The 57,671-nt window shown below is 75.2% G+C and carries 29 protein-coding genes (1 of these 29 only partly in view); 19 read left to right on the top strand and 10 right to left on the bottom strand.

The features are described from left to right. Both AB0I21_RS28380 and AB0I21_RS28375 read right to left on the bottom strand, forming a co-directional pair. Nucleotides 1–1,427 carry the 5' portion of a glycoside hydrolase family 3 N-terminal domain-containing protein gene (locus AB0I21_RS28380; RefSeq protein ID WP_360565646.1) on the bottom strand. 820 nt of this gene lie to the left of the window's left edge, so the window shows 1,427 of its 2,247 coding nt (coding positions 1–1,427); it begins with the start codon at nt 1,425–1,427; the stop codon falls past the left edge of the window. Nucleotides 1,428–1,588: 161 nt separating this feature from the next. Next, nucleotides 1,589–2,593, bottom strand: a complete 1,005-nt coding sequence (locus AB0I21_RS28375; RefSeq protein WP_360565644.1) for a LacI family DNA-binding transcriptional regulator — start codon at nt 2,591–2,593, stop codon at nt 1,589–1,591. A gap of 119 nt (nt 2,594–2,712) precedes the next feature. Between AB0I21_RS28375 and AB0I21_RS28370 the strand changes: the two genes are divergently transcribed. The 3 genes from AB0I21_RS28370 to AB0I21_RS28360 all read left to right on the top strand — a co-directional run bounded on the left by AB0I21_RS28370 (nt 2,713) and on the right by AB0I21_RS28360 (nt 5,790). Continuing rightward, complete coding sequence (locus tag AB0I21_RS28370) at nt 2,713–4,029, top strand: extracellular solute-binding protein (protein WP_360565642.1); 1,317 nt, start codon at nt 2,713–2,715, stop codon at nt 4,027–4,029. Nucleotides 4,030–4,120: 91 nt separating this feature from the next. Continuing rightward, nucleotides 4,121–4,963 (top strand): sugar ABC transporter permease, encoded by an 843-nt coding sequence (locus AB0I21_RS28365; RefSeq protein WP_360565640.1) that lies wholly within the window; start codon nt 4,121–4,123, stop codon nt 4,961–4,963. After that, the gene (locus tag AB0I21_RS28360; RefSeq protein ID WP_360565638.1) at nt 4,963–5,790 is read left to right on the top strand and encodes a carbohydrate ABC transporter permease; all 828 of its coding nucleotides are present in this window, start codon (nt 4,963–4,965) and stop codon (nt 5,788–5,790) included. Before AB0I21_RS28365 ends, AB0I21_RS28360 begins: the two co-directional genes overlap by 1 nt. A 69-nt stretch (nt 5,791–5,859) precedes the next feature. Here the strand turns inward: AB0I21_RS28360 and AB0I21_RS28355 are convergent, their stop codons facing one another. Next, nucleotides 5,860–6,993, bottom strand: a complete 1,134-nt coding sequence (locus tag AB0I21_RS28355) for a Clp protease N-terminal domain-containing protein (protein WP_360565637.1) — start codon at nt 6,991–6,993, stop codon at nt 5,860–5,862. Nucleotides 6,994–7,016: 23 nt separating this feature from the next. After that, nucleotides 7,017–7,709 (bottom strand): TetR/AcrR family transcriptional regulator C-terminal domain-containing protein, encoded by a 693-nt coding sequence (locus tag AB0I21_RS28350; RefSeq protein WP_360565635.1) that lies wholly within the window; start codon nt 7,707–7,709, stop codon nt 7,017–7,019. A gap of 128 nt (nt 7,710–7,837) precedes the next feature. Between AB0I21_RS28350 and AB0I21_RS28345 the strand changes: the two genes are divergently transcribed. Beyond that, complete coding sequence (locus AB0I21_RS28345) at nt 7,838–8,815, top strand: NAD(P)-dependent alcohol dehydrogenase (RefSeq protein ID WP_360565633.1); 978 nt, start codon at nt 7,838–7,840, stop codon at nt 8,813–8,815. Here AB0I21_RS28345 and AB0I21_RS28340 read toward each other — a convergent pair. Together AB0I21_RS28340 and AB0I21_RS28335 are read right to left on the bottom strand one after the other, a co-directional pair. After that, complete coding sequence (locus AB0I21_RS28340; RefSeq protein ID WP_360565632.1) at nt 8,805–9,017, bottom strand: hypothetical protein; 213 nt, start codon at nt 9,015–9,017, stop codon at nt 8,805–8,807. The two genes, AB0I21_RS28345 and AB0I21_RS28340, sit on opposite strands and share 11 nt — an antisense overlap. A 281-nt stretch (nt 9,018–9,298) precedes the next feature. Next, nucleotides 9,299–12,211 carry an ATP-binding protein gene (locus AB0I21_RS28335; protein WP_360565630.1) on the bottom strand — a complete coding sequence of 971 codons (2,913 nt, stop codon included), beginning with the start codon at nt 12,209–12,211 and terminating at the stop codon, nt 9,299–9,301. A 64-nt stretch (nt 12,212–12,275) separates the two neighbouring features. Here AB0I21_RS28335 and AB0I21_RS28330 point away from each other — a divergent pair, with 64 nt between their 5' ends. Together AB0I21_RS28330 and AB0I21_RS28325 are read left to right on the top strand one after the other, a co-directional pair. Further along, nucleotides 12,276–13,127: a PIG-L family deacetylase gene (locus AB0I21_RS28330; RefSeq protein WP_354901576.1), complete on the top strand. Its 852-nt coding sequence runs from the start codon at nt 12,276–12,278 to the stop codon at nt 13,125–13,127. Between the two features lie 70 nt (nt 13,128–13,197). Further along, nucleotides 13,198–14,079, top strand: a complete 882-nt coding sequence (locus AB0I21_RS28325; protein ID WP_360565629.1) for an expansin EXLX1 family cellulose-binding protein — start codon at nt 13,198–13,200, stop codon at nt 14,077–14,079. A gap of 4 nt (nt 14,080–14,083) precedes the next feature. Here AB0I21_RS28325 and AB0I21_RS28320 read toward each other — a convergent pair whose 3' ends face one another. Next, nucleotides 14,084–15,031 (bottom strand): methionyl-tRNA formyltransferase, encoded by a 948-nt coding sequence (locus AB0I21_RS28320; protein WP_360565627.1) that lies wholly within the window; start codon nt 15,029–15,031, stop codon nt 14,084–14,086. Between the two features lie 199 nt (nt 15,032–15,230). On the opposite strand from AB0I21_RS28320, the gene AB0I21_RS28315 reads away from it, so the two are divergent. The 8 genes from AB0I21_RS28315 to AB0I21_RS28280 all read left to right on the top strand — a co-directional run bounded on the left by AB0I21_RS28315 (nt 15,231) and on the right by AB0I21_RS28280 (nt 46,969). Beyond that, a complete protein-coding gene (locus AB0I21_RS28315) occupies nt 15,231–16,562 on the top strand; it encodes a lysine N(6)-hydroxylase/L-ornithine N(5)-oxygenase family protein (protein ID WP_360565625.1) in 1,332 nt (443 codons plus the stop codon). A gap of 92 nt (nt 16,563–16,654) precedes the next feature. After that, a complete protein-coding gene (locus AB0I21_RS28310; protein WP_360565623.1) occupies nt 16,655–17,707 on the top strand; it encodes an iron chelate uptake ABC transporter family permease subunit in 1,053 nt (350 codons plus the stop codon). Between the two features lie 44 nt (nt 17,708–17,751). Next, a complete protein-coding gene (locus AB0I21_RS28305; protein ID WP_360565621.1) occupies nt 17,752–18,801 on the top strand; it encodes an iron chelate uptake ABC transporter family permease subunit in 1,050 nt (349 codons plus the stop codon). Nucleotides 18,802–19,037: 236 nt separating this feature from the next. After that, complete coding sequence (locus AB0I21_RS28300; RefSeq protein WP_344498875.1) at nt 19,038–19,844, top strand: ABC transporter ATP-binding protein; 807 nt, start codon at nt 19,038–19,040, stop codon at nt 19,842–19,844. 30 nt (nt 19,845–19,874) lie between these two features. Then, nucleotides 19,875–20,114 carry an MbtH family protein gene (locus AB0I21_RS28295; protein ID WP_344498877.1) on the top strand — a complete coding sequence of 80 codons (240 nt, stop codon included), beginning with the start codon at nt 19,875–19,877 and terminating at the stop codon, nt 20,112–20,114. 11 nt (nt 20,115–20,125) lie between these two features. Then, a complete protein-coding gene (locus AB0I21_RS28290) occupies nt 20,126–21,853 on the top strand; it encodes an ABC transporter ATP-binding protein (RefSeq protein ID WP_360565618.1) in 1,728 nt (575 codons plus the stop codon). Nucleotides 21,854–22,193: 340 nt separating this feature from the next. Then, complete coding sequence (locus tag AB0I21_RS28285) at nt 22,194–23,957, top strand: ABC transporter ATP-binding protein (protein ID WP_360565617.1); 1,764 nt, start codon at nt 22,194–22,196, stop codon at nt 23,955–23,957. A 32-nt stretch (nt 23,958–23,989) separates the two neighbouring features. Further along, nucleotides 23,990–46,969 carry a non-ribosomal peptide synthase/polyketide synthase gene (locus AB0I21_RS28280; protein WP_360565615.1) on the top strand — a complete coding sequence of 7,660 codons (22,980 nt, stop codon included), beginning with the start codon at nt 23,990–23,992 and terminating at the stop codon, nt 46,967–46,969. 57 nt (nt 46,970–47,026) lie between these two features. Here the strand turns inward: AB0I21_RS28280 and AB0I21_RS28275 are convergent, their stop codons facing one another. Beyond that, entirely contained in the window at nt 47,027–48,049 is a 1,023-nt protein-coding gene (locus AB0I21_RS28275; protein WP_360565613.1) for an ABC transporter substrate-binding protein, read from the bottom strand. A gap of 152 nt (nt 48,050–48,201) precedes the next feature. Between AB0I21_RS28275 and panD the strand changes: the two genes are divergently transcribed. From panD to AB0I21_RS28255, 4 genes are read left to right on the top strand one after another with little or no spacing between them, the layout of a single operon-like run. Next, nucleotides 48,202–48,657, top strand: a complete 456-nt coding sequence (gene panD / locus AB0I21_RS28270; RefSeq protein ID WP_360565612.1) for an aspartate 1-decarboxylase — start codon at nt 48,202–48,204, stop codon at nt 48,655–48,657. Nucleotides 48,658–48,694: 37 nt separating this feature from the next. After that, a complete protein-coding gene (locus AB0I21_RS28265; RefSeq protein WP_360565686.1) occupies nt 48,695–49,033 on the top strand; it encodes a hypothetical protein in 339 nt (112 codons plus the stop codon). Nucleotides 49,034–49,088: 55 nt separating this feature from the next. Next, nucleotides 49,089–49,958 (top strand): alpha/beta fold hydrolase, encoded by an 870-nt coding sequence (locus AB0I21_RS28260; RefSeq protein WP_360565611.1) that lies wholly within the window; start codon nt 49,089–49,091, stop codon nt 49,956–49,958. A 32-nt stretch (nt 49,959–49,990) separates the two neighbouring features. Continuing rightward, a complete protein-coding gene (locus tag AB0I21_RS28255) occupies nt 49,991–54,745 on the top strand; it encodes a HEAT repeat domain-containing protein (RefSeq protein ID WP_360565610.1) in 4,755 nt (1,584 codons plus the stop codon). Nucleotides 54,746–54,847: 102 nt separating this feature from the next. On the opposite strand, the gene deoC is transcribed toward AB0I21_RS28255, so the two are convergent. Both deoC and AB0I21_RS28245 read right to left on the bottom strand, forming a co-directional pair. Then, on the bottom strand, nt 54,848–55,549 hold the full coding sequence (deoC, locus tag AB0I21_RS28250) for a deoxyribose-phosphate aldolase (protein ID WP_360565608.1): 702 nt from the start codon (nt 55,547–55,549) through the stop codon (nt 54,848–54,850). Continuing rightward, the gene (locus AB0I21_RS28245; RefSeq protein WP_360565606.1) at nt 55,546–56,295 is read right to left on the bottom strand and encodes a GntR family transcriptional regulator; all 750 of its coding nucleotides are present in this window, start codon (nt 56,293–56,295) and stop codon (nt 55,546–55,548) included. The genes deoC and AB0I21_RS28245 overlap by 4 nt, the downstream gene beginning before the upstream one ends. Before the next feature lie 124 nt (nt 56,296–56,419). Here AB0I21_RS28245 and AB0I21_RS28240 point away from each other — a divergent pair, with 124 nt between their 5' ends. Further along, nucleotides 56,420–56,857, top strand: coding sequence for a hypothetical protein (locus tag AB0I21_RS28240; protein ID WP_360565604.1), 438 nt, complete (start codon nt 56,420–56,422; stop codon nt 56,855–56,857). The last annotated feature ends 814 nt before the right edge of the window (nt 56,858–57,671 follow it).

The raw sequence follows: 57,671 nt of genomic DNA, 5'->3' as shown, positions 1-57,671 counted from the left end.
AGGACCGCGACGCAGACGTCGGCGGCCGCGGCGGCCGTGGCCGCGGCGGCGATCTGCTCGTCGTCGCCGCCGGTCACCGGGCAGCCGATCGCGTAGGTGACGTCGTGGTCCGCGCGCAGCGCGTCGAGGACCGACGGGATGACCACCCCGGCGGGGACGTCGGGGTGGTGGGCGAGGACGTGGCGGGGGAACGAGTAGCAGCCGAGCATCGCGCCTGAGGAGGCGGCGCCGGGCCCGACGACGGCGAGCCGGGTGCCGGGGCGCAGCGGCAGCGCCGGCGTGCCGCCGACGGGTTCGTTGCGCAGCAGGACGATCGAGCGCTCGGCGAGGCGCCTGGCCAGGTCCCGGTCCTCGGGGCCGTCGATGTCCACCGTGGAGTCGGCCAGGGCCGGCGGCGACGGGTCCCACGAGGGGTCGAGCAGGCCGAGCGCGCACTTCTGCAGCAGGATGCGGGTGACGGCGCGGTCGATGAGGGCCTCGTCGACGTCGCCGGCCTCGACGGCGTCCAGCAGCGGCGCGCCGAAGCAGTTGGCGCCGGGCAGCTCGACGTCGATCCCGGCGCGCAGCGCGAGCGCGGCGGCGTCGGCGCGGGACCCGGCGACGCCGTGCAGCGTCTGCAGGAACGCGACGGAGAAGTAGTCGGACACGACGGTGCCGTCGAAGCGGAGCCGGCCGCGGAGCAGGTCGGTGAGCAGGGCCTCGTCGGCGGCGACGGGGACGCCGTCGACGTCGGTGTAGCTGTTCATGACCGAGCGGGCGCCGGCGCGCAGCGCCATCTCGAACGGTGGCAGCAGCACGTCGGCGAGCTCCCGCGGCCCGACGGACACCGGCGCGAGGTTGCGCCCGGCGCGGGACGCGGAGTAGCCGGCGAAGTGCTTGAGGGTCGCGACGACCCCGGCGGACTCCAGGCCGCGCACGTACGCGGCGCCGATCAGCCCGACGAGGTGCGGGTCCTCGCCGATGGTCTCCTCGACCCGGCCCCAGCGCAGGTCGCGCACGACGTCCAGGACGGGGGCGAGGCCCTGCTGGATGCCGAGGCGGTGCATGGTGCGGCCGATCCGGGCGGCCATCGCCTCGACGAGCGCGGGGTCGAAGCTCGCGCCCCACGACAGCGGCGCCGGGTAGATGGTCGCCTGCCAGGCGGCGAGGCCGGTCAGGCACTCCTCGTGCACGATCGCGGGGATGCCGAAGCGGCCGGCCGCGACGATCTCGCGCTGCAGGTGCGCGACCCGCTGGGCGCCGTCCGCGGGCGCGATCGGGGTCGTGCCGTAGGCGCGGGTGATCTGGCCCAGCCCGTGCGGGATGAGGTCGGCCCACTCGATCGGGTCGGGGGTCTGCTCGTGCTGGTGCGGGGCGACCTCCCCGGCGGTGTCGTCGACGTCGAGCCAGGCGCCGTACATCTGCGCCACCTTCTCGCGCAAGGTCATCCGGGTCATCAGGTCGGCCACGCGTGCGGACGCGGGCGCCGTGGTGTCCCGCCAGGTTCCGCCTGTGGTTGGCGACGAGACGCCGCTGTCGAGTGTCACGCTCGTGACTCCAATGTCGTTCGGGGCAGGGTGACGCGCGGCGTTGCGCGACGCTGAAAGTTTCAGAGGGCGCGGGTCGACTGCCGCACGACGAGGCGGGTCGGGAGCCTGAGGTGGGTCGCGTCGACCTCCTCGCCGTGGATGAGCTTGATCAGCAGCTCGATCGCGTGGTGGCCCATGGCGTGGATCGGCTGGTCGACGGTGGTGAGGGCCGGGCTGGCCAGGGCGGCCTCGGGGACGTTGTCGAAGCCGACCACCGACAGGTCGCCGGGGACCCGTAGCCCCATCGACGCGGCGACCTCGACCGCGGCGATCGCGGAGACGTCGTTGGCGCCGAAGATGGCGGTGGGCCGGTCGGGGCGGCCGAGCAGCAGCCGGGCCGCCGCCGCGGACGAGTCCGGGTCGTAGTCGCCGACCTCGATCAGGTCCGGGTCGACGGGCACGCCGGCGTCGCGCATCGCGTCGCGGAAGCCCTGCTCGCGCAGCCTGGACGACTCCAGGTCGGGGCGGCCGGTGATCATCGCGATGCGGCGGTGGCCGTGCCCGAGCAGGTGCTCGGCGGCGAGCCGGCCGCCGTTGAGGTTGTCGGAGTCGACGGTCGGCAGCCCGGTCGGGCCCGCGTGCGGGTCGACGGCCACGACCGCGGTGCCGTAGTCGACGTCGACCACGGTCGGGGTGACCAGGACCGCGCCGTCGATGAGGGTGCCGGACAGCCGGGACAGGTAGCGCTGCTCCCAGCCCGCCTGGTCGCCGGTGCGCCCGCCGGCGGAGTAGACGACCAGCTCGTAGCCGGTGCCCTTGATCGCCTTCGCGGCGCCCTTGAGCAGCTCGGTGCTGAACGGCTCCAGGTCGGCGACGAGGATGCCGATCACGTTGGTCTTGTGGTTGCGCAGGCTCTGCGCCACGAGGCTCGCCTCGTAGCCCAGCTCGCGGATGACGGATTGGACGTGTGCGCTGGTCGCGGCCGACACCCCGTAGCGGGCGTTGAGGACCTTGGACACCGTCGCCACCGAGACGCCGGCCGTGGCGGCGACGTCCCGGATCGTGATTCGAGAACTGGGCTTCACGACGGCAGCGTAACTTCCGATAACGATATCAACAACGATTGACAAGTCTGGTTTTCAAGGCGGAGACTCTGCGGTCATCGAGGGCCGAGCCCTTCGGCTCGGCTCGCCCCCGTCAGGAGATGATCACTTTGAACGTCCGCCTGAGCACCCCACGGAGGCTGGCCACGATCGCCGTCGCGTTCGCGATGGCCGTGCCCTCCCTGACCGCATGCGGCGACGATGAACCCGGATCGAGCAGTGACCCGAATGCCGCCACGACCTTGACCTGGTGGCACAACGGTGCCCAGGACCCCGGCAAGGGCGTGTGGCAGTCGATCGCGGACCAGTACCACGCAGATCACCCGAACGTGTCGTTCAAGGTCGAACCGGCACAGAACGAGGCATTGAAGACCAAGATCTCGGTGGCGTTGCAGTCGCCGAACCCGCCGAGCATCTTCCAGCAGTGGGGTGGCGGCGCGCTGGCCACCCAGGTGCAGTCCGGCAAGATCATGGACATCACCGACGCGACGTCGAGCTGGATCAAGGAGCTCGGCGCCGGCGCGACCGGCTGGGCGGTCGAGGGCAAGCAGTACGGCGTGCCGTTCGGCCTGCACGTCGTCGGCTTCTGGTACCGCACGGACCTGTTCCAGCAGGCCGGCATCACCGCGCCGCCGACCACGATGGAAGAGCTCAACGCCGCCGTCGTCAAGCTGAAGGCGAAGGGCATCGCCCCGATCGCCCTCGGCGGCAAGGACAAGTGGCCCGACGCGTTCTGGTGGTCCTACTTCGCGATCCGGGAGTGCTCCCTGGACACGGTGAAGAACACCGTGAAGAACCTGAAGATGGACGACCCGTGCTGGGTCAAGGCCGGCGAGGACCTCAAGGCGTTCCTGGACACCAAGCCCTTCCAGGACGCGTTCCTCGGCACCCCCGCCCAGCAGGGCGCCGGCAGCTCGGCCGGCCTGGTCGCCAACGGCAAGGCCGCGATGGAGCTGCAGGGCGACTGGGAGCTGCCCACGATGATCCCGCTGACCGAGGACAAGGAGTACGCCAAGAAGCTCGGCTGGTTCGCCTTCCCGACGGTCTCCGGCGGCAAGGGCACCCCGGGCACCGCGCTCGGCGGCGGTGACGGCTACTCGTGCGCCGTCAAGGCCGGCCCCGCGTGCGCCGACTTCCTCAAGTACCTCGCCAGCGTGCCCGTCCAGACGAAGCTGGTGCAGAGCAACACGATCAGTCTCCCGGCGAACCCGGGGGCGATCTCGGCCATCCAGGACCCCACGCTCAAGACCGTGCAGGAGTACCTGAACAAGGCCCCGTACATCCAGACGTACTTCGACCAGGCACTGCCCACCAGCGTCGGGCAGGCCCTCAACGACGCCGTCGCCGACTTCTTCGCCGGCAAGGGCTCCCCGCAGGGCATCGTCGACGCCTTCAACAAGGCGGTCGCGAACAAGTGACCGTCTCCGCAGTCACGACACCGCAACGGAAGGCCGGCCGGGGCGTCTCGGGACCCGCCTCGAGCTTGCGCTGCTGCTGACCCCGGCGCTGGTGCTGTTCGTCGGGTTCGTGCTGCTGCCGATTGCGGTCGCCGTCTACTACAGCTTCTACAAATGGACCGGCTTCAGCCCGCGCACCCCATACGGACTGGAGAACTACAAGCGGGTCCTGGAGGACGAGGTCTTCCGGACCGCCCTCTGGCACAACCTGATCATCGCCGGGTTGTCGGTGGTCATCCAACTGCCCCTGTCGATCGGGCTGGCGCTGCTGCTCAACCGCAAGATCCGCGGACGGACGGTGCTGCGGCTGGTGGTCTTCGCGCCGTACGTGCTGTCCGAGGCCATCACCGCGGTCGTGTGGCTGCTCATGCTGCAGCCCGGCGGCTTCGTCGACCAGCTGCTGAAATCCGCGGGGCTGGGCGGCCTGGTCCAGGAATGGCTCGCCAACGGCGACCTGGTGCTCTACACGCTCTTCGTGGTCATCACCTGGAAGTACATCGGCTTCGGCGTCATCCTGCTGCTCGCCGGGCTGCAGAGCATCCCCGCCGAGCTACGCGAGGCCGCCTCGACCGACGGCGCGTCCGCGTGGGAGACCACCCGCCACATCGTGCTGCCGCTGCTCGGCCCCACCATCCGGATCTGGATCTTCCTGTCCGTCATCGGGTCGCTGCAGCTGTTCGACCTGGTCTGGATCATGACGCTGGGCGGCCCCGCAAGCGCCTCGGCGACCATGGCCACCTACCTGCTCGACCACGGCTTCACCCGCTACGAGTTCGGGTTCGGCAGCGCCGTCGCCGTCGTGCTCTTCGTGGTGTGCTTCATCTTCGCGCTGCTGTACCAGCGCTTCGCACTGCGCCGCGACATCCAGGGCGCACTGACGCGGGGGGTGCGGTGATGAACAAGCGGTCGTCCGTGGGGACACCCCTCACCTACCTGATCGTGGTGCTGGTCGTCGGTGTGACCGTCGTGCCGCTGCTGTTCACCATCATCGGCGGCTTCCGCACCAACGCGCAGATCAACAACAACCCGTCCGGCTGGCCCGACCCCTGGAACTTCAGCAACTACGGCGAGGTGCTGACCTCCGACGTGTTCTGGCAGGCCATGTACAACAGCGCGCTGATCTCCGTGATCACCACGCTGCTCGCGGTGGCCGTCGGGGCGATGGCGGCGTTCGCGCTGTCCCGCTACACGTTCGCCGGCCGCGAGTCGCTCTACACGCTCTTCACGCTGGGTCTGCTGTTCCCGCTCACGGCGGCGGCGCTGCCGCTGTACCTGCTGCTGCGGGAGCTGGACCTGCTGGAGAACCCGCTCGGGGTGGCGCTGCCGCAGGCCGCGTTCGCGCTGCCGATCACCATCGTCATCCTGCGCCCGTTCATGGCCGCGATCCCCGGCGAGCTGGAGGACGCGGCGGCGATGGACGGTGCGGGGCGGCTCGGCTTCTTCTGGCGGATCCTGATCCCGCTGAGCCGGCCCGCGCTGACGACGGTGGCGATCCTCGCGTTCGTCACCAGCTGGAACGCCTACCTGCTGCCGCTGCTGGTGCTCAGCGACCCGGGCAACTTCACGCTGCCCCTCGGCGTCGCCGCGTTCCAGTCGCAGTACTCCCAGGACACCGCCCGCATCCTCGCCTACACCGCGGCGTCGATGATCCCCGCGATCGGCTTCTTCGTGTTCGCCGAACGGCACATCGTCGGCGGCCTCACGGGCTCGGTCAAGGGCTAGAGCCACCGCGCCTTCGCCGGGAACCGATCGGCGCGTCTCCCCGGCGAGGGCGCGGTGTCACATACGCGGCTACGGCAGCGTCCGCGCCACGTCGTCGCGGACGTCGCCGGGGTCGGCGCCGAGCGCCCGCACCAGCCGCGCCGCGGTCCCGTCCGCGTCGAGGGCCGCGACCGTCAGGTGCGACGACCCGGTCTCGTCGTGCCCGGCGTCGCGGGCCAGGGCGACGGCCCGGTCGACGGCGTCGACGGCCTCCGCGGTCCAGCCCGGCCCGGGGAACCGGATGACGAGCTGCGCCCGCCCGTGCGGCACGACGGCCAAGTCGGCCACCCGCGCGTCCGGCATCGCCGCGACGGCGCGGTCGAGGGTCACGCCGTGGGTGGCGAGGACGTCGAGGGCGGCGTTGAACGGCTGGACGGCCGGCCTGAGGTGCAGGTCCGCGGCCCGGAGCTGCGCGGCCATGCCGGCGGCGCCGAGCAGCAGATGCGCGGAGGTGACGGGGCCGTCGCCGAGGCGGGCCGCCTGACGCATCGCCTCCCACAGCAGAATGCTGGCCGTCCCCGTGCCGTAGCGGTCGCGCTGCCGGTGCTCAAGCCGGAACCGGCGGTCCCGCCAGCCCGCGAAGCCGGCGCGGTCGGCCAGCTCACGGTGTCCTTCGAGCATGGCCACGGCCGGCCGGTTCGGGCGCCCGGGCTCGCGCCAGCACGGGTCGGCCCGGATCACGGCGGCCAGCTCGGCGCGGTCGGCCGGGTCCGCGGGCAGGCCGTGCGTCGCCGCGCCGGGGGACCGCAACACGCCCGCCAGCACGTGCACCCGGCCGACGTGCGCGACACCGGCCTCCCGCGCCTCGTCGAGGGCCGCGCGCAGTCCCGACACCGCCGACTCCCGCCATTGCGCCGGCGGCCGCTCGCTCCTTGTCACGCGCTGTGCGCCGGCGAGGTGGTCCGCCTCCCGCAGCAGCAGCGTCACGGGGTCGGCGGCGTCGAAGTCCCGCACCAACGGGTCGTCCACGGACTCGGGTGGCGGCCCGCCCCAGCCGGGTATCTTCCGTAGCCGCCGCAGCGCCTGGTGCGTGGCTGCCGACTCCCCGGCGCCCCCCTCGGCGGCCCACAGGAGCGCGCCCGCGTCGACCGGTCCGCCGGACATGGGCCAGGGACGGCCCGCCGCGATCAGGGACTGCACGACGTCACTGCCGAACTCAGGCATGAGCCCGATTGTCGGTGCAGGGGTCAAGGGCGGGAGGTCCAGCCGCGCCGGCGGAGCTGCTCGAAGCCGTCCAGGAGCAGGTCGAGCGAGAACTCGAACTCGAACTGGTCGTCGCAGCCGCTGCCGACCACCGACGCGTCGTCATGGGCTATCCTGGTCGTGATTTCGCTGATGTACGGGAACCGGGCCGCCATCTGCCGGGCGGTCTCGGGGTCGGGCGGCGCCACCTCGGACGGGGGCGTGGCGAACAGCTCCTGCGAGAAGCCCAGGATGCGGCTGCCCATCGCGTGCATCACGTGGTGGGTGAGGTCCACGGACAGCCCGCCGGTGCGGAACATGCCGATCATCGAGTCCATGTACTGCATGACCACCGGGGTGGGGGCGGTGCGGGACTCCAGCACGCGCGACGCCCACGGGTGGCGCAGCAGGGCCCGGCGGGCGGACAGGATCCGCTGCCGGACGGCGTCGCGCCAGTCCCCGGCGGCCGCGGCCGGCGGGTCGATCTCGCCGACGACCACGTCGAGCATGCCGTCGAGGAGCTCCTCCTTGTTGGCGACGTGCTTGTAGAGCGCCATCGGCACGACGCCGAGCACCTGGGCGAGCTTGCGCATGCTGAGCGCGTCGATGCCGGTCTCATCGGCGAGGGCGACCGCGGCGCGCAGCACCCGGTCCCTGGTCAGCGGCGCACGAGCCGTCGCTGAGACCTGTCGCGTCAACCCGATCACCCGTCCCTTCCGCAGCCGTCGACGATATCGCCTCTTGACTGGTGTACGCCGTACACCCTACCTTCGGTGCAGCAGGTGTACGCCGTACACCTGAACACGGCGACATGGAGGAGCTTGCGATGAAGGCGATCGTCCAGGACCGCTACGGGGCGTCCGACGTGCTGCGGGTCGGCGAGATCGAGCCGCCGGCGGCCGGCGACGGCGAGGTGCTCGTGCGCGTCCAGGCCGCGTCGGTCAACGCCCGCGACTGGCACGTGATGCGCGGCGACCCGTACGTGGCCCGCATGGCGTTCGGGCTCGGCGCACCGAAGGTGCGGGTGCGTGGCACCGACTTCGCCGGCCGGGTCGAGGCGGTCGGCGCGGGGGTGACCCGCTTCCGGCCCGGCGACGAGGTCTACGGCGAGGTCGACGCGGCGTTCGCGGAGTACGTGCGGGTCCCGGCCGCCGGCGCGGTGGACCGCAAGCCGGCGAACGTGACGTTCGAGCAGGCCGCCGCGGTGCCCCTCGCCGGCAACACCGCCCTCATGGGGCTGCGCGACGAGGCGGGCGTGCGGCCCGGGCAGCGGGTGCTCGTCAACGGCGCGTCAGGCGGGGTCGGCACGTTCGCGGTGCAGCTGGCCAAGGCCTTCGGCGCGCACGTCACCGGCGTGTGCAGCACCAGGAACGTCGACCTCGTCCGGTCGCTCGGCGCCGACCGTGTCATCGACTACACCGTCGCCGACTTCGTCCGGGAGGGCGGCCCGTACGACGTCGTCTTCGACCTCGTGGGCAACCGTTCCCTGGCGGAGTTCCGGCGGGTCCTCACGCCCACGGGGACGCTGGTGCTGTCCGGCGGCGGGGTGTCCGAGGGTGGCAGCCTGTTCGGGCCGGTCGGCCTGATCACCAGGGGGCGGGTGGTGTCGCGGTTCGTCCGGCACCGGGTGCGCGTGCTCACCGCGGTGCCGGGCCGGGAGAACCTCGCGACGCTGCGCGAGCTGATCGAGTCGGGCGCGGTCATACCGGTCATCGACCGCACCTTCCCGCTCGGGGAGGCGGCCGAGGCCGTCCGCTACCTGGAGATGGACCACGCCCGGGCGAAGGTCGTCATCACTGTGTGACCAGGGTCCGGCACACGTCGGTGTCGAGGTCGGCCAGCAGGCCGCGGGCCTGCAGGGCGTACTGCTCGCTGATGTCGATGGTGGACAGGGCGGCGGTGCGGCGCTCGCCGGGGGCGACCCTGCGGGTGGCCGCGAGCTGGTTGCGGGCGGCGCTCAGCTGGGCCAGGTGGGCGTCCAGGAGCGCGAGCATGTCGTAGTGCATGGTTCCTGACCCTCGACGTCGGGGTGGTGGCCGCCGTACCGCTGGGAGACGGCGGCCCGACCGGCCTACTTCTTCTTCTTGTTCTTCTTGTCCTTCTTCGACTTCTTCGACTTCTTCGCCATGTCGCCCACCTCCGATTCCGGCCCCGTGACCAGTGGATTCGTTCATGATCCTATGGTTAGGACGACGCCTGCGGGGTAAACATCGTTCCCCTTGCGTACACCTGCTGTTCGTCGGCAGTACACCTTCAGGCGGGCTCAGGGCAGGGCTCACTGCAGGGCTCAGGGCAGGGCCCAGGGCAGGGTGAACGTGAAGGTCGTGCCGGTGGGGTCGGCCGGGCTGGCGGCGATCGTGCCGTGATGGGCGTCGACGATCGCCTTGGTGACGGCGAGGCCCAGGCCGGTGCCCTTGATGCCGTGGGCGAGGGCCGTCGAGGCGCGGAAGAAGCGGGTGAAGAGCTGCTGGTACTGCTCGGCGGGGATCCCGATGCCGGTGTCGGTGACGCTGACCGATGTAGGGCCCTCAGCGCCGGCGGCGGTGGCGGCGACCGTGACGGTGCCGCCGCCCGGGGTGTACTTGACCGCGTTGGACAGCAGGTTGTCCAGCACCTGCCGCAGCCGCGCCGGGTCGGCCCGCACGGTGAGGTCCGCGGCGGCGTCCAGGCGCAGCGCGACGCCCTTCGCGTCCGCCGCCGGCCGGTGGTCCTCGACCGCCTCGCGCAGGAAGCGGGTCAGCGGCACCGGCCGCGGGTCGACGGCGAGGCTCGCGCTGCCGAGGCGGGCCAGGTCCAGCAGGTCGTCGACGAGCTGCTGCATGTGGCTGCTGTGCCGGCGGATGACCTCGCCGTAGTGGCGCACGTCGTCGCTGACGCCGGGCTCGTCGCCGATGATCTCCGCGTACCCGAGGATCGTGCCGATCGGGTTGCGTAGCTCGTGGGAGACGAGCGCGACGAGGTCGTCCTTCATCCGGTCGAGCTCGCGCAGCCGCCGCACCTGCTGCCGCTGCTCGGCGAGCAGCTCCTCCCGGTGCTCGGCGAGGATCCGGCGCTCGGTGACGTTGGTGCTCATCCCGTCCAGGAACAGCCGCCCGCCCTCCCGCCGCGGGACCGCGCGGGTCCAGACCCAGCGGGTGACGCCGTCGAAGCCGGTGACCCGCACCTCCATCTCCGCCGGCTGGTCGGCGGCGAGCGAGGCGTGGAACCCGCCGTACAGGACGTGGTCCTCCGGGTGGACCCGGTCGGCGAGCACCATCGCGAGGTCGGTGCCGGCGGGCACCGGCGAGCCGAAGACGCCGCCGCCGTCGGGGCTCGCGTAGACGGAGCGGACGGACCGGTCGGTGAGCACCTCGACCGTCCACACGAAGTCGTTCACGTTCGCGACGACCCGGTCGAAGTCGCGGCGCGCGGCGGCGAGGGCGGTGCTGAGGTCGTCGGCGCGCAGCCGCTCGATGTGCCGGGCGATGTGGGCGCAGACGCCGTCGAGCATCGCCAGGACGTCCGGGTCGGGCGGGACGAGCCGTTCGGTGGCGAAGACCAGCACGCCCAGGACGGTGCCGCTGCTGAGGACCGGCAGCCCGATCGCGGCGTGCAGGCCCGCCGCCAGGGCGTCGTCCCGGCGCGGCGACGGGTACGGCAGCTGCCCGATGTCCCCGAGCCACTGCGGCCGGCCCGTGCTCCAGACGCGGCCGATCATGCCGTCGCCGGGGCCGGCGGCCGGTGCGTCGTCGACGAACGCGGGCCGGGCCCGGCCGGGGGAGACCCACACCCCGAGCCGGTCGGCGACGCCGGCGTCCGGGTCGACGTGCCAGTACTCGCCGAGCGCCCAGTCGAGCGCGACGGTGACCGCCTCGACGACGGCGCCCGCCGCCTGCGCCGCCCCGGCCGCGGTCGTCAGCGCCTCCGCGACCGCGAGCTGCGCGCCGCGCAGCCGCTCGGCCCGGTGCGCGTCGGTGATGTCGTGCATCGCGACGACCGCGCCGAGCCGGCCGCCGTCCGGGGCGTCGATCGGCTGGCCGTTGCACAGGAAGCGGCGCTGCGCACCGGTGGGGTCGCCGACGACGATCTCCTCGCCGTGCACGTGCTCGCCGGCGAACGCGCGGGCGAGCGGCACCTGGTCGGGGCGCAGCCGGCGTCGGCCGTCGGCGGCGTAGAGCTGGTAGGTGCCGGCCCAGTTCGGCGCGCTCGTCGGCTCGACCGCCACGCCCGGGTGCGCGTCGCGGAACGCCCGGTTGACGGTGGCGATCCGGCCCTCGCCGTCGCAGGCGACGACGGCGGTGTCGAGGCTGTCCAGCAGCGCCCGCTGGAACGTGCGCTCGGCGTCCAGCTGCCGCCGCGCGGCCTGCCGCGGGCTCAGATCGTGCACGAACGCGTGGATGACGGGTCGGTCGCGCTCCACGTACGGCTGCCCGATGACCTCGATCGGGAACCTGCGACCGGCCCGGTCGACCGCGGTCACCTCGAGGGTGCCGGCCGATCCGCTCCCGGCGGCCCTGGAGGTCTCCGCCAGCCACGCGGCGAACGCGTCCCGCGACGTGCCGGCGACGACCACACCGACCGGCCCGCCCAGGGTCTCCGCCGCCGACCGGCCGAACATGCGCTCCGCGGCGAGGTTCCACGCGAGGACCGTGCCGGCGGCGTCGAGCGACACGAACGCGTCGGCGGCGCTGTCCAGCACCGCCTGCGTCCGCGTCGAGGCGAGCAGCAGCTCGCTGTTGGCCAGCCGCAGCGCCAGCTCGACCTCGGCGGCTCCGGCGAGGTCGGCGACCGTGTCGAGGTCCTCGGCGCTCCACTGCCGCGGCGCGTGGTCGGCCACGCAGAAGCAGCCGAGCACCTGCCCGTCGGGGGTGCGCAGCGGGTACCCCACGAAGGCGGCGACCAGGTCCGGCCGCTCGGCGGCCCGGATCACCAGCGGCGCGCCGTCGTCGACCACGGTCCGGCAGGAGGCCTGGGCGAGCGGGGAGTCCCGCGCGCCGGTGGGGCCGGCGGCGCTCACGAACACCTGGCGGTCGGCGTCGACCAGCGACACCAGCGCGGCCGGCACCCCGACCGCGCGCCGCGCGAGCCGGGTCAGCCGGTCCAGCGACGGCACCCCGCCGGCGTGCAGGAGGCCGGTGGCGTGCAGCGTCTCCAGGCGCGCCGGATCGCCGGCGCGGCCCGCGGCTGCCGCGCCCGCCGGTCGTGACCCACGCCCCCGCACGCCACATTATCGGCGGGCCCGGCGCGGACCTGAGCCGCGCGCGCGAGTGGATAGGGTGGGTCGCATGGCTGAGCGACCCTTGACGCTGATGGCAGTGCACGCACACCCCGACGACGAGGCGACCGGCACCGGTGGCGTGCTGGCGAAGTACGCCGCGGAGGGCATCACGACCGTGCTGGTGACCTGCACCGACGGGCGCTGCGGCGACGGGCCCGGCGGGGTGAAGCCGGGGGAGCCCGGGCACGACCCCGACGCGGTGGCCGCGATGCGCGCCGAGGAGCTCGAGGCCGCCTGCGCGGCGTTGAAGGTGTCGCACCTGGAGCTGCTCGGCTACCCCGACTCGGGGATGATGGGCTGGTCGACGAACGACGTGGCCGGCTCGTTCTGGACCACGCCCGTGCCGGAGGCCGCCGAGCGGCTCGCCGGGCTGATCCGGCGGTACGAGCCGGACGTGATCGTCACCTACGACGAGAACGGGTTCTACGGCCACCCCGACCACATCCAGGCGCACCGGATCACGATGGCCGCGGTCGAGCTGACCGGCAGCCCCGCCAAGGTGTACTGGACGACCGTGCCCCGCTCCGGCATGGAGGAGTTCGGCCGGACGCTGCGCGAGCTCGGTGTCGAGTTCGACGTGCCGGACCCGGAGCCCGATCCCGCGTCGGACACCGCACCCCAGGGGCCGCCGATCGGCCTGCCGGACGAGGAGATCACGACGTGGGTCGACACCAGGGCGTACGGGTCGCAGAAGTACGACGCGCTCGCCGCCCACGCCAGCCAGGGCGAGAACATCTTCTTCCTGAAGATGGGCCGGGAGCGCTTCACCGCGCTGATGGGCGTGGAGACGTTCCTGCGGGTGCGTGACACGACCGGCGCGCCGCTGCCGGAGGACGACCTGTTCGCCGGCCTCCGCTGAGGTTGTGCGGCGGCTTAAGCGTTCCTTTGGCGGCGGCCCGGCGGCCCGGGGCCCGGCTACGATGCCGATCGTGCTGGACAACCCCGAACCGCAGCAACCGTGGTGGACGCGCCGCAGCGCGTGGGTGGTCGCGGCCGCCGGTGCCGTCGTCGCCGGCACCGCGACCGTCGCGCTCGTCGCCCAGGCGTCCGGCGCGGCGTGTGCCGCGCCCGCGGCGTCCTCGGGGCAGGCGACGTTCTACGCGGCCGACGGTGGCGGCAACTGCTCGTTCGACCAGGTGCCGAACCCGCTCGTGGTGGCGCTCGGCAACGCCGAGTACGCGGCCGGCGCGGCGTGCGGCGGCTACCTGGACGTGAAGGGGCCCAAGGGCACGGTCCGGGTCAAGGTCACCGACCGCTGCCCGGAGTGCGCCGCCGGGCACCTGGACCTGAGCCGGCAGGCGTTCGCGAAGATCGGCGACCCGGTCGCGGGGGTCATCAAGGTGACCTACAGCCGGGTGACCAGCCCGCCGGTGCCCGGTCCGATGACCGTCCGGGTCAAGGAGGGTTCGTCGCGGTACTGGCTGGCGCTGCGCCTGGACAACACCGGCAACCCGCTGTCGGCGGTGGAGCTGCAGTCCGGCGGTGGCTGGAAGGCGCTGAGCCACACCGACTACAACTACTGGATCGCGCAGAACGGCGCCGGGAACGGGCCGTTCACGGTCCGCGTGACCGACACCGCCGGCCGGCGCACGACGCTGAGCGGCGTGACGCTGACGGTCGGCACCGTGCAGCGCCCGGGCGCCACCGCGGCCGCGCCGGCGCCGTCGAAGACCCCTCCGGTCAGCAGGTCCGCGGCGCCGGTGTCGCCGGAGGCCGTCGCCGCGTCCGCCCCGCAAGAGTCCGCCGGCGTGCCGGCGACCCCTGAGGCCACTGAGGCCACTGCGGCGCAGCCGCCGGCGCGGTGCGGCTGAGCGGTCACCGCCGGGCGGTGAGGTATCCGCCCATGGTCGTGAAGTAGTCCTTGGCGGCGAGCTCGGTGCCGTCCTCCGTGCGGATCCGCTCGACGGCCAGGCCGTGGCTGCGGCCCCGGCGGGCCTCGGCGCCGGCCACGACGACGACGGCGTCGCCCTCGCGGATGAAGATGCGGCCCGGGGTGCCGCCGTAGACGCCCTTGGACACCGACGCGGCGACGATCTGGATGCGGCGGCCGCGGTGGTACGTGAAAGCGTTCGGGTACGGGTCGGACTGGGCGCGCACGAGCCGGTCGAGGTCCTCCGCCGGCCAGGTCCAGTCGATGCGGCTGTCCTCCTCGGCGCGCTTGTGGAAGAAGCTGGCCTTCGAGCGGTCCTGCGGGGTCCAGTCGGTGCGCCCGGACGCGATCAGGTCCAGGCCGTCGACGGTGATCGGGCCGAACAGCGCGAGGGTCTTGTGGAACAGGTCGGTCGTGGTGTCGCGGTCGCCGACGGGGACCGCCCGCTGCAGGACGATGTCGCCCGCGTCGAGCTCCGCGTCCATCATGTGCGCGGTGACGCCGACCTCGCGCTCGCCGTTGATGAGGGCCCAGATCAGCGGGGAGAAGCCGGCGTAGGCGGGCAGCAGCGAGTCGTGCACGTTGAGGGTGCCGCGGCGGGGCAGCTCGAAGATCTCCGGCGGGATCCAGGTGCGCCAGTTGGTGGCGACGATCACGTCAGGGTCCGCCTGCTTGAGCCGGTCGAGCAGCTCGGCGTCGTCGGGCCGGTCCCGGATGATCACCTCGACGCCGTGTCCGGTCGCGAGGTCGGCGACGGAGTCGTTCCAGATCCGCTCGTACGGGTGGTCGCTCACCGGATGGGTCACGACCAGCGCGACCTCGTGCTCGGAGGCCAGCAGCGCCTGGAGCGTGCGGTGCCCCCAGGTCTGATATCCGAACATGACGACGCGCATGGGGCCTCCCAGATGAGTGACGGCATTCGATGCCATAGCCTTCGATCGGGAGTTAGGTTAGTCTACCCTTCATTCACGTGGTAGCCGCAGGGCGGTCGTGACAAGCGTGAAAACTAAGGTTAGGCTTCCCTAACTCCACGCCGGTCGGTGGTGGAGGCGGAGCGGTCGAGCCGGGCTCGACATGGACGATGGGACTGCGATGCCAGAGCCGCGCGGGGATCAAGGACCGGTCTTCGATCTGGTCGGGGTGGGCTTCGGGCCATCGAACCTGGCGCTCGCGATCGCCGTGCAGGAGCGCGCCGCCGCCGGCGGCACGCCCGTGAGCGCCGTGTTCCTGGAGCGGCAGGCCTCGTTCGGCTGGCACCGGGGCATGCTCATCGAGGACGCGACGATGCAGGTCTCGTTCCTCAAGGACCTCGTCACGATGCGCAACCCGACCAGCTCCTTCAGCTTCCTGTGCTACCTGCAGGAGCGCGGCCGGCTCATCGACTTCGTCAACCACAAGAGCCTGTTCCCGCTGCGGGTCGAGTTCCACGACTACCTCGAATGGGCCGCCGCCCGCGTGGACGACATGGTCCGCTACGGCGAGGACGTCACCGCGGTCCGCCCCGTCTTCGACGACGACACCATCAGCGCGTATGACGTGGAGACCCGCGACCGGACGGGTGCCCGCCGGACCGTCCGCGCCCGCAACGTCGTGCTCGCCAGCGGGCTGCGCCCCGCCCTGCCGCCGGGCATCGAGGCGTCGAAGCGCGTCTGGCACAGCCGCGACCTGCTGACCAATGTGGACGATCTGGCCGGCGCCGACCCGTCCCGGTTCGTGGTCGTCGGCGCCGGGCAGAGCGCCGCCGAGGTCACCGCGTTCCTGCACGAGCGCTTCCCGTCGGCCGAGGTCTGCGGCGTGCTGTCCCGCTACGGCTACAGCCCCGCCGACGACAGCCCCTTCGCCAACCGCATCTTCGACCCCCTGGCCGTCGACGACTACTTCGACGCCTCCGCCCAGGTGAAGTCGATGCTGCTCGGGTACCACGCCAACACCAACTACTCCGTCGTGGACACCGACCTCATCGAGGCGCTCTACCGCCGGGTGTACCGGGAGAAGGTCCTCGGCTCGCAGCGGCTGCGCCTGCTCAACGTCTCCCGCCTCACCGCCGCCGAGGAGCTCGGCGACCGGGTCGCGGTCACCGTCGAGTCGATGCTCACCGGCGCCCGCACCGTGCTGGACGCCGACGTCCTCGTCTGCGCCACCGGCTACACGCCCGCCGACCCGTTCCCGCTGCTCGGCGAGCTCGCCGGCCGGTGCCACTACGACGAGGAAGGGCGCGCGGTCGTCGAGCGCGACTACCGCATCCGCACCGACGCGAGCGTGCTGGCCGGCATCTACCTGCAGGGCGGCACCGAGCACACGCACGGCATCAGCTCGTCGCTGCTGTCCAACACCGCGATCCGCTCCGCGGAGATCCTGGAGTCGGTCTGCGACCGGCGCCGCGCCTCCGTGCCCGCACTGTCCGGGTCGGGCTCCTACGCGTGAGCCGGTCGACCACACCGGAGCCGCCCGGCGCGGCGGTTCTGACCGCAGGGCCCACCACGGCACGCCCGCAGCCGGCACCCGGGCGTGCCGTGGTGCCGGACCTCCAGCCGGCCGCCGCCGGGAAGAACCGGCCGGCCGGGCTGGCCGCCACGAACGCCCGCCGGGCGGGGTGGCTCGCCGGGTCCGTCGGCGTGCTCGCCGTGGTCTGCCTGCTGAGCATCGCCGTCGGCACCAAGAACCTGTCCCCGGCGACGATCTGGGACGCGTTCGCGCACTACACCGGCACCGGCGACCAGTCGATCGTGCGGGACCTGCGGGTGCCCCGGACCGTGCTGGCGATCCTCGTCGGCGCCTCGCTCGGCATCTCCGGCGCCGTCATCCAGGCCGTCACCCGCAACCCGCTCGCCGACACGCAGGTCCTGGGGATCAACGCGGGCGCCGGCCTCTTCGTCGTCGTCGCGATCGGGCTGCTCGGCCTGTCGAGCATCACCGCGTACGTCTGGTTCGCGTTCGCGGGTGTCGTCGTCGCGATGCTGCTCGTCTACGCCCTCGCCGCCGTCGGCCGAGGGCCGGCCACCCCGGTGCGGCTGCTGCTCGCCGGCGTCGCGCTCGGCGCCGTGCTCGACGGCGTCGCCTCGGGCATCCGGCTCGTGCGCCCGCGCGCCTTCTACTACCTGCGGTTCTGGGACGTCGGCGCGCTCACCGGCCGCGGCTGGGACGTCGTCGGCGCCGTCGCGCCGTTCGTCGTCGCCGGGCTCGTCCTCGCGCTGCTCGTCGCCCGGTCCCTCAACACCGTCGCGCTCGGCGACGACCTCGCCCGCTCCCTGGGCGCCGGCCTCGGCCGGACCCGCGCCGGCGCCGTGCTGTCGGTGACGCTCCTCGCGGGCGCGGCGACCGCGGCGGTCGGGCCGATCGGCTTCGTCGGCCTCATGGTGCCGCACGTGGCCCGCTGGATCACCGGCCCCGACCAGCGCTGGATCTTCGCGTTCACGCTCGTCGGCGGGCCGGTCCTGCTGCTGTCCGCCGACATCGTCGGCCGGGTCGTGCTGCGCCCCGGCGAGCTGCAGGCGGGCATCGTGACCGCGTTCATCGGCGCGCCCGTGCTCATCTGGCTCGTCCGCCGCCGCTCGGCGAGCGCCCTGTGAAGCCGCTCGTGTCGCGCCTCGTGAAGCCGGTCGGGGAGCGTGCCGTGGGATCCACTGTCGACTTCGGACGGTCGGCGTACACGCTGCGGATCGGGCGGACCGTCTCGGTGCGCGCCGGCGTCCGCGTCGCCGTCACCTGCGTCGTGCTGCTGCTCGCCGCCGCGGCGGTCGCCGTCCTCGCGCTCGGCACCGGCGAGTTCACCGCGACGCCCGCCGAGGTGCTGCAGGCCCTGTCCGGCGACGGGTCCCGCGCGGTGCGGCTCGTCGTCGTCGAGTGGCGGTTGCCCCGGGTGCTGCTCGCGCTGCTCGTCGGCGCCGCGATGGGCGTCTCCGGCGCCATCTTCCAGGCGCTGACCCGCAACCCGCTCGGCAGCCCCGACATCCTGGGGTTCAGCACCGGCGCGTACACCGGCGTCCTGGTCTGCGTCGTCTTCATCGGCAAGAGCTACCCCCAGACCGCGACCGCCGCGCTGGCCGGCGGCATCGCGACCGCCGCGCTGGTCTACGTGCTCTCGCTGCGGCGCGGGGTCCAGGGCTTCCGGCTCATCATCGTCGGCATCGCGGTCAGCGCCGTCCTGAGCTCCGTCAACCAGTGGTTCATCATCAAGATGGACCTGCAGACCGCCGTCGCCGCCACGATCTGGGGCAAGGGCACGCTCAACGGCGTCGGCTGGGACCAGGTCACGCCGGCCGCCGCCGCGATCGGCGCGCTGTGCCTGGGGGTGGCGGCGCTCGGCCGGCGGCTGCAGGTGATGGAGCTCGGCGACGACGCGGCCGCCGCGGTCGGTGTCGGGGTCGAGCGGACCCGCCTCGCCTACCTCGCGCTCGGCGTCGCGCTCATCGCCGCCGCGACCGCCGTCGCCGGGCCGATCTCGTTCGTGGCGCTCGCCGCGCCGCAGCTGGCGCACCGGCTCGCCCGCACCGCCGGGATCGCCCTCGTGCCGTCCGCCGCCATGGGCGCGCTGCTGCTCATGGCGAGCGACTTCGCGGCGCAGCGGGTGTTCGCGCCGACCCAGCTGCCGGTCGGCGTGGTCACCGTGTCCATCGGCGGCCTGTATTTCGTGTGGCTGCTGGCCCGCCAGGCGAGGAGATGAGCATGACCATGAGCATGAGCGGACAGCGAAGCGGCCGGCGCCGGAGCGCGGCGGAGGTGGCGGCATGACCGGCCAGCGGAGCGGCTCGGGCCGGTCATCATGTGGCAGGTTCAGGGCAGGCCGACGCCGGAGCGCGGCGGAGGTGGCGGCATGACCGGCCAGCGGAGCGGCTCGGGCCGGTCATCATGTGGCAGGTTCAGGGCAGGCCGACGCCGGAGCGCAGCGGAGGTGGCGGCATGACCCGGTTGCGCGCGGACCGCATCACCGTCGGCTACGACCGCAGGACGATCAGCACGGACCTGGACCTCGCCGTCCCGGACGGCCGGTTCACCGTGATCGTCGGGCCCAACGCCTGCGGCAAGTCCACGCTGCTGCGCGCGCTGTCGCGGCTGCTCACCCCGGCCAAGGGGCAGGTCCTGCTGGACGGCCGGGCGATCCACGCGTACCCGGCGAAGGAGGTCGCCCGCCGGCTCGGGCTGCTGCCGCAGTCGTCCGTGGCGCCCGACGGCATCACCGTCGCCGAGCTCGTCGCCCGTGGCCGGTTCCCGCACCAGCGGCTGCTGCGCCAGTGGTCGGTCGACGACGAGGCCGCGGTCGCCGCGGCGATGGCCGCGACCGGCGTCGCCGAACTGTCCGGGGAACTCGTCGACACGCTGTCGGGCGGCCAGCGGCAGCGGGTGTGGGTCGCGATGGTCCTCGCCCAGCAGACCCCGATCGTGCTGCTCGACGAGCCGACGACGTTCCTGGACATCGCACACCAGGTCGAGCTGCTCGAGCTGTGCCTGCGCCTCAACCGGGAGCAGGGCACCACGATGGTCGCGGTCCTGCACGACCTCAACCACGCCTGCCGCTACGCCGATCACATCGTGGTGATGAAGGCGGGCGTCGTCGTCGCCGAGGGCGACCCGCGGGAGGTCGTGACCGGCGACCTCGTCGAGGACGTCTTCGGCCTGCCGTGCCGCATCATCCCCGACCCGGAGACCGGCACGCCGCTGGTCATCCCGCGCGCCGGCGCGCTGCACGCGGCCACCGCAACGCTCTGAACCGACCTTGTGAGAAGGGAACCATCAAGCATGTCCAGCAACCCGTTCGACGACGAGAACGGCACGTTCTTCGTGCTCGTCAACGACGAGGAACAGCACTCGCTGTGGCCGACGTTCGCCGCGGTGCCGGCCGGCTGGCGGATCGTCTTCGGCGAGAGCGGCCAGACCTCCCGCCAGGAATGCGTGGACTACGTCGACCGCCACTGGACCGACCTGCGGCCGAAGAGCCTGCGGGACAGTATGGCGCAGGACGTCGCAGCGGCCGTCTGACGATGCCGCCGATGACCGGATCCCGCATCCTGCGGCGCTCCCTCACCCGCAACCGGGCCCGCCTCACCGCCGGCACCGGCCTCATCAGCCTGCACCAGCTCGCCGAGGCGACCGTGCCGGTCCTCATCGGCGTCGGCATCGACCGTGCCGTCGCACCCGGCGACGGCACGGCGCTGCTGCTGTGGGTGGCGGCGCTCGCCGCGCTCTTCGTCGGCCTGCACCTGTGCTACCGCTTCGGCGCCCGCCAGCTGATGCTCGCCATCGCCAACGAGGCGTACCTGCTGCGCGGCGAACTGGCCGCGAGGATCGTGCACCCGCGCCGGCTGCGCACCGACCTGCGCGCCGGCGAGCTGCTCACGGTGTCCAGCACCGACGCCGACAACGTCTCCTACCTGCTGGACTACGTGCCGCGCATCGCCGGCGCGATCACCGCGACCGCCGTCAGCGCCGCCGTGCTGCTCGCCGTCGACTGGCGGCTCGGCCTGGTCGTGCTGGTCGGCACGCCGGTCGTCCTCGTCGGCATGCAGTTCGCCGGCCCGCTCATCACCCGGCGGGTCACCGAGCAGCAGGAGCTCGCCGGCAAGGCCACCGCGCTCGCCACCGACCTGGTCAGCGGGGTCCGTCCGCTGCGGGGGCTCGGCGCCGAGCGGGCCGCCGCCCGCCGCTACCGCGACGTCAGCCAGGCCTCGCTGCGCGCCGCGCTGCGGGCCGCCGGCACCCAGAGCCGCTACCTGGCGTTCTCCACCGCGGGCAGCGCACTGCTCGCCTGCGGGGTCGCCGTGCTCGCCGGCTGGTTCGCCCTGGACGGCCGGATCAGCGTCGGCGAGTTCATCATGGTGATCGGCCTGGCCCAGTTCCTGCTGGAGCCGATCGGGCTCCTCGCGATCGTGCCGAGCTGGGTCGCCGAGGCGCGCGCCTCCGCGGACCGGTGCGCCCTGGTCCTGGGTGCCGAGCTGCTCCTGCCGGCGGGGGCAGAGCAGAAGACCGTTGCAGAGCCGCATCTTGTACTGGCGGCGGTGCGCCACGGCACCCTCGAAGGCCTCGACCTGACGGTGCGCCCCGGCGAGTTCGTCGGCGTGGTGACCCCCCGCTCCGCCGACGGCGAGGCCCTCGTGCGGCTGCTCGCCGGCGGTGTCCCGCCGGACGAGTTCGAAGGGTCGGTCACGCTCGGCGGGGTGGCCCTCCATGACCTGGAGCCGGCCCGCGCACGGGCGCTCATGCTCGTCGAGCCGCACCACACGGACCTGTTCACCGGCACCGTCGCGGCCAATGTCGCACTGGTGGAGGACGGCGGGGCAGGGGACCAGGCAGGGGACCAGGCAGTGGACCAGACGGTGGACCAGGCAGCGCTGGCGGCCGCGCTCGAGGCGTCGGCCGCCGCCGAGGTCGTCGACGGCCACCCCGACGGGATGCGGCGGCACGTCGCCGAGCGCGGCGCAACCCTGTCCGGCGGGCAGCGGCAGCGGCTCGCCCTCGCCCGCGCGCTCCTCGCCCGCCCGCCGATCCTCGTGCTGCACGACCCGACGACCGCCGTCGACACCGTCACGGAGCACTCGATCGCGCGGTCCGTCCGCGCGCTCCGGCAGGGCAGCACCACCGTCGTCATCACCAGCAGCCCCGCCATGCTCGCCGTCACCGACCGGGTCGTCGTCGTCGCCGACGGCAGGGTGTCGGTCGAGGGCGGCCACGCCGAGCTCGGCGCGACCCACGACGACTACCGGAAGGTGGTGCTGCGGTGAGCGGCCAGCGGAGCGGCTCGGGCCGCTCACCAGGATTGCAGGGTTGCTCGGGCCGGTGCCGGAGTGCGGCGGAGGTGGCGGCGTGAGCGGGCAGCGGAGCGGCTCGGGCCGCTCACCAGGATTGCAGGGTTGCTCGGGCCGGTGCCGGAGTGCGGCGGAGGTGGCGGCGTGAGCGGGCAGCGGAGCGGCTCGGGCCGCTCACCAGGATTGCAGGGTTGCTCGGGCCGGCGCCGGAGTGCGGCGGAGGTGGCGGCGTGAGCGGGCAGCGGAGCGGCTCGGGCCGCTCACCAGGATTGCAGGGTTGCTCGGGCCGGCGCCGGAGCGCAGCGGAGGTGACGGCGTGAGCACTGAACAACTTCCGATCGCCGACCGGCGCGAGACGCTGCGCTGGCTGCGAGGCGAGCTGCGGGCCCGGTGGGGGGAGGCGGCCGGCGCGTTCGCCGTCGGCCTGCTCGCCGCCGCGGCCGGCGTCACCCCCGTCTACGCCCTCGGCGTGCTCGTCGACCGGGTCCGCGCCGGCGCGCCCGCCTCCGACATCGTCGGCATCACGGTCGTCATCGTCGCCGCCGCGATCGTCGCCGGCGTCACCACCGCCCTGTCGAGCTACCTCATCGCGCGGCTCGGCGGCCGGATCCTCGCCGCGCTGCGGGAGGACGTCGTGGCCCGCGCCGTCACGCTGCCCGCGACCCGCCTCGAACGGATCGGCAAGGGCGAGCTCATGTCGCGGGTCGGCCCGGACGTCGCCGCCGTCAACAAGGCTGTCACGGACGTGCTGCCGACGATGACGTCCTCGGTGCTCCTCGCGGCGCTCAGCGTCGCCGCGATGGCCGGCATCGACTGGCGGCTCGGCCTCGCCGGGCTCGTCACCGCGCCCCTGTACGTCCTGGCGCTGCGCTGGTACCTGCCGCGCTCCGGCCCCGGCTACGCCGTCGAACGCGCCGCCGTCGGCGAACGGTCCCAGCTGCTGCTGGAGAGCGTGCAGGGGCTTCGGACGGTGCACGCGTACCGCCTGGAGACCCCGCACCTGCGGGGGATCGACGCCGCCTCCGCCCGCGCCCGCGACGTGTCGGTGAACGTGTTCAGCCTCTTTACCCGCTTCGTCGGCCGGATCAACCGGGCCGAGTTCGCCGGGCTCACCGTCATCGTCGTCACCGGCTTCCTGCTGGTGCGGGACGGTTCGGTCACCGTCGGCGGGACCGCGGCCGCGGCCGTGCTGTTCCACCGGCTGTTCAACCCGGTGTCGATGCTGCTGTACACGTTCGACGAGCTGCAGGCGGGCGGCGCCGGCCTGGCGAGGCTCGTCGGGGTCGTCACCATCCCCGACGAGCGCCCGGCGACCGTCGAGGGACAGTCCCCTTCGGACAGTTCGCTGGAGCTGGCCGGCGTCCGGTTCGGCTACCCCGGCGGCCCCGAGGTCCTGCACGGCGTCAGCCTGCGCATCGAGGCCGGGCAGCGGGTCGCGCTCGTCGGCTCCACCGGCGCCGGCAAGTCGACCCTCGCCGCCGTCGCCGCCGGCATCCTCCAGCCGGCCGCCGGGTCGGCGGGCGTCGGCGGGATGCCGGTCGCGCACATGGGCCCGGAGCTGCTGCGCTCCCAGGTCGCCATCATCACCCAGGAGACGCACGTCTTCGCCGGTGAGCTGATCGAGGACCTGCGCCTCGCCCGGCCCGGCGCGACCGACGCCGAGGTCGACGCGGCCCTCGCGACGGTCGGCGCCGCCGACTGGGTCCGCGCGCTGCCCGAAGGCGCACGGACCGTCGTCGGCGAGGGCGGCCACGAGCTGACCGCCGCCCGCGCGCAACAGATCGCGCTCGCCCGGCTGGTCCTGGCCGACCCGGCCGTGGCGATCCTCGACGAGGCCACCGCGGAGGCCGGCAGCTACGGCGCCCGCGACCTGGAGGACTCCGCGCTCGCCGCGACCGCCGGCCGCACCACGCTGGTGGTCGCGCATCGGCTCACCCAGGCCAGGTCCGCCGACCGGGTCGTCGTCCTCGAGGACGGCCGGGTCGCCGAGGAGGGCGGCCACGACGAGCTGCTCCTGGCCGGCGGCCGGTACGCGCAGCTGTGGGCGGCGTGGGAGTCCCGCACGCCCACCTTCCCGTAACCGTACGACATCACATAGAGGCAGGAACAACCGTGTCCACAGTGGACGTGCTGCGGCAGCTGGACGACTGGAACGACCCGACGGAGCCCGGCCACCGCAGCACCGTCGCCGCGGCGTTCACCGCCCAGGTCCGGCGGACCCCGGAGGCGCTCGCCCTCGTCGCGGGCGGCACCCGGCTCAGCTACGCCGAGCTCGGCGCCCGGGTCTTCCAGCTGGCCCGGTCGCTGCGCCGGCGGGGGCTCGCCGACGAGGAGGTCGTCGGCATCGCCGTGCCACGCTCCGCGGAGATGGTCGTCGCGGTCCTCGCCGCGATGGTCGCCGGCGGGGCGTTCGTGCCCGTCGACCCGTCGTGGCCGGCGGAGCGGCGCCGGCAGGTGCTCGCCGACGCGGGCGCCCGCATCGTCCTGGACCCGGCAGCGTTCGAGGACCCGGCGCTCGCGGACGAGTCGCCGGAGCCCCTGGACCTGGACCTGGCGCCGGCCCGCCTCGCGTACGTCATCTTCACCTCCGGCTCGACGGGACGGCCGAAGGGCGCGATGATTCGGCACGAGGCGATCTGCGAGCGGCTGCGCTGGCAGATCGAGGAGATCCTGCTGTTCGGGCCCGGCGACGCGAGCCTGTTCAAGGCGCCACTCGCCTTCGACATCTCCGTCAACGAGATCCTGCTGCCGCTGGTGTCCGGCGGCACCGTCGTCGTCGCCGAGCCCGGCGGCGAACGCGACCCGCAGTATCTGCTCGACCTCATCGCGGCGGAGAAGGTCACGTTCGTGTACCTCGTCTCCTCCATGCTGGACGTGCTGCTGGAGACGGATCGGGGACACGGCCGCCTGTCGGGCCTCAAGCACGTCTGGTGCGGCGGGGAGGTGCTCACGCCGGAGCTGTTCGACCGGTTCCGCAACCAGCTCGGCACCACGCTGTACCACGGCTACGGCCCCGCCGAGGCGACGATCGGCGTCTCCCACGTCATCTACCGCGACGCCGCCGAACGCATCGCCACCTCCATCGGCCGGCCCAACCCGCACACCCAGCTCTACGTCCTGGACGACACGCTCGCGCCGCTGCCGCCCGGCGAGACCGGCGAGCTGTACGCGGCCGGGTTCCTGCTCGGCCGCGGGTACGTCAACGCGCCGGCCATGACCGCGGCACGGTTCGTCGCCAATCCCTTCGGCGCGGGCAGCCGCCTCTACCGGACCGGCGACCTGGCCCGCTGGACCCCGGACGGCACCCTGGAGTTCGTCGGCCGCGCCGACAACCAGGTGAAGATCCGCGGCATGCGCCTGGAGCTGGAGGAGGTCGAGTCGGTCCTCGCCGCGCACCCGTCGGTCCGGCACGCGGCCGTCGCCGTGCGGCGCAACGCGGCCGGCGCCGCCCACCTCGTCGGCTACGTCATCGCCCCGGCCTCCTCGGCGGGCGCGGACCTGCTCGCCTGGTGCTCCGAGCGGCTGCCCGAGCACGCGGTGCCGAGCGTGATCGTGCCGCTGGACGCGCTGCCGGTCAACGCCAACGGCAAGGTCGACCGGGCCGCGCTGCCCGCGCCGGCCCTGCCGGGCAGCGGCGGCGGGCGGGCGCCGGAGACCGCCATGGAGCGGGCACTGTGCGACGTCTTCGCCGCCGTGCTCGGCGTGCCCGTCGCCGCCGACGACGACTTCTTCGCCCTCGGCGGGGACAGCATCGTCGCCATCGGCGTGGTCCGCGAGGCCCGCCGCGCCGGGATCGCGCTGCGCCCCCGCGACCTGCTCACCCACCGCACCCCGGCGGGCGTCGCCGCCGTCACGTCCGTCGCCGCCGCCGCGGCGCCGTCCACGGTGGAGCGCGCCGGGGCCGTCCCCGACACCCCGATCGTCGCGTGGCTGCGCGAGCACGGGCCCGCCCTCGACGGGTTCTACCAGGCGGTCACGCTGCACACCCCACCCGGCCTCACCGTCGAGAGCCTCCAGCGGATGGTGGCGGCGCTGCTCGCCGCCCACGACGCGCTGCGGGCCCGCGTCGACGCCGCCGGCAGCCTCACCATCGCGCCGTTCGACCCCGCCGCCGTGCCCGCGGTGGCGCCGGTCGGCACGCTGGCGGAGACCGTCGCCCGGCTCGACCCGCGCCGCGGCGTCATGGCCGCCTTCACCTGGGACGAGCAGGCCGGGCACCTGCTCGTGGCGGTGCACCACATCGTCGTCGACGGCGTCTCCCTGCGGGTCCTCGCCGAGGACCTCGGCGCCATGTGGGACGGCGGCACCTTCGCGCTGGAGCCCGCCGCCACGTCGCTGCGACAGTGGGCCACGGCCCTGCACGGCGCCGCCCGCGACGGGAGGTTCGCCGCCGACGTCGCGTACTGGCAGCGCGCGGCCGCCGTCGCCGACCCGCCGCTGGGCCGCCGCCCGCTCGACCCGGCGCGCGACCTCGTCGGCACCGAGGAGCGGGTGACCGTCAGCCTGTCCACCGCCACCACCGCGCGGCTGCTCGGCGCCGTGCCCGCCGCGATCCACGGCGGCGTCGACGACGCGCTCGTCACCGCCGCCGCCCTCGCCGTGCACCGCCGCCGTGGCGCGGCCGGGCCGGTGCTGCTGGAGCTGGAGGGGCACGGCCGGCAGGAGGACCTGCTTGAGGGTCCAGCCGGCGACCTCGACCTGTCCCGGACCTTCGGCTGGTTCACCACCCTCTACCCGGCCGTGGTCGATCCCGGCGACGGCACCGACCTCGGCGCGGCGGTGAAGGCCGTCAAGGACCAGCTGCGTGCGGTGCCGTCGCAGGGCCTCAGCCACGGCGTGCTGCACCACCTCGCCGGCCGGGCGGACCTCGCCGCGGCGCCGCAGGTGCTCGTGCACTACCTCGGCCGGTTCGGCGCCGGCGACGGCCGCCCCTGGACGCAGGTGGCCACCGTGGACGAGGACCGCGACCCGCGGATGCCGCTGCCCCGCGTCCTGGAGCTCAACGCGGTCACCCTCGACACGGCCGACGGGCCGGTGCTGTCCGCGACGTTCAGCTGGCCCGCCGGGGTCCTCGACCGGACCGACGTGGAGGCGCTCGCCGGCCACTGGGCCGGGCTGCTCGACGCGATCGCCGCCGACCCCCGCGTCGCCGGGCCCACGCCGTCGGACTTCCCCCTGCTCACGCTGGACCAGTCCGATGTGGACCGCTTCGACACCGGCGCGCTGCGGGACGTGCTGCCGCTGTCGCCGTTGCAGGCCGGGCTGTACTTCCACGCCACGTACACCACCGGCGCCGACCCCTACGTGGTGCAGCAGCGGGTCGAGCTCACCGGCCCCCTCGACGCCGACCGGCTGCGCGCCGCCGCGGACCGGCTCCTGGACCGGCACCCGAACCTCGCCGCCGCGTTCCGCCCCACCGCCGCCGGTGACGTCGTCGCCGTGCACGCCGCCGGCACCGCCGCGCCGTGGCGGACCGTCGAGGTCACCGACCCGCGGGACGGCGGTGAACTGGACGGGATCGCGGCGGTGGACCGGTCCCGGCCGTTCGACCTCGCCGAGCCGCCCGCGATGCGGTTCACCCTGGCCCGCCTCGCCGCCGACCGGCACGTGCTCATCCACACGATCCACCACATCGTCGCCGACGGCTGGTCGGTGCCGGTCATGTTCAACGACCTGCTCGCCCTGTACGCCGGTGCGCCGCTCCCGCCGCCGGTGCCGTTCCGGGACTTCCTCGCCGCGCTCGGCACCCAGGCGCCCGACCTGACCGTCTGGGACCGCCTGCTGGGCGGCGTCGCCGAGCCGACCCGGCTCCTCGGTGCGCTGCCGCCTTCCGGTGACGGTCACGACGGCTACGGCCGTGTCACCCGCGAGCTGCCGGCCGCGCTCGCCGCGTCGGTGCGCGGGTTCGCCACCGCGCACGGCCTCACCGCCGGCAACGTGGTCGGCGGCGTCTGGGGTGTGCTGCTCGGCCGGCTCACCGGGCGGGCCGACGTCACGTTCGGCTCGACGGTCGCCGGCCGGAGCCTGGCCGTGCCCGGCATCGAACGCATCGCCGGCCTGCTCATCAACACCGTCCCGGCGCGGGTCCGGTGGGCGCCCGGCGAGCCGCTCGCCGCCGCCGTCGGCCGGTTCGCCGCCGACCAGCGCGAGACCATGGAGCACGAGCACGCGCCGCTGACCGAGCTGCAGCGCCGGCTCGGCACCGGGGAGCTCTTCGACACCCTCGTCGTCGTCGAGAACTACCCGGACATCGAGGTCGCGGGCGGGGACCTGCGGGTCACCGGCATCGACGTCGTCGAGGCGCCGCACTACCCGGTCACCCTCATGGTGCGCCCCGGCGACCCGTTCACCGTCACCGTCACCCACGACCGGCGGCACGTCGACACCGCCACGGCACGGCGGCTGCTCGGCATGTACGAGACGCTGCTGGCCGCCCTGGACGGCACCTGCGCCGCGCCGCTCGCGAGCCGCACCGCCGCTCCCGCGCTGCCCGCCGCGCACGACGGGACCGTGCTGGACCTCCTGACCTACCCCGGCGGCACGGCCGTCGTCTGCGGGGACCGGGAGCTGACCTACGCGGAGCTCGACCGGCGCTCCGGCCGGCTCGCGCACGCCCTCGCCGCCGCCGGGGTGCGCCGCGGCGACCTCGTCGCGATCGCCGCCGGCCGCACCGTGGACCTGCCCGTCGCGGTGCTGGGAGTCCTGCGGGCCGGCGCGGCCGTGCTGCCCGTGGATCCGGCGTACCCGGCGGCCCGCATCGAGCTGATGCTCCGCGAGGCGGCACCCGTCTGCGTCCTCACCGACGACGCGGCATCCGGCGGGCACGGGCTGCCGGTGCTGCGGATCGGCGCGGCGGTCGACGGGGCCACCGGTCACCTGCAGGTGCGCGGGCTCACCGGTGCCGACGCCGCCACCGTGCTGTTCACGTCGGGCTCGACCGGCGTGCCGAAGGCGGTGGTCGGCACCCACGCGGCGCTGGCCAACCGGCTCGCCTGGGCCCGGGACGCCTGGGGCCTGCGGTCCGGGCAGGTGCGGATCGCGAAGAGCTCGCTGAGCTTCGTCGACGGCACCACCGAGCTGCTCGGCGGGCTCGTCGCCGGCGCGACCGTCGTCCTCGCCGACGACGCCACCGCCGCCGACGGCGCCGCCCTCGGCCGGCTCGTCGAGCGCAGCGGCGCGACGCAGCTGCTGGCCGTGCCGAGCCTCGCCGCGGCCCTCGCCGACAGCGCCCCGTCCCGTGTCCGCGGGCTGCGCCGCTGGATCACCAGCGGCGAGGCGCTCACCCCGTCCGTCGTCCGGGCCCTCACGGCCGCGTCGCCCGGCGCCGAGATCGTCAACTCGTACGGCTCGTCCGAGGTCGCCGGCGACGTCCTCACCGCCGTCGTCACCGCCGCGGACCGGCCCGTCCCGCTCGGCACCGACGTCCCCGGCGTGCGGGTGCACCTGCTCGACGCGGCGCTGACCCTGGTGCCCGACGGCGCGGCCGGCGAGATCTACGTCGGTGGCGTACAGAACGCCCGCGGCTACCTCGGCCGGCCCGGCATCACCGCCGGCCGGTTCGTCGCCGACCCGTTCGGCGCGCCGGGGGACCGGCTGTACCGCACCGGCGACCTCGGCCGCCGCGACGCCGCCGGGCGGATCGAGTTCCTCGGCCGCGCCGACGACCAGGTGAAGATCAACGGGTTCCGGGTGGAGCTCGCCGAGGTCGAGGCGGCCCTCACCCGCCATCCCGGCGTCACCGACGCGGCGGCCGCCGTCCGCGGCAGCACCCTCGCCGCGTACGTCGCCGGCACCGGCGTCGACCCGGCCGCCGTCCGCGACGCGCTGCGCGCCGAGCTGCCCGCACATCTGGTCCCCGCGACCGTCACCGTCCTGGACGCGATCCCGCTGCTGCCCAACGGCAAGCGCGACCGCGCCGCGCTGCCGTCGCCGGTGGTGCCGCGCCGGCGGGGCGCCCAGGGCGGCGGGTCGCCGCGGGCGGCGCGGATCAGCGCCTGCTACACCGCCGTGCTCGGCACCGAGGCCGGGCCCGGCGACGACTTCTTCGCCCTCGGCGGCGACAGCATCGCCGCCATCCGCGTCATCAACCGCCTCGCGCAGGACGGGATCGTGCTCACCACCCGCGACATCTTCGACCACAGGACCCCGGGCGCCCTCGACGCGCACCTGTCCGCCGCGACCGCTGGCACCGCGACGCCAGCGCAGGTGGACCCGGAGGCGGTCGGCCCGCTGCCGCTGCTGCCCGCCGCGGAGCGGCTCACCGACGTCCCCGACGGCGCACCCGCCCGGGTCGCGCTGTTCGAGGCGCCGCCGGGGCTCACCGAACCCGTGCTCGAGCGGGCCCTGCAGGCCGTCCTCGACCACCACGACGGGCTGCGCCTACGGATCACCCGGGAGTCCGGCCTGTTCCTCACCCTGGAGCTGACCGCCCCCGGCACCGTCGAGGCCCGCACCGTGCTGCGCCGCGCGCCCCTCGAGGCGGGCGCCGTGGACCGGGCGCTCGCCGCCCTCGACCCGGCGGTCCCGATCACGGTCGTGTGGCTCGACGCCGGTGCCGGCGCGCCCGGGCGGGTGCTGCTCGCCGGGCACCCCCTCGCCGCCGACGACGTGACGCTGACCCTGGTCGCGGACGATCTCGCCGCCGCGTGCGCCGCCATCGCCGACGGGCGCACCCCGCAGCCGGCGCCGGTCGGCACGCCGCTGCGCGCCCACGCCCGCGCCGCGCAGGAGGACGCGGGCCGCCCGGCCCGGGTCGCCGAGTTCGCGCACTGGCAGGACGTGCTCCGCCCGGGCGCCGACGTCGCGCCCGGCTTCCACGGCGCCGGGCCGGGCACCCTGGGCCGGCACACGCGGGTCTTCGACGGGACCCTCGCCGAGAAGCTGGCCGCCGCGCCGGAGCTCGCCGCGGTCGCCGCCCTCCGCGTCGCCGTCCAGGACCCCGCCGACCTCGTCGTCGAGGTCGAGCGCGCCGCCCGCCACCTGGTGCGGCTCGGTGCCGGCGAGGACCTCACCCGCACCGCCGGCGTGTGCGCCACGGTCGTGCCCGTCCGCGTGGCGGCGGCCGCCGACGCCGAGGCCGCGCTGGTGCACGCCGCCGTCGCGCTCGGCGCCGCACCCGACGGCGGCGCCGGCTTCGGCCTGCTGCGGCACGGCAACCCGCGGGTCGGCCGCGCCCTCGAACGGCTGGAGCGCGCCGCCGAGCCGCGGATCCTCAGCCGCAGCTCCGGGTTCGGCGCCCCGGGCGGCTGGCCCAGGCTGCCGGTCGCCGCGTCCGCCGACCCGCTGCTCGGCACCCGGTACGCCATCCAGTGCGATCTCACGCTCACCGGCGACGGCCGGGTCGAGGCGACGCTCCAGCACGTGTCCGAGGTGGACGATGCGGGGCTCGCCGAGCGGTGGTGGCGCGCCCTGGAGGCGATGTCGCAGCAGGCGCAGCCCGCCACCGAGGTGTGGGACCTGTCGCCGCTGCAGCTCGGCGTGTACTACCAGGCGACGTTCGACCAGACCGCCAACACCTACATCGCGCAGAACGTGTTCGAGCTCGACCGGCGCGTCGACGTCGACGCGATGACGGCCGCGTTCGGCGCGCTGCTGCGCCGGCATCCCACGCTGCGGGCCGCGTTCGTCGGCGAGGGCGTCCCCACCCCCGTCCAGGTCATCGCGCCCGCCGAGACGGTGCCGGCCGTGGTGTCCGTTGTGGACACCCCGGACGACGCCGCGTTCGCCGCGCTGGTCGACCGGGACCAGACCGAGCCGTTCGACCTCGCGACCCCGCCGCTGGTGCGCCTCACCGTCGCCCGCCGCCCCGGCGGCCGCGACGCGCTGCTGCTGACCAGCCACTTCCTGCTGTGGGACGGCTGGTCCCGGGAGCTGGTCCTGCGGGACCTGTTCGCCCTCTACGCGGGCCGCACCCCCGCGGCGCCCACGGCGTCGTTCACCGACTACCTGCGCTGGCTCACCACCCGCGACACCGCCGGGTCCGGCGCCGCGTGGCGGAAGGCCCTCGCCGGGGTCACCGAGGCGACCCTGGTCGCGCCGGAGGCCGCCGGGCGCGCGCCGATGCTGTCGGAGCGGGTCCACGCCGTGCTGCCCGCCGACGTCACCGCCCGCCTCACCGAGCAGGCCCGGCGCGGCGGCGTCACTCTCAACTCGCTGCTCACCGCCGCGCTCGGCCTCGTCATCGGCTACGAGACCGGCCGCGCCGACGTCGTGCTCGGCACCACCGTCGCCGGCCGCCCGACCGAGCTGCCCGGCATCGACCAGGTCGTCGGCCTGTTCCTCAACACCGTGCCGGCGCGGGTCACCGCGGCCGCCGGCGCGACCGTGCTCGACCTCGCCCGCCGCGCCCAGGCCGACCGGCTCGACCTCGGCCCGCACGAATACCTGGGCCTCGGCGAGATCCAGCGGGCCGCCGGCCACGAGCAGCTCTTCGACTCCCTGTACGTGCTGCAGAACTTCCTCGCCGACGACACGTTCGCCGACCTGGAACGCGAGCAGGGCATCGCCGGCGTCGGGTACACCGACACCACCCACTACCCGCTCACCTGGGTGCTGACCCCGGGCACGCACCTGCGGCTGAAGCTCGAATACCGCCCCGACGTGGTCACCGGGGCCCGGGCCGCCGCCCTCGCCGACCGGCTCATTCGGCTCCTCACGACCCTGGCCGGCGGGCTCGACGTCCGCGTCGGCGCCCTCGACCTGATGTCGGCCGGCGAGGCGGACGGGCTGCGGGCGGCGTGGCGGTCGACCGAGCACCCGATCGTCGACGCCACCATCGCCGACATGCTCGCCGAGCGGGCCGCGGCCTGCCCCGCCGACACCGCGCTCGTCGCCGCCGGCGAGACCCTCACCTACGCACAGCTCGACGCCCGCGTGAACCAGACCGCGCGGCTGCTGCTCGACCGGGGCGCCGGGCCGGAGCGGATCGTCGCGCTCGCCCTGCCCCGCGGCATCGACATGGTCGTCGCGCTGTTCGCCGTGCTGCGGGCGGGCGCGGCATACCTGCCGCTGGAGCTCGACCACCCCGTCGACCGGCTCGCCGAGATCCTCCTCGACGCCCGCCCGGCGCTGCTCGTCGCGCTGCCCGGCACCCCCGTCGCGGCCCGGCACGACGGGGCCGTCGTCAGCCCCGCCGACGCGGCCGCGTTCCCGGCGGACCCGCCGCCGGCGACCGGCGACCCGCACCGCCTGGATCGGCCCGCCTACGTCATCTACACGTCCGGTTCGACGGGCAGGCCGAAGGGGGTCGTCACCCCGTACCGCGGCCTCACCAACATGCAGCTCAACCACCGCGCGGAGATCTTCGCCCCGGCGGTCGCCCGGGCCCGGGCCGCCGGCCGCGACCGGCTGCGGATCGCCCACACCGTGTCGTTCTCCTTCGACATGTCGTGGGAGGAGCTGCTGTGGCTCGTCGAGGGCCACGAGGTGCACGTCTGCGACGAGGAGCTGCGCCGCGACGCGGTCGCGCTCGTCGCCTACTGCCAGGCTCAGCGGGTCGACGTCATCAACGTGACCCCCACCTACGCCCACCACCTCTTCGACGAGGGGCTGCTCGACCCGGCCGGGCACCCGCCGCGCCTGGTCCTGCTCGGCGGCGAGGCCGTCTCCGACGCCGTCTGGTCGCGCCTGCGCACCACGGACGGCCCGACCGGCTACAACCTGTACGGGCCCACCGAGTACACCATCAACACCCTCGGCGCGGGCACCGAGGACAGCGCGACGCCGACGGTCGGCCGGCCCATCTGGAACACCCGCGGCTACGTCCTCGACGCGTTCCTGCGGCCCGTCGTGCCGGGCACCATCGGCGAGCTGTACATCGCCGGCGCAGGCCTCGCCCGCGGTTACCTCAACGCCGGCGGGTTGAGCGCCGCCCGGTTCGTCGCCGACCCGTTCGCCGCCGGTGGCCGCATGTACCGCACCGGCGACCTCGTCCGTGAGCGCCCCGACGGGAACCTCGACTTCCTCGGCCGCAGCGACGACCAGGTGAAGATCCGCGGCTACCGGGTGGAGCTCGGCGAGGTCGAGGCCGCCGTCGCGGCGCTGCCGCGGGTCCGCCAGGCGGCCGTCGTGGCCCGCGCCGACGCGTCGGTGCCGGGCCTCAAGAAGCTCGCCGCCTACCTGGTGCCGGCCGGCGACGGCACCGACCTCGCGAGCGCCGTGCGGGCGGCCCTGGCGGAGCGCCTGCCGTCCTACATGGTCCCGTCCCTGTACGGCGTCGTGCCGTCCCTGCCGCTGACCGTCAACGGCAAGCTCGACGTCGCCGCCCTGCCCGAACCGACCGCGCCCGGCGCCGCCGCCGGTGCCGTGCGGGGCCCGCGCAACGACCGCGAACGCGTGCTGTGCGCGATCTACGCCGACGTGCTCGGCCTGCCCGCCGTCGGCGTCGACGAGGACTTCTTCGTCGCCGGCGGGGACAGCATCTCCTCGATCGCGGTCGCCGGCCGGGCCCGCCGCGAGGGCCTGCCCGTCACCCCGCGCGACATCTTCCGCCGCCGCACCGTCCAGGCGGTCGTCGCCGGCCTGCCCGCCGCCACGGAGGTCGCCGCTGCCGCCGCCGACGACGCGGTGGGAGCCGTCGCGCTGACGCCGATGCTGGCCGAAACCCGCGCGGCGGCGACCCCGCTGACCGGGTTCTACCAGGCGATGACGTTCCGGACCCCGGCCGCGCTGACCCGGCCCGCGCTCGACGCCGTCCTGCGCGCGCTCGCCGACACCCACCACCTGCTGCGCGCCGTGGTCGACCGCGACTGGACGATCACCGTCCCCCCGGCCGGCCCGCCCGTGCCGGTGACCGAGAGCGCCGACCTCGACGCCGAGGCCGCCGCCGCGCGGCTCGACCCGCACCGCGGTGTCATGCTGCAGGCCGTCTGGTCGCCGGCGGCCCGGGAGCTGCTGCTGGTCGCGCACCACCTCGTCATCGACGGCGTGTCGTGGCGGATCATCGGCGCCGACCTGGCCCGCGCCTGGCAGGACGTGGCCGCCGGCCGGCCGGTGGCCCTCGACCCGGTGCCGGCGTCGTTCCGCGGCTGGTCCCGGCTCACCGCCGCGCGCGGCGACCGGTTCCAGGCCGAGCTCGGCCACTGGCGGGACGTCCTCGCGACCCCCGACCCGCTGCTGGGCGCCCGCCCGCTCGACCCCGCCGCCGACACCGGCGCGACGGTGCGGACGGTCACCGTGACCCTGCCGGCCGCCGACAGCTTCCTGTCCCGGGTGCCGGCCGCCATGTACGGCACGGTCAACGACGCCCTGCTCACCGCGTTCGCCCTCGCCGTCGGCGCCTGGCGGCCGGCGCGGCCCGGCTCGGCGGTCCTGGTCAGCCTCGAAGGCCACGGCCGGGAGGGCGACGTCTACGACGCCGACGTCGACCTGTCCCGCACCGTCGGGTGGTTCACCGCCATCCACCCGGTGCGGCTCGACCCCGGCGCCGTCACCTGGGACGACGTCCTCGCCGCCGGGCCCGCCCTCGCCGGCGCCGCCCGCGCGGTCAAGGAGCAGCTGCGGGCCGTGCCCGGCAAGGGACTCGGCCACGGCGTCCTGCGCCACCTGCGGCAGGAGCTGACCGGCCCCGTGCCGCAGATCCTGTTCAACTACCTCGGCCGGTTCCCGGCCGGGTCCGCCGGCGACTGGGCGCCGACCGGGCCGCTGCGCGAGGGCGTCGACCCGGCGAACCCGGCGATGACCCTGGAGGTCAACGCGTTCGCCGCCGACGGCCCCGGCGGCACCACGTTCACCGCGGCGCTGTCCTACCCGTCGGGGCTCTTCACCGAGGCCGACGTGGCCGGGCTCGCGGACCGCTGGCTCGCCGCGCTCGCCGCCCTCGGCCGCTGCGAGGCCTTCGGACACACCCCGTCGGACTTCCCGCTCGTGCGGCTCACGCAGGAGGACGTCGACGACCTCGCCGGCTTCGAGGACGTCCTGCCGCTGCTGCCGCTGCAGGAGGGCATGTACGTGCACCAGGCCATGGCCGAGCCCGGCGCCGACACCTACGTGGTGCAGCAGGTCGCCCGGCTGACGGGCCCGGTCGACCCGGCGCGGCTGCGGGCCGCGGTCGAGGCGACCGTCCGCCGGCACGCCGCCCTGCGCGCGGGCTTCCGCGAGCTGCGCGACGGCCGGATCGTCCAGGCGGTCGCGCCGTCGGTCGAGGTGCCGTGGCGGGTCGTCGCCGGCGGCGACCTCGCGCTGGTCTGCGCGGAGGAGCTGGCCCGGCCGTTCGACCTGGCCCGGCCGCCCGCGCTGCGCTACGCCCTCGTCTCGCTCGGCGACACCGACCACCGGCTCGTCGAGACGATGCACCACGTCCTCGCCGACGGCTGGTCCTACCCGCTGGTGTTCAGCGACATCGTCGCCGCCTACGAGACCGGTGCGGACCTCCCGGCGCCCGCGACCACGTTCCGCGACCACGTGGAGGCCGTCGCCGCCCGGGACCGGGACGCGGCCCGCGCCGTCTGGGCCCGCGCCCTCGACGGGGTCGCGCCGGCGCTGCTGTACCCGTCGGGCAGCCCCGTCGCCGCGCACGACAGCGTCCACAGCGCACTGTCCATCGAGGACACCGCGGCCCTGTCCGCCGCGGTCCGCGCGCACGGCGTCACGCTCAGCACCGCCGTGCACGCCGCATGGGGGCTGCTCCTCGGCCGGCTCCTCGGCCGGGACCGGGTCGTGTTCGGCTCGACGGTCTCCGGCCGCGGCGGCGAGCTGCCCGGCGTGGAGACGGTCGTCGGGCTGCTCATCAACACGCTGCCGCTGCCGCTGTCGTGGCGGCCCGGCGAGACCATGGGCGCGGTCCTGACCCGGCTGCAGGACCTGCAGACCGAGGTGCTCGACGCGCAGCACGTCGGCCTCGCCGAGCTGGCCCGGCTCGCCGGCGTCCGGGAGCTGTTCGACTCGATGGTCGTCGTGGAGAACTTCCCGGCGGTCCGGGCGGGCGTGGACTCGCCGCTGCGGGTCGACGGGTTCACCGGCACCGACTCGCCGCACTACCCCCTGGCGCTGGTCGCGTTCCCCGGCGACGAGCTGACCCTGGAGGTCAAGTACGACGTCGCGCTCGTCGGCGCCGCCCGGGCCGCGGAGCTCCTGGCCATGGTCGAAGAGATCCTGCGCGGCTTTGTCACCGGCCTCGACCAGCCGATCGGCGCGCCACCCGCGCGGGCAGGCGTGGACGGCACGCTCGCGGGGCCGCGCTCCACCGTGGACGGCTCGCTCGCGGGGCCACGCTCCACCGTGGACGGCACGCTCGCCGAGCCGCGCTCCACCGTGGACCCGGCCGCGGTGGCGGTCAGCCACGGCGGCGACCACCTCACCTACGCCGAGCTCGACGCCCGCGCCAACCGCCTCGCCCGGGAGCTGATCGCCCGCGGGGTGCGGCCCGAGTCGCGGGTCGCGGTCGCGCTGCCCCGCGGCCTCGACCTGGTCGTCGCGCTGGTCGCCGTCGTCCGCGCCGGCGGCTGCTACGTCCCCGTCGACACGGGCGCGCCGGCGAGCCGCATCGCATACATCCTCGCCGACGCCGCACCGGTGTGCCTGCTCACCGACGCGGCCACCGCCGCCGTGCTGCGCGGCGACGTCCCGGCGGTCCTCGTCGACGGGCCGCTGCCGGCCCACGACAGCGGGCCCGTCACCGGCACGGGGCTCGCGCCCGACAACACGGCCTACATCATCTACACGTCCGGCTCGACCGGGCGGCCGAAGGGCGTCGCGGTCACCCACCGTAACGTGCTCACCCTGTTCGCCGCCGCCGAGGAGCTGTTCACGTTCGGCGCGGGCGACGTGTGGACGATGTTCCACTCCTACGCGTTCGACTTCTCCGTCTGGGAGCTGTGGGGCGCCCTGCTCCACGGCGGCCGGCTCGTCGTCGTCGACGGCGACGTCGCCCGCGACCCGCGCCGCTTCGCCGCGTTGCTGCGCGACGAGCGCGTCACGGTGCTCAACCAGACGCCGTCGGCGTTCTACCCGCTCATCGCCGAGGACACGACCGGGCTGGCGCTGCGCTACGTCGTCTTCGGTGGCGAGGCGCTCGACCCGTCGCGGTTGCGGCCGTGGTACGAGCGGCACGCCGACGACGCCCCGCGGCTGATCAACATGTACGGAATCACCGAGACCACGGTGCACGTGACGTTCCGCGCGCTGAGCCGGGCCGACGCGGCCGCGGGCAGCGTCATCGGGGATCCGCTGCCGAGCCTGCGCGCCCACGTCCTGGACGCGCGGCTGCGGCCCGTCCCGCCCGGTGTGACCGGCGAGCTGTACGTCGCCGGCGACCAGCTCGCCCGCGGCTACCTCGACCGGCCCGGCCTGACCGCGTCCCGGTTCGTCGCCAACCCGTTCGGCCCCGGACGGCTGTACCGCAGCGGCGACCTCGCGATCCGGACCGCCTCCGGCGACCTGGTCTACGCCGGGCGCTCCGACCAGCAGGTGAAGGTCCGCGGCCACCGCGTCGAGCTGGGCGAGATCGAGGCGGCGATCCTCGACGTCGACGGCGTCACGAACACCGCCGTCAACCTGCACGACGGGCGGCTCGTCGCCTACCTCGTCGGCGCCTCCACCGTGGACACCGAGCTCGTGCGGGCCGCGCTGGCGCGGCGGCTGCCGTCCTACATGGTGCCGGCGGCGTACGTGCGGCTGCCCGCCCTGCCGCTCACCGTCAACGGCAAGCTCGACCGGGCCGCGCTGCCCGCGCCGACCGGCGAGCGGGCCGCGCCCGTCGAGGTCGCCGCCGACGAGTCCGACACCCAGCGGCTGCTGCGCACGCTCGTCGCGGAGGTCGTCGGGCTGACCGAGGTCGGCGCCGACGAGGACTTCTTCACCGTCGGCGGCGACAGCATCATCGCCATCCAGCTGGCGAACCGGGCCCGCCGCGCCGGCCTGTCCATCAGCCCGCGCGACGTGTTCGTCCACCGCACCGCCGCCGCCCTCGCCGCGCAGCTGGCGCCGGCAGCCACCACTGAGCAGGCGGCGCCGGTGACGGCGGCCGCCGCGGGCGACGGGGTCGGCGAGGTGCCGCTGCTGCCGATCGTGCAGCGCCTCGCCGAGCTGGGCGGCCGCGTCCACCGGCACAACCAGGCCGACCTGCTCGTCACGCCCGCCGGGCTCACCCACGAGGACGTCACCGCGCTCGTCGACGGCCTGGTGCGCCGGCACGACGCGCTGCGCCTCCAGCTGCACCGTCCGTCGCCGATGCTGTGGTCCCTGGAGGCCCGCGCGTCCGCCGTGGTGTCCACCGTGGACGTCCGGCGGGTCGGCGCGGCCGGGCTCGCCGGCGCCGCGCTCCGCGAGCTGGTCGGGGCCGAGTCCGACGCGGCCACCGGCCGGCTCGACCCCGACGCCGGCGAGGTCCTGCAGGCCGTCTGGTTCGACCGCGGGCCGGGGGAGCGGGGCCGGCTGCTGCTCGTCGCCCACCACCTCGTCGTCGACGGCGTGTCCTGGCGGATCCTCACCGAGGACCTCCGCGACGGCCTCGCCGCCGGCCCGATGACGGGCACCTCGCTGCGCGCGTATGCCCGGCTGCTGCAGGAGCAGGCCGGCCAGGCGGCGCGGCTCGGCGAGTTCGAGCACTGGGCCGCGACCCTCGCCCCCGGCGGCGAGCTCGACCCCGCGAAGCACACCATTGGGCTCACGGTCGGCCAGACCCGCGACCACGACCTCGTCCTCCCGCCGGACGTCACCGGGCCGCTGCTCGGCGCGGCCGGCGCCGACGTCACCACCGCGCTGGTCGCGACGCTGGCGGCGGCGGTCGCCCGCTGGCGGTCCGCGCGCGGCGGCGACCCGGCCGCGCCGCTCACCATCGACCTGGAGCGGCACGGCCGGGAGGAGCTCGACGGCACCGACCTGTCGCGGACCGTCGGCTGGTTCACGGCGATCGCACCCGTGCGCCTGCCGGCCGTGCCGGACGCGCACCAGGCACTGGCGGAGGCCCGCCGGCTGGTGACGGCGGCACCGGACAACGGGCTCGGGTTCGGGCTGCTGCGCTACGCCAACGCCCGCACCGCCCCGGCGCTCGCGCGGCTCGGCACGCCGCAGGTGCTGTTCAACTACCTCGGCCGGTTCGCCGCGCCGTCCGATGTGGACTGGGACACCGCCCCGGAGGCGGACGCGCTGCGGACCGCGCCGGACCCGGACCTCGGCACGCCGTACCTGCTGGAGGTCAACGTCGCCGTCCGCACCACGCCGGACGGCCCCGAACTGCGGGCCGTGCTCACCTACGCCGACGAGGGCCTGGACGTCCCCGGCCTCGCCGCGCACTGGGCCGGCGTGCTGCGGGAGCTGGGCGCGCCCGCCTCCTCGGTGGGCGGGACCACCGAGGAGGTGTGGCCGCTGTCGCCGCTGCAGGAGGGCCTGTACGTGCAGGCGGGCCTCGCCGGCGACGCCGACGTCTACATCGCGCAGAACGCGTTCGACTTCGCCGGCCGACTCGACCGCGACCGCCTCGCCGCCGCCTGGACCCGCGTCCTGGAGCGGCACCCGGCGATCCGGCTCGGCTTCACCGTCGCGGGCACCCGGCCGGTCGCGGTGCTCGCCGCCGCGCTCCAGGGTTCGGTCGCCGTCGTCGAGGCGGACGATCTCGACGCCGTGATGGCCGAGGACCGGACCCGGCCGTTCGACCTGACCGCGCCGCCCCTGGCGAGGCTCACGATCGTGCGCCGCCCCGACGGCACCGATCGGCTGCTGTTCACCTACCACCTGCTGCTGTGGGACGGCTGGTCCCGCGAACTCGTGCTGCGGGACCTGTTCGCTCACTACGCCGGGCAGGCCCCGGCGCCGCCGGCGGGCCGGTTCACCGACTACCTCGACTGGGTCGCCGCCCAGGACGCCGGCGCCTCCGCGAAGGCGTGGGCGGACGCGCTGCGGGGCCTCGACGAGCCGACCGTGCTCTACCCGGCCGCCGCCGGCACCCGGCCGGTCCTCGCGACCAGCATCGCCCGGCAGCTCACCGAGGAGCAGACGGCCCGCCTCACCGCGCAGGCCCGCGCGGAGGGCGTCACGCTCAACGCCGTGCTCAGCACCGCGCTCGGCGTCGTCCTCGCCCACGCCACCGGTCGTAACGAGGCCGTCTTCGGCACCACGGTCGCCGGCCGCCCCACCGAGCTCGACGGCATCGACGAGGTCGTCGGCGTCTTCCTCAACACCGTCCCCGCCCGGGTCATCCTCGCTCCTGGCGAGGCGGCCCGCGACGTGCTGCGCCGCGTGCAGGCCGACCGGATCGACCTGATGCCGCACGAGTACCTCGGCCTCGGCGAGATCCAGCGGGCCGCCGGCCGCACGACGCTCTTCGACAGCCTGTACGTGCTGCAGAACTTCCTCGACGACGACACGTTCACCGACCTGGAGACCGAGCACGGGATCGTCGGCGTCACCGCGGTCGACGCCACCCACTACCCGCTCACCTGGGTCGCCACGCCCGGGAAGCGGCTGCGGATCCGCCTCGAGTACCGCGCCGACGTGGTCCCGCCCGCCGACGCCGAGGCGCTGCTCGACCGGCTCCAGCGGGTCCTGCTGGCCCTCGCCGACGACGTCACCGGGCCGGTCGCCGCGTTGCCCGTCGCGGACCCGGCCGTGCTGGAAGGCGTCCAGGGGGAGATCCTGCCGGAGACGATCGCCGAGCTGATGGCCGCGCAGGCGGCGCGCACCCCGGACGCGCCCGCGCTCACCTTCGGCGCGACCACCGTCACCTACGCCGACCTCGACGCCCGCGTCAACCGGCTCGCCCGGCACCTGCTGCGCCTCGGCGCCGGGCCGGAGCGCGTGATCGCGCTCGCGCTGCCCCGGTCGATCGACATGGTCGTCGCGCTGTTCGCCGTGCTGCGCACCGGCTCCGCCTACCTGCCGCTGGAGCTCGACCACCCCGACGAGCGGCTGCGGGTGATGCTCGACGACGCCCGCCCGTCGCTGGTCCTGACCGCCGGCCGCCTCGACGGCGTCCGCCTCGACGAGCTGGACCTGTCCGGCGAGTCCGGCGCCCCGCTCACCGGGGCGGAGCTGGGCGCGTTCGCGCCCGGCACCCCCGGCCGCCTGCACCACCCCGCGTACGTCATCTACACGTCCGGCTCGACCGGGCGGCCGAAGGGCGTCGTCACCCCGTACCTGGGGCTGACGAACATGCAGCAGAACCACCGGCAGGCCATCTTCGCCCCGACGATCGCCGCGCACGGCGGCCGCACCCTCACCATCGCCCACACCGTGTCGTTCTCCTTCGACATGTCGTGGGAGGAGCTGCTGTGGCTCGTCGAGGGCCACCACGTGCACGTGTGCGACGAGCACCTGCGCCGCGACGCCGTCGCCCTCGCCGGGTACTGCGCCCGGCACCGCGTCGACGTCGTCAACGTCACCCCGACCTACGCCCAGCACCTGCTCGACGCGGGCCTCCTCGACGGGCCGCACCGGCCGGCGCTGGTCCTGCTCGGCGGCGAGCACGTCCCCGAAGGGCTGTGGGCGACGCTCCGCGACACCGACGGGGTGCTCGGCTACAACCTGTACGGGCCCACCGAGTACACCATCAACACCCTCGGCGGCGGGACCACCGACAGCGCGACGTCCACCGTGGGCACCCCCATCTGGAACACCCGCGGCTACGTGCTGGACGGCTGGCTGCGGCCGGTGCCGCCCGGCGTCCCCGGCGAGCTGTACATCACCGGCGCCGGCCTCGCCCGCGGCTACCTCAACCGGCCCGCGCTCACCGCCGACCGGTTCGTCGCCGACCCGTTCGTGGCCGGCGGTCGCATGTACCGCACCGGCGACCTCGTCCGGCTCCGCACCGACGGGCTGCTGGACTTCCTCGGCCGCACCGACGACCAGGTGAAGATCCGCGGCTACCGGATCGAGCTTGGCGAGGTGCAGGCGGCGATCGCCGCGCAGCCCGGCGTGCGGCAGGCCGCCGTCCTCGCCGTCGCCGACGGAGCAGGGGGCAGGCGCCTCGTCGCGTACGTCGTGTCCACCCCGGACGGTCTGGACGTGGCGGCGCTGCACGCGGCGTTGAAGGCGACGATGCCCGCCTACATGGTCCCCGCCGCGTACGCCGTCGTGGCCTCGCTGCCGCTGACCGTCAACGGCAAGCTCGACGCGGCAGCGCTGCCCGAGCCGCGGCCCGTCGCCACCGCCGGGCGCGCCGCCGCCACCGACACCGAACGCCTGCTGTGCGCCGTCTTCGGCGAGGTGCTCGGCATCGACGGCTACGGCGTCGAGGACGACTTCTTCGACCGCGGCGGCCACTCGCTCATCGCGATGCGCCTCCTCGGCCGGCTGCGCGCCGAGCTCACCGCGGACCTGCCGCTGCGGGCGCTCTTCGACGCGCCCACCCCCGAACGGCTCGCGCTGCGGCTCACGTCGGCCGGCCCGGCGGCCCGACCGGCGCTGACCCGGCGCCCGCGCCCCGAACGGATCCCGCTGTCGCCGGCCCAGGAGCGGCTCCTCCTGCTGCACCACCTCGACCCCGCCTCCACCGCGTACAACTACCCCCTCGTGATGCGGCTGCGGGGCGGTGTCGACGTCGCGGTGCTGCGGGCCGCGCTCGCGGACGTCACCGCCCGGCACGAGGTGCTGCGGACCCTGGTGACCCTCGACGGGCAGCACGTGCTCGAGTCCGTCGACGTCCCGGTGCACGACCGGCTCGACACGGCGTTGTCGGCCCCGTTCGACCTGGCGGCCGAGGCGCCGATCCGGGCCGCGGTCGTCGCCGAGCCCGGCGGCGACACGCTCCTCGCCCTGGTCCTGCACCACATCGCGATGGACGAGTGGTCGGACCAGCCGCTGCTGCGGGACCTGACCACCGCCTACACGGCCCGCCTGGCCGGCCGGGCTCCACAGTGGACGCCGCTGCCGGTGCAGTACGCCGACTACGCCGCCTGGCAGGCCGACCTGCTCGGCGACCCCCTGGATCAGGCCAGCGGCCATGCCACGGCCCGCCGGTTCTGGCTGCGGCAGCTGCATGGCCTGCCGGAGGAGATCCCGCTGCCCGGCGCGTTGCCGCGGACCGCACCCCGCCCCGCCGGGCAGGTCGGCGCGACGCTGCCCGCCGCCCTCGTCACCCGGCTGCGCGCCATCGCCGGGGAGCAGCAGGCCAGCCTGTTCATGGCACTGCACGCCGGCCTCGCGGTCCTGCTGTCCCGGCTCGGCGCCGGGGAGGACGTGCCGATCGGCACGCCCACGTCCGGCCGTGGCGACCCGGCGCTCGCCGACCTCGTCGGGTTCTTCGTCAACACCGTCGTGCTGCGCACCGACCTGTCCGGCGCGCCGACGTTCACGCAGCTGCTGCGGCGGGTCCGCGCCGCCGACCTCGCCGCGTTCGAGCACGCGGAGCTGCCGTTCCAGCAGGTCGTCGAGGCCGTCAACCCGCCGCGGGCGGCCGGCCGAAACCCGCTGTTCCAGGTGATGATCGGCTACCACCACCGGCCCGCCGACTCCGTCGCCAGCGGCACCGTCCTCGGGCTGCCGCTCGGCCCGGAGCCGGAGTTCCCCGCCGACCCGAAGGTCGATGTCAACGTCACGTTCGTCGACGCGGGGGAGACCGTCGCCGTCACCGTCGAATACGACACGGCCCGCTTCACCGCCGGCACCGCCGAGCGGCTGACCTCGCGCCTCGTCGGGCTCCTCACCGACCTGGCGGCGCACCCCGACGCGCCCGTCCGCGACGCGGCGCTGCTCGCGGCGGACGACGAGACCGACCTGGCCGCGTGGCGGGACGGCGGGCCGCTGCCGCCGACGGGCTCGTGGGTCGTGGCGTTCCGCGGTCACGCCGCCCGCGCCCCCCATGCCGACGCGCTCGTCAGCGGCGGCCGTACGTGGAGCTACGCCGACCTCGACGCGGCCTCCGACCGGCTCGCCGCGGCGCTGGTCGCGCGGGGTGCCGGGCCGGAGCGGCTGGTCGGGATCTCGCTGCCGCGCACCGCCGACCTGGTCGTCGCCGTCCTCGCCGTGCACAAGGCCGGCGCGGCGTACCTGCCGCTGGACCCGGCGTTCCCGGCCGAGCGTCTCGCGTACATGGTGCAGGACGCGGAACCCGTCGTGGTGCTGACCCCGGACACCGCGCTGCCCCCGGCGGAGCCCGCGGACCTGCCGCACGCGGAGCCCGGGAACGCGGCGTACGTCATCTACACGTCCGGGTCGACCGGCCGGCCGAAGGGTGTCGTGGTCACCCACCGCGACCTCGGCGCGTTCCTCGCCGCGATGGACCCGGCGGTGCCGATGACGGCCGCGGACCGGCTGCTCGCCGTCACCACGCTGTCGTTCGACATCTCCGTCCTGGAGCTGATGCAGCCGCTGCGCACCGGCGGCTGCATCGTGCTGGCGTCGGGCGAGGAGGTCCGCGACCCGGCCCTGCTCGCGCCCCTCGCCGCGTCGTCGACCGTCATGCAGGCGACGCCGTCGCTGTGGGCGGCGCTGCTGGAGGCGTCCGATGTGGACCTCACCGGCGTGCGGGCTCTCGTCGGCGGGGAGGCGCTGCCGCCGTCCCTGGCGGACCAGCTGCGCCGGCGGACCCGTTCGGTCACGAACCTGTACGGGCCGACCGAGGTCACCGTGTGGGCGACCGTGTCCGCCGTCGGGGAGGGCCGGCCCACCATCGGCGGGCCGCTGCCCGGCACGACCGCGCACGTCCTGGACGCCGCCCTGCGGCCGGTGCCGCCGGGCGTCGCCGGTGAGCTGTACCTCGGCGGCGCGCAGGTGACCCGCGGCTACCTCGGCCGCGCGGCGCTGACCGCCTCCCGGTTCGTCGCCGCCGCCGGCGGGGCCCGCCTGTACCGCACCGGCGATCTCGTGCGGTGGCTGCCCGGCGGCGACCTCGAGTTCCTCGGCCGCACCGACTTCCAGGTGAAGGTCCGGGGGCACCGCATCGAGCTCGGCGAGATCGAGGCGGCCCTCGCCGCGCACCCGGCGGTGACCCGCGCGGTCGTCGTCGCCCGCGACGAACGGCTCGTCGGGTACGTGACCACCGACGGCACCGACCCCGGCGACCTGGGGCGGCACCTGGCCGAGCGGCTGCCCGCGTACATGGTGCCGGCGGCGTTCGTGGTGCTGGACGCGGTGCCGCAGACACCCAACGGCAAGGTCGACCGGGCGGCGCTGCCCGCGCCCGACTTCACCGCCACCACCACTGCGGACCGTCCGCGCAGCAGGACCGAGGCGCGGCTGTGCGCGCTCGTCGGCGAGGTGCTCGGGGTAGCGCGGGTCGGCGTCACCGACGACTTCTTCGCCCTCGGCGCGCACTCGTTGCTGCTCGTCCGGCTCGCCGCGGCCGTCCGCCGCGAGTTCGGCGCCGACGTGCCGGTCGCCGACCTGTTCACGGCGCCGACCGTGGAGGGCCTGGCCCGCCGGCTCGCCGGCGACCTGCCACCCGGTGACGCCCTCGCGCCGGTCGTCACGCTGCACCCCGGCGCCGGGCGGCCGCCGCTGTTCTGCCTGCCGCCGGCGAGCGGTCTCGTCTGGCAGTTCGCCGGGCTGAAGCGGCACCTGCCGGCGGACGTGCCGCTCATCGGGCTGCAGTCGCCGCGCCTGAGCCGGACCACCGATCTGCCGTCCACACTGGACGAGCTCGCCGCGGAGCTTGCCGGCCGGGTGCTCGAACACGCGCCGGACGGCCCGGTGCGGCTGCTCGGCTGGTCGTTCGGCGGCGCCGTCGCGCACGCCGTCGCCCGGCTGCTCGTCGCGGCCGGCCGGTCGGTGACGTTCGTCGGCATGCTCGACTCGCGCGTCACGCTGCCGGCCGTCGAGGGGGAGTGGGACGGGCCGGCCGCGATCGCCGCGCTGCTGCAGGAGCTGGGCTACGACGTGCCGGCGACCTCGGTGCCGACGGTGCGGGACGCGGTGTGGTTCGTGCGGGCCGCCGGCGGTGGCGTGGCCGCGCTCACCGACGAGCAGATCGCCCGGGTCGTGGAGAACTACCTCGACAGCGACCGGATGATGGCGGGCGCACGGCCCGGCGTCCTCGCCGCGGACGTGCTCTTCGTCGACGCGACCGTGCCGGAGCCCGGCTTCACGGGGACGGCGTCGGACGGGTGGCGGTCCCTTGTGGACGGCCGGCTGACGGCGGTCGGGCTGGCCTGCGGGCACTCGGAGCTGCTCGACCCGGCGGTGCTGGAGCAGCTGGGGCCGCTGGTGGCCGAGGCGCTCTGACCACAGACAGAGAGGGGCGGCGCCACGACGGCGCCGCCCCTCTTGCGTGGTCGCGTGTTACGCGGCGGCGAGGTCCGGGACCTTCGTGGCCGGGTCGTTGTCGGCGGCGGCGGCGAGCGCCGGCACCAGGATGTCGAGGGCGAAGAGCAGCGCGTTGGGGCCGCTGTAGGCCAGCGCGCCGGACAGCGGGGTCTCGAACGTCGTGTACAGGGCGCGGTCGGTGGTGACGACCTTCAGCTTGGCGAACACCGGCGAGGCGGTCATCGTGGCCTTGGTGGCGCCGTTGACGAAGAGGATGTCCTTGTCGAGCAGGTCGAGCCGCTCCTCGCTGATCTCGTCCTTCTCGGCCTGCGCGGCGAAGCCGAGCGCGTCGAACAGGGCGCGGCGCGGGTCCTTGGCGGCGATGAGCCAGTGCTGGCCGTTCTCCGGGCCGAAGTCCTCGACGAGCACCTTGCCGGCGAACTCGGGGTGCGCCTTCTTGACCTCGGCGAGCTTCGCGTTCACCTTGTCGACGAGGGCTTTCGCCTCGGCCGACTTGCCGAGCGCTTTGCCGGTGGTCAGTGTCTGTACGTCCCACGGGGTCTGCTCGTCGGCGTAGTCCTTCGACTGCACGACCGTCGGCGCGATCTGCGTGAGCCGGTCGTACGTCTCCTGGTTGACCGTCTCGTAGATGGCGATGATCAGGTCGGGCTTCTCCTTGAGGATGGCCTCGAAGTTGATCTCGGCGGAGAACGTCGGCAGCGTCTTGCCGCCCAGCGCCGACTTGACCCAGGGGTAGGTCGGGTACTCGGTGAACCACTCGCGGGTGCTGACCGGCGTGACGCCCAGGGCGAGCACGAAGTCCTGGTCGTTCCAGCCGACCGTGAGGACCCGCTTCGGCTCGGACTCGATCTTCGTGGAGCCGAACTTGTGCTCGATCGTGACGGGGAACGCGGCCGGCGCGGCGGAGCCGCTGGGCGTCGCGGCGGCGGAGTCCTTCGCGTCGTCACCGCAGGCGGCGAGGCCGGTCACGGCGAGCAGGGCGGCCGCGGCGAGCGCCGTGCGGCGCGACCACGTCCTGGTTCGGGGGGTGCGGGTCATCAATGCTCCTTGGAGAGTTCGGGGTCGCGGCCGCCGCGCCGGAGGGTGGCGCGCCGAGGCAGGAATGTAGGTTAGCATTGCCTAACTTAGGATGGGCTTCCATGTCCGTCCTTTCGGGACCTCCATGCCTGCCCCTCGGAGAGGACGACTCAATGCAGCGCACCCTGCTCGGCGGAAAGATCCACCGCGCCACGGTGACCCAGGCCGACCTGCACTACGTGGGATCGATCACCATCGACAGCGCGTTGCTGGAGGCCGCCGGCCTGGTCGAAGGGGAGCAGGTGCAGGTCGTCGACATCGACACCGGTGCCCGCCTCACCACGTACGTGATCGAGGGCGCCCGCGACAGCGGGGTCATCGGCATCAACGGCGCCGCCGCCCGCCTCGTCTCGCCCGGCGACCTGGTGATCATCATGTCGTTCGAGCTGGTCGAAGCCGCCGAGGTCGCCTCGCACCGCTCCCGCGTCGTCCACGTCGACAGGGCCAACCGCATCGTCGAGCTCGGCACCGACCCGGCCGCGCCCGTCCCCGGCGACCCCGACCAGCGCTCCGGCCGGGACGCCGGCACGGCCGCGCCGGCCCCGGCCGTGCTCGCCGCGAGCCGCTGACGTCATGGCCCCGCCGTGGAGCGACGACGCCTGCACGCTGACGGTGTGCCGCGACTGCTGCTGCGGCAGCACCGACAAGCACCCCGACGTCGACCACGACGCGCAGCTCGCCGCGCTGCGCGCCGGCGCCGGCCGGCACCGCGTCCGCGTCAGTGAGTGCCTCTCGGTCTGCGAACGCTCCAACGTCGTGGTGGTCCAGCCCTCCCGGGCCGCCCGCCGCGGCGGGGCCAGACCCGTCTACCTGGGCGACATCCTCGGCCACGACACCGTCGACGCGGTGAGCGCGTGGCTCACCGCCGGCGGCCCCGGCGTCGCGGAGATGCCGTCCCGGCTGGGCGACCACGTGTTCGACGCCACCTCCTGCGTCGGCTGCTGAACCGGCGTCGCGGCGGGCCTTCCCGAGATCGCGTCTCATCACCGATGCTGAGCCGATGGTCATCGCCCTGGCCCGCCGCGACGACGTCACCATCGCCTACGAGCGGCTCGGCCCGCCCGGCGGCGAACCCCTGCTGCTCATCATGGGACTCGGCATGCAGCTGCTGTCGTGGCCCGACGAGCTGTGCGCCGAGCTCACCGGCCGCGGCTACAGCGTCGTCCGCTTCGACAACCGCGACGCGGGCGAGTCGACGCACTGGTCGCAGGCCGGCAACCCGAGCCTGTTCGACCTGCTGACCCGCCCGCGGGCCGTGGCACCGTACCGCCTGACCGACATGGCGCTGGATGCCGTCGCCGTCCTTGACGCCGTCGGCTGGCCCTCCGCCCACGTCGCCGGCGCCTCCCTCGGCGGCATGATCGCGCAGACCCTCGCCATCGGGCACCCGGACCGCGTGCGGACGCTGACCTCCATCATGTCCACGCCGGCGCCCCAGATCGGCCGCGCGCGGCTCGGCGCCCTCCGCGCCCTCGGCATCCCGCCGGCCACCACCCGCGACGAGGCCGGCGAGCGCATGCTCCAGGTCTTCACCGCCATCGGCTCGCCCGCCTACCCGCGCGACGAGGCGTGGCTGCGCGACGTCGGCCGCCGCGCGTACGACCGCGGCCACGACCCGGCCGGCGCCCGCCGCCAGCTCGCCGCCATCCGCGCCTCCGGCGACCGCCGCCCGGGCCTGGCCACGGTCCGCGTCCCGACGTTGGTCGTGCACGGCGCCGCCGACCCGCTCATCCGCGTGGCCGGCGGGCGCGCCACCGCCGCCGCCGTGCCCGGCGCCCGCCTCGTCGTCCACCCCGGCATGGGCCACGACCTGCCGCGCCCGCTGTGGACGCCGATCCTCGACGAGATCGGCGCCCTCACCGCCGCCTGATTCCGGTTGCGGGCCCGCATAGGATCGGGCCTGTGACCGAGCCGACGGATCCGCACGTCACGGCCGCTGTGGACCGGGGCGACGTGGACTGGCTCGCCGCACACGTCGACGGCACCGCCTGCCCGCCCGCGCTGCCGGCCCGGCTCGCCCGCCACGGAGACCCGTCCCTGCGCCTGCTCGCCGTGCAGTGGCTCGGCGCGCGGCTCATCGGCGGCGACGTCGACGAGGACCTCCTGCGGCTGCTCGGGACCGACGAGGCGCCGGAGGTCGCGCTCGCCACGGCAACGCTCTTCCAGCGGCACGGCCGGCTGCCGCCGTCCGCCTGGCCCCGCTGGCGTGAGCACGGTCCGGTGGCGGTGGTGCGGGTGGCGTGGCTGCGGGCCGAGCTGCTGCACCTGCCGGGCCGCCTGCCCGCCGAACCGCCCGGCGAGCCGCTGCTCCAGGCGGTGGCCGGCCTGGCCTGCGCCGACGCGTCCGACCCGCCGCGGCTGCTCGACGAGCTCACCGGCCGCGACGACCCGGTCCTGCACGACGCCGCGCTCCGGCTGTGCCGGGAAGGGCTGCGCGCCGCGGTGCTCGCCCCCGCCGCCGCCCGCCGGATCCTGGGGCGGCTCCTCGACAGCGGCACACCGGCGGTCGTGGCCGGCGCGCTCACCGAGCTGGCCGAGCCCTGGGCCGCCGTCGACCCCGTCGCCCCGCACCGCCTGCGCGCGCTCCTCGCCCCCACGCCCACCGGTCCCGGCGGTTCGCCGCCGGGCGTCGCCGGCACGGCGGATGTCGCATCGGCGGCGGTGGCGGCCGCGGCGCGGCACGGCCTCCGGGAGCCGCTGCTGGACGCCGCCGCCGACGTCCGGGTGCCGCCCCGGGTCCGGCAGCGCGCGCTCGAAGCGCTCGGCGAGCTGCTCGACCGCGAGCACATTCCCGCCGTCGTCGGTCTCGGCACCACCGATCCGTTGCTGCTGGGCCCGGCCGCGGTCGCCTGCCTCACCACCATGCACCACCGCGGGCTGATCGTCGCCGCCGCCGACGCCGCGGGGGTCGTGGGACTCGCGCTCGCCGACCACGCGATTCCCGCCGGCGACGTCGCGGCGCTGCTGTACACCGCCCGGCACGCCACCCGCGCCGCCCTCCTCGCCGGTCCCGCTGCCGGTCTCGCTGCCGGTTCCGCTGCCGGTTCCGCTACCGGTCCCGCTGCCGGTTCCGTTCCCGGTTCGTCTGACGCGGCTCATGACGGGAGCGGGGCGGCCTGGGCGCGGCGGCTCGACCTGCTGGTGGCCCTCGCACGGCAGGGGGCGCCGGACCTCGACATCGGCGGCGACGTCGCCGCGTTGCTGCCCCATGCGGCCGAGCCGGAGCCGTTCCTGGCCGCGATCCGGGCGCTGCGCCACGCTCCCGCCGAGGACGCCGTGCTCGCCACCCTGCCCCGCGCGCCGGCCGCGGCGCTGCACGCTCTCGAAGCGGTCGGCGGTGACCGTGCCGTCGCCGTGCTGGCCGACGGTCTCGCGCAGGACCTGCCGTTCCTGCGGCCGTGGCGGCACCAGGCGCTCGAACTGTGCTGGCTGCTCCAGCCCGACCCGGCCCGCCGGCACGCGCTGCTGCTGCGGCTCGACCCGGCGGCCCTGCCCGACCGGATCGCCGCCGACCTCGGCCGCCCCGACGAGCGCGAGCTCGCCGTCCTGCGCGCCCGCGCCACCCCCGACCGGCCGCTCCAGGCGCTGATCTGGCTGGCCGGCCACGCCGCCGCCGTGGACGACGTGACCGAGCTGCTGGGCCGGATCGTCGCCGAGCTGGCCCTCGCGTACGACACCCGCGGGAACCCGCCGGACGAGCAGCACCGGCTCCCCGCCGACCTCGCCGCCGTCGACGCGGACCGGGACCGGCCGGCGGCCACGAAGCGGATGCCGGTCGTGCCGCAGGAGGCGCTCGCCGCGCTGCAGGGGCTGGGCCGCCGCCTGTACCGCGACGGCCGCATCCGCCCCGTCTGCCTCCTCGACGCCGCCGACCACGCCACCGGCCCGCCCGACACCGCTGGACGTGTCTCCGGCCCGCCCGACACCGCTGGACGTGTCTCCGGCCCGCTCGATGCCGCTGGACGCGTCACCGGCCCGCACGCCGCCGCTGGGCGCGTCACGGACCTGTTCGACGCGGATGGGCGCGTTGCCGGCCCGCGCGACTCGGCTGGGCGGGTCACGGACCTGTTCGACGCGGATGGGCGCGTTGCCGGCCCGCGCGACTCGGCTGGGCGGGTCACCGGCCTGCGCGACGCCGTTCAGATGGACGACGCCGCCGCCGAGCGGGCCGCGGGGGACGCGTTCGCCGCGAGCGTCGCGCTGGACCTGCTCGACCGGCCGGGGACGCCGCCGACCGAGCTGGCGGTGCTGCTCGAGCTGCTGGAGCGGGCACCGTACGAGCGGACCCGCGCCCGCACCCACCGGTTCCTGCGCCACCGCGACCCGCACGTGCGCAAACACGCCGTCGCGGTCCTCGCCCGCGACGGGATCGAGGCCCTCGCCGCGACGCTGACGCCGCTCACCGCGGCCGGGGACGTGCAGACGGTCCGCCAGGCCCTCATCGCGCTCGGCCGGGCCGGCGCCCGCTGGGCCGGTCACGCCGTCGCCGCCTGCCTCGAACACCCGAACATGAACATCAAGAAGGCCGCGGCAGAGGCGTTGCGCACCACCGGAACCCCCGCCACGGTGCCGCACCTGCTCGGCTGGCTCGGCCGGCACGACAACCCCGGCCTGCGGGCCGCGCTGACCGCCGCGCTGCGGGCGATCCTCGCCGACGCGGCCGACGCGACCGTCATCGCCGCCTTCGAACGTACCGGCGAACTCCCGCTCCTCGAATCCCTCGACGGCGCCCTGACCCCGCGGTCGGTCGCGGCGCTCACCGACCAGGGCTCGCCGGCCGGCCCGGCGCTGCTGCACCTCATCGCCGGCGGCCGGCTGCGGCTGCGGGACGGCGCCGTCGCCTCGCTCGCCGGCCGGATGGCGGCGCACGGCATCACCCAGTCGGCCGCGGCCGCCGTACGTGAGCCGCATCCGGACCTCGTCGCCCTGACCCGCGACGGGTGGCACGCCACGACCGCCCGCCGGGTCGCCGCCGCCGGTGGGGACCTGCCCGAGGCGCTGCTGCCAGGGCTGCGACGGCTGCTGCCCGACTGGCTCAGGCTCGCGGCCGCCGAGCCGGACCTGCGCCCGTCCGTGCTGCGGCTCGTCGTGCGCTGCTGCCCGGCGCCGTGGACGCCCGAGGAGCGGATCGCGTTCGGCCGCGCACGGTCCACTGTGGTCACCGGCGTGGGCGAGCTGTCGCACGCTGCCCGCGACGCCCTCCTCGCCGTCCTCGAGGACCTGGCCCCGCACCTCGGCCCCGCCGCGGCGCTGGACGTGGCGTCCCGGTTGCGGGCCGCGCCGCCCGCGCCCGCCGGCCTCCGCTCGACCCTCGCCACGCTGCGCCGCTGCGGCGCCGTCCTCACCCGCCGCGACGTGGAACGCGCCCTGGCCGACGCCGCGCTCGGCGCCGACCCGTGGCAGGCCGAGCCACGTGTCCTGCGCGAGGCGTTCGGGTTCCCGCAGCAGGGCGAGGCGCTGCGCCAGGGGCCGGCGCCGGGTAACTCGTCCGGCGTTCGGTCGTCCACAGTGGAATCACGGGAGTGCCTCGCGGGCCTGATCGAGGCCTGGCCGGCCACCGCCGCCGACGAACGGCCCACACTGCTCGACCGGATGGTGGCCCTACAGCCCATCGGCGCTCCACTGTGGACTCTCGGCGAGGAGGCCGGCCGCACAGGCTCGGCGCCGCGGACCCCGCACGACGGCGACCTCGACCAGCCCCGCTCGGCCGCCCTGCGCGACCGCCTCCTCACCATGCTCGACCACCCGCGACCCGGCACCACCCAGCGCCTGCGTGCGGCCGAGGCGCTGCGCTCGTGGCCCGAACCGGCCATCCAGCGTCGTCTGCTGCAGATGTACCTGCATCGCGACGCCGACCTGCCGCCCACCCCGGCACTGGCCCGCGCGCTGACCCCCGAGGACCTGGCCGCCGACGCCCCTGTCCCGCGGCTGCACCAGGCGATGCGGCTTACCCTCTGGCTCGTGTCTGCGGACCTGCCGCCGTTCGTCCCGGCCCTGCTCCGGCTGCGCGACCACCCGGACCCGTCCGTCGTGGCTGCCGCCGGCACCGCGCTGCACCGGCTGCCGCGCTCCACGGCCGCCACCCTGCTCGGCGATCCGCCCGCGCCACTGCTGCTGCCGGAGCCGGCCGAGCCCCGCTTGCCGGCCGGGCTGCTGGACCGGCCGTCGGCGACGGTGCGCCCACCGACCCGCGACGAGCTGCTGCACCTCGCGCGCGACGGCGACGCCACGCGGATCCGCGTCGCCCTGGCCGGTTTGGCCGAGACCGGCGACGGGACGGGCCTGGCCGAGCTGCTCGGGGACCTGCTGCGGCACCCCGAGGCGAAGGTCCGCCTGCACGCCCACCGCGTGTCGCGCCAGCTGCTGGACCGGCCCACGTACCTGCGGCACAGCGAGGTCCTCCTCGCCGACCCGCAGCCGGACATCGTGCGCGCCGCGGTCCGCGCGGTCAGTGGCGCCGCCTGGACGCCGGCGATCGGCGCGGTCGTCGGCCTGCTGCTGCACCCCGACCCGACCGTCCGCCGCACCGCCGAGGCCGGGCTGACCCGCTTCGGCCCCGCGGCCGCGCCGGCCCTCACCAAGGCCGCCGCCCGCGCCCGCCCCGACCGCCGGGCCGCGTACACGAAGATCCTGACCGCCGTCACGACGCCCCGATAGCGCGCTTGCCCGTTGCCTGCCCCCGCGGTACAGGACGCTGGCACGACAATTCGAGAGCGCTTGTCGTCGCCTGTCCCACGGTCCCGGCCGACGTCCTACGGCTCAGTAGCCGCTGCCGGTGGACGGCGCGGCCGCCGGCGGCTCCCCGCGCTCGCGGGCGGCGAAGTCGTCGAGGATCGCCTCGGTGACGGTCGCGCCGAAGCGGGTGGCGCCGGCGCGGTGCAGGGTGAGCAGGGTGTCGAGGCTGCGGACCCCGCCGGCCGCCTTGACCTCGACGTGCGGGGAGACGGTGGCGCGCATCAGCTGGATGTCCGCCAGGGTGGCGCCGCCGCCCGCGAACCCGGTGCTGGTCTTCACGAACCCCGCACCGGCCCGCTCCGCGATGCGGCAGCCGGCGACCTTCTGCTCGTCGGTGAGGTACACGTTCTCCAGGATCACCTTGACGACCCGCCCCTGCGCCGCGGCGACCACGGCCGCGATGTCGTCGTGCACGTACGCCTCGTCGCCGCTGCGCAGCCGCCCGATGTGCAGCACCATGTCGATCTCGTCGGCGCCCGCCTCGACCAGCGCCCGCGTCTCCGCGACCTTGACCGTGGTGAGGGTGTCGCCGTGCGGGAACCCCGCCACGGTCCCGACGAGCACGCCCGTCCCGTCCAGCGCCGCCCTGGCGAGGCCGACGTCGGACGGCCGGACGCACACCGAGGCGACCGCCCGGCGCGCCGCGACCTCGCACCCGTGCCGGACGTCGGCGGTGGTCAGCTCGGGCCGCAGCAGCGAGTGGTCGATCATCTTGGCGACGTTCATCGGGACTCTCCTGTTCCGGGTGGCCGCACGTCTGTTCCGGGTGGCCGCACGTCGAACGTGACGCGCAGGTCGTAGCGGGCGCCGACATACCGGCTGACCGTGTGCTCCAGCGGCGCCGAGTGCTGGTCGACGATCAGCCGGGTCTCGACCAGCAGCGGCTCGTCCGCCGGCACGTGCAGCCGCTCGCCGTCGGCGCCGGCCCGCTGCGCCGTCAGCGTCGACGAGCCGAGCGTCGGGCGCAGGCCCAGCCCGTGCAGCGCGTGGTGCAGCGAACCGGCCTCCAGATCGAGGTCGAGCAGGGCGCTCAGGTGCGCGGGGAAGCAGGCGTACTCGACCGCGAGCGGGACGTCGTCGGCGAGCCGTACCCGGGCGATCGACACCACCCGGGGTGCGGCGGAGGTCAGTCCGAGCGCCGCCGCCTCGGCCGCGGAGGCCGCCCGGACCTCGCCCTCCAGCAGGCGCGAGCGCGGGGTGCGCCCCCAGCCGCGCACCTGGTCGTGGAAGCTCATCAGGGTCCCGGCGGCCCGCGGCTCGGGCCGCTGCCGCACGAACGTGCCCCGCCCCTGGATCCGCTCGATGAGCCCGTCGGACTCCAGGGCGTTGAGCGCGGCCCGCACCGTCATCCGGGCGACCCCGAACTCCGTGGCGAGCACCGACTCGGCCGGCACCGTGTCGCCGGGCCGCGCGCCGGCGAGCCGCGCCCGCAACTCCCGCTCGATCCGCACGTACAGTGGCGCCTTGCTCACCAGACCTCCAGGTCCTCTAGACAACCTAGACAGTGCCAGACGCGCAAGGGGAGCGTCAACCCGACCGGGTGATCGACGGTCGATACCGTGGAAGCCCGGGGCGGCCCGTTCCTATGGTGGTCCGATGAGCGCAGCCGGAGCGGCCATGTTGGGTCTGTTCGCCGCGCTCACGCTCGAAGCGCTCGACCTGCTGGCGGCCCGCCGCCGGACCGGGCGGCCGCCGTGGCGCGGGGCGGGGGAGCCGGGCCTTGGGGCGTACGCGGTGTCCGTCGCCGTCCGGTGCCTCGCCGGCGCGGGGCTGGCCGCGTGGCTCGGTGCGTCAGGACAGGCGTCCGGCCCGGGCGGGGCGGTGGCGTCAGGGATCGCGGCACCGCTGCTGCTGACGCAGATCGCCCGGGTCGCCGCGCCGTTCCTGAGTTTCGCCGCTGTCGCCGGTACGACCGCCGCCACACCTTCCGAGACCGCCACGCCGATGCTGAACGGCACCGGACGGGTGTCCCGCCTGCGCGTCAAGCTGCCCGCGGCCCGCAAGAAGACCGGCGACGACCACCATGCGAGTTGAGGCCTTCCTCGCGCGGCTGCTCACCGCGCTGGGACGTCACGACCGATCGGCGCCGGCTGGTGGGCCGGGGCTGGCCGCGCTGAGCCGGGACACGCCCGCCTTCGGCGGCACGGTTCAGGCCGGCGGCAGGCGGCGATGGCCCGCGCCGCGCTATCGGACCGTCCCACCGGACCAGCCCGCCGCCCCGGTCCGCCGTGGCACGCCGCTGTGGCGCGCCCGGACCGCCGACCCGACGCACCCCGATGTCGTCCCATCAGCTCAGCCGGGCTCCTCGGACAACGACCGGCCGGCCCGGACCGCCGTGCCCACAGACCAACCGGGCGCATCAGCCGCCCCGGACCGCACGCCGGCCCGGCGCCGGCGGTCGCTGTGGCGTGGCTGGGCCGACTCGCCCGGTCTGCCCGGCGACCCGGCGGGGCGGGGGACAGACGGGCCGGTGGCGGATCAGCCGGGTGTTCCGGATGGTGAGCCGGCACGTCGTGGGCGGTTACTGTGGCGGGGGCGGGGTGCGTTGCCGGGCGGGCCGGTGGCGGATCAACCGGGCACACCGGGCGGTGAGCCGGCGCGTCGTGGGCGGTCGCTGTGGCGGGGCCGGGTGGACTCGCCTGGTCTCGTGTCTGGTGAGTCGGCGGGGCGGGGTCGCGGCGGGTCGGTGGCGGATCAGCCGGGTGTTCCGGATGGTGAGCCGGCGCGTCGTGGGCGGTCGCTGTGGCGGGGCTGGGTGGACTCGCCTGGTCTCGTGTCTGGTGAGTCGGCGGGGCGGGGTCGCGGCGGGTCGGTGGCGGATCAGCCGGGTGTTCCGGATGGTGAGCCG

This window comes from Dactylosporangium sp. NPDC050588, assembly GCF_040654975.1.
Classification (GTDB): Bacteria; Actinomycetota; Actinomycetes; order Mycobacteriales; family Micromonosporaceae; genus Dactylosporangium; species Dactylosporangium maewongense.
Note: the sequence above shows the minus strand (reverse complement) of the source record. Positions and strands in the feature narration are given on the sequence as shown.

What these genes read in the sequence shown, in the direction of transcription:
- AB0I21_RS28275 (WP_360565613.1), bottom strand. Translation starts at nt 48,049, where the DNA reads ATGACCCGCACCCCCCGAACCAGGACGTGGTCGCGCCGCACGGCGCTC.
- AB0I21_RS28370 (WP_360565642.1), top strand. Translation starts at nt 2,713, where the DNA reads ATGATCACTTTGAACGTCCGCCTGAGCACCCCACGGAGGCTGGCCACG.
- AB0I21_RS28360 (WP_360565638.1), top strand. Translation starts at nt 4,963, where the DNA reads ATGAACAAGCGGTCGTCCGTGGGGACACCCCTCACCTACCTGATCGTG.
- AB0I21_RS28345 (WP_360565633.1), top strand. Translation starts at nt 7,838, where the DNA reads ATGAAGGCGATCGTCCAGGACCGCTACGGGGCGTCCGACGTGCTGCGG.
- AB0I21_RS28240 (WP_360565604.1), top strand. Translation starts at nt 56,420, where the DNA reads ATGAGCGCAGCCGGAGCGGCCATGTTGGGTCTGTTCGCCGCGCTCACG.
- AB0I21_RS28340 (WP_360565632.1), bottom strand. Translation starts at nt 9,017, where the DNA reads ATGCACTACGACATGCTCGCGCTCCTGGACGCCCACCTGGCCCAGCTG.
- AB0I21_RS28355 (WP_360565637.1), bottom strand. Translation starts at nt 6,993, where the DNA reads ATGCCTGAGTTCGGCAGTGACGTCGTGCAGTCCCTGATCGCGGCGGGC.
- panD (WP_360565612.1), top strand. Translation starts at nt 48,202, where the DNA reads ATGCAGCGCACCCTGCTCGGCGGAAAGATCCACCGCGCCACGGTGACC.
- AB0I21_RS28320 (WP_360565627.1), bottom strand. Translation starts at nt 15,031, where the DNA reads ATGCGCGTCGTCATGTTCGGATATCAGACCTGGGGGCACCGCACGCTC.
- AB0I21_RS28330 (WP_354901576.1), top strand. Translation starts at nt 12,276, where the DNA reads ATGGCTGAGCGACCCTTGACGCTGATGGCAGTGCACGCACACCCCGAC.
- AB0I21_RS28260 (WP_360565611.1), top strand. Translation starts at nt 49,089, where the DNA reads ATGGTCATCGCCCTGGCCCGCCGCGACGACGTCACCATCGCCTACGAG.
- AB0I21_RS28300 (WP_344498875.1), top strand. Translation starts at nt 19,038, where the DNA reads ATGACCCGGTTGCGCGCGGACCGCATCACCGTCGGCTACGACCGCAGG.
- AB0I21_RS28295 (WP_344498877.1), top strand. Translation starts at nt 19,875, where the DNA reads ATGTCCAGCAACCCGTTCGACGACGAGAACGGCACGTTCTTCGTGCTC.
- AB0I21_RS28315 (WP_360565625.1), top strand. Translation starts at nt 15,231, where the DNA reads ATGCCAGAGCCGCGCGGGGATCAAGGACCGGTCTTCGATCTGGTCGGG.
- deoC (WP_360565608.1), bottom strand. Translation starts at nt 55,549, where the DNA reads ATGAACGTCGCCAAGATGATCGACCACTCGCTGCTGCGGCCCGAGCTG.
- AB0I21_RS28290 (WP_360565618.1), top strand. Translation starts at nt 20,126, where the DNA reads ATGACCGGATCCCGCATCCTGCGGCGCTCCCTCACCCGCAACCGGGCC.